The organism is Thalassococcus sp. (assembly GCF_982780845.1).
This window is the reverse complement of record NZ_CEYADA010000002.1, coordinates 1-56,585: the sequence shown is the minus strand read 5'-3', so window position 1 is coordinate 56,585 and position 56,585 is coordinate 1. Positions and strand designations below refer to the sequence as shown.

General features: G+C 54.0%; 58 protein-coding genes (1 of these 58 running past the window's edge). 32 read left to right on the top strand and 26 right to left on the bottom strand.

Annotation, left to right across the window (positions count from 1 at the left end):
- The 5 genes in view from AC4FIA_RS02520 to rho are tightly spaced (at most 17 nt apart) and all read right to left on the bottom strand, a layout consistent with a single transcriptional unit that may run on beyond the window.
- Window positions 1-552: the 5' portion of a ParA family protein gene (locus AC4FIA_RS02520; RefSeq protein ID WP_490364589.1), read on the bottom strand. The gene continues 258 nt to the left of window position 1, outside the view; 552 of the gene's 810 nt are visible here — the first part of the coding sequence; it begins with the start codon at window positions 550-552; its stop codon lies beyond the left edge, outside the window.
- Entirely contained in the window at window positions 545-1,135 is a 591-nt protein-coding gene (rsmG, locus tag AC4FIA_RS02515; RefSeq protein ID WP_490364588.1) for a 16S rRNA (guanine(527)-N(7))-methyltransferase RsmG, read from the bottom strand. Before rsmG ends, AC4FIA_RS02520 begins: the two co-directional genes overlap by 8 nt.
- A 12-nt stretch (window positions 1,136-1,147) precedes the next feature.
- The gene (gene mnmG / locus AC4FIA_RS02510; protein WP_490364587.1) at window positions 1,148-3,016 is read right to left on the bottom strand and encodes a tRNA uridine-5-carboxymethylaminomethyl(34) synthesis enzyme MnmG; all 1,869 of its coding nucleotides are present in this window, start codon (window positions 3,014-3,016) and stop codon (window positions 1,148-1,150) included.
- 12 nt (window positions 3,017-3,028) lie between these two features.
- Window positions 3,029-4,312, bottom strand: a complete 1,284-nt coding sequence (mnmE, locus tag AC4FIA_RS02505; protein ID WP_490364586.1) for a tRNA uridine-5-carboxymethylaminomethyl(34) synthesis GTPase MnmE — start codon at window positions 4,310-4,312, stop codon at window positions 3,029-3,031.
- A 17-nt stretch (window positions 4,313-4,329) separates the two neighbouring features.
- Window positions 4,330-5,601, bottom strand: coding sequence for a transcription termination factor Rho (gene rho / locus AC4FIA_RS02500; protein ID WP_103910774.1), 1,272 nt, complete (start codon window positions 5,599-5,601; stop codon window positions 4,330-4,332).
- 529 nt (window positions 5,602-6,130) lie between these two features.
- Between rho and AC4FIA_RS02495 the strand changes: the two genes are divergently transcribed.
- From AC4FIA_RS02495 to dnaQ, 4 genes are read left to right on the top strand one after another with little or no spacing between them, the layout of a single operon-like run.
- Window positions 6,131-6,730 (top strand): Maf family protein, encoded by a 600-nt coding sequence (locus AC4FIA_RS02495; RefSeq protein ID WP_490364585.1) that lies wholly within the window; start codon window positions 6,131-6,133, stop codon window positions 6,728-6,730.
- Entirely contained in the window at window positions 6,727-7,560 is an 834-nt protein-coding gene (locus tag AC4FIA_RS02490; RefSeq protein WP_490364584.1) for a shikimate dehydrogenase, read from the top strand. The genes AC4FIA_RS02495 and AC4FIA_RS02490 overlap by 4 nt, the downstream gene beginning before the upstream one ends.
- Complete coding sequence (gene coaE / locus AC4FIA_RS02485; protein WP_490364583.1) at window positions 7,557-8,150, top strand: dephospho-CoA kinase; 594 nt, start codon at window positions 7,557-7,559, stop codon at window positions 8,148-8,150. Before AC4FIA_RS02490 ends, coaE begins: the two co-directional genes overlap by 4 nt.
- The gene (dnaQ, locus tag AC4FIA_RS02480; RefSeq protein WP_490364582.1) at window positions 8,143-8,832 is read left to right on the top strand and encodes a DNA polymerase III subunit epsilon; all 690 of its coding nucleotides are present in this window, start codon (window positions 8,143-8,145) and stop codon (window positions 8,830-8,832) included. The genes coaE and dnaQ overlap by 8 nt, the downstream gene beginning before the upstream one ends.
- A gap of 4 nt (window positions 8,833-8,836) precedes the next feature.
- On the opposite strand, the gene secB is transcribed toward dnaQ, so the two are convergent.
- Window positions 8,837-9,337 carry a protein-export chaperone SecB gene (gene secB, locus AC4FIA_RS02475; protein ID WP_287473908.1) on the bottom strand — a complete coding sequence of 167 codons (501 nt, stop codon included), beginning with the start codon at window positions 9,335-9,337 and terminating at the stop codon, window positions 8,837-8,839.
- 56 nt (window positions 9,338-9,393) lie between these two features.
- Window positions 9,394-9,912: an FxsA family protein gene (locus AC4FIA_RS02470; protein WP_490364581.1), complete on the bottom strand. Its 519-nt coding sequence runs from the start codon at window positions 9,910-9,912 to the stop codon at window positions 9,394-9,396.
- A 102-nt stretch (window positions 9,913-10,014) separates the two neighbouring features.
- On the opposite strand from AC4FIA_RS02470, the gene AC4FIA_RS02465 reads away from it, so the two are divergent.
- From AC4FIA_RS02465 to AC4FIA_RS02395, 15 genes are all read left to right on the top strand, one after another.
- Window positions 10,015-10,674: a Tim44/TimA family putative adaptor protein gene (locus AC4FIA_RS02465; protein WP_490364580.1), complete on the top strand. Its 660-nt coding sequence runs from the start codon at window positions 10,015-10,017 to the stop codon at window positions 10,672-10,674.
- Window positions 10,671-11,735 (top strand): murein transglycosylase A, encoded by a 1,065-nt coding sequence (gene mltA / locus AC4FIA_RS02460; protein ID WP_490364579.1) that lies wholly within the window; start codon window positions 10,671-10,673, stop codon window positions 11,733-11,735. Before AC4FIA_RS02465 ends, mltA begins: the two co-directional genes overlap by 4 nt.
- Window positions 11,732-12,325, top strand: a complete 594-nt coding sequence (locus tag AC4FIA_RS02455; RefSeq protein ID WP_490364578.1) for a Smr/MutS family protein — start codon at window positions 11,732-11,734, stop codon at window positions 12,323-12,325. The genes mltA and AC4FIA_RS02455 overlap by 4 nt, the downstream gene beginning before the upstream one ends.
- A 167-nt stretch (window positions 12,326-12,492) precedes the next feature.
- Window positions 12,493-12,897, top strand: coding sequence for a c-type cytochrome (locus AC4FIA_RS02450; RefSeq protein ID WP_490364577.1), 405 nt, complete (start codon window positions 12,493-12,495; stop codon window positions 12,895-12,897).
- Between the two features lie 96 nt (window positions 12,898-12,993).
- A complete protein-coding gene (locus tag AC4FIA_RS02445; RefSeq protein WP_490364576.1) occupies window positions 12,994-13,815 on the top strand; it encodes a flagellar motor protein MotB in 822 nt (273 codons plus the stop codon).
- 102 nt (window positions 13,816-13,917) lie between these two features.
- Window positions 13,918-15,219, top strand: a complete 1,302-nt coding sequence (locus AC4FIA_RS02440) for a flagellar hook protein FlgE (RefSeq protein WP_490364575.1) — start codon at window positions 13,918-13,920, stop codon at window positions 15,217-15,219.
- 17 nt (window positions 15,220-15,236) lie between these two features.
- Window positions 15,237-16,622 (top strand): flagellar hook-associated protein FlgK, encoded by a 1,386-nt coding sequence (gene flgK, locus AC4FIA_RS02435; protein ID WP_490364574.1) that lies wholly within the window; start codon window positions 15,237-15,239, stop codon window positions 16,620-16,622.
- A gap of 10 nt (window positions 16,623-16,632) precedes the next feature.
- On the top strand, window positions 16,633-17,634 hold the full coding sequence (locus tag AC4FIA_RS02430; RefSeq protein WP_490364573.1) for a flagellin: 1,002 nt from the start codon (window positions 16,633-16,635) through the stop codon (window positions 17,632-17,634).
- A complete protein-coding gene (locus AC4FIA_RS02425) occupies window positions 17,634-18,734 on the top strand; it encodes a flagellar basal body P-ring protein FlgI (protein WP_490364572.1) in 1,101 nt (366 codons plus the stop codon). The genes AC4FIA_RS02430 and AC4FIA_RS02425 overlap by 1 nt, the downstream gene beginning before the upstream one ends.
- Before the next feature lie 21 nt (window positions 18,735-18,755).
- Window positions 18,756-19,625, top strand: a complete 870-nt coding sequence (gene motA / locus AC4FIA_RS02420) for a flagellar motor stator protein MotA (protein ID WP_490364571.1) — start codon at window positions 18,756-18,758, stop codon at window positions 19,623-19,625.
- Window positions 19,622-21,241, top strand: coding sequence for a hypothetical protein (locus tag AC4FIA_RS02415; protein WP_490364570.1), 1,620 nt, complete (start codon window positions 19,622-19,624; stop codon window positions 21,239-21,241). The genes motA and AC4FIA_RS02415 overlap by 4 nt, the downstream gene beginning before the upstream one ends.
- Entirely contained in the window at window positions 21,238-23,307 is a 2,070-nt protein-coding gene (gene flhA / locus AC4FIA_RS02410; RefSeq protein ID WP_490364569.1) for a flagellar biosynthesis protein FlhA, read from the top strand. Before AC4FIA_RS02415 ends, flhA begins: the two co-directional genes overlap by 4 nt.
- Window positions 23,308-23,387: 80 nt before the next feature.
- Window positions 23,388-24,077, top strand: a complete 690-nt coding sequence (locus tag AC4FIA_RS02405) for a flagellar biosynthetic protein FliR (RefSeq protein ID WP_490364568.1) — start codon at window positions 23,388-23,390, stop codon at window positions 24,075-24,077.
- Window positions 24,078-25,160, top strand: coding sequence for an EscU/YscU/HrcU family type III secretion system export apparatus switch protein (locus AC4FIA_RS02400; RefSeq protein WP_490364567.1), 1,083 nt, complete (start codon window positions 24,078-24,080; stop codon window positions 25,158-25,160).
- Window positions 25,160-25,582, top strand: coding sequence for a hypothetical protein (locus tag AC4FIA_RS02395; RefSeq protein ID WP_490364566.1), 423 nt, complete (start codon window positions 25,160-25,162; stop codon window positions 25,580-25,582). Before AC4FIA_RS02400 ends, AC4FIA_RS02395 begins: the two co-directional genes overlap by 1 nt.
- Before the next feature lie 10 nt (window positions 25,583-25,592).
- On the opposite strand, the gene AC4FIA_RS02390 is transcribed toward AC4FIA_RS02395, so the two are convergent.
- Genes AC4FIA_RS02390 through AC4FIA_RS02350 form a run of 9 tightly spaced genes read right to left on the bottom strand, consistent with a single transcriptional unit; the run spans window position 25,593 to window position 30,116 of the window.
- Window positions 25,593-26,084, bottom strand: a complete 492-nt coding sequence (locus AC4FIA_RS02390) for a flagellar basal body-associated FliL family protein (RefSeq protein WP_490364565.1) — start codon at window positions 26,082-26,084, stop codon at window positions 25,593-25,595.
- A 12-nt stretch (window positions 26,085-26,096) separates the two neighbouring features.
- The gene (gene flgH, locus AC4FIA_RS02385) at window positions 26,097-26,825 is read right to left on the bottom strand and encodes a flagellar basal body L-ring protein FlgH (protein WP_234994756.1); all 729 of its coding nucleotides are present in this window, start codon (window positions 26,823-26,825) and stop codon (window positions 26,097-26,099) included.
- A 2-nt stretch (window positions 26,826-26,827) separates the two neighbouring features.
- Entirely contained in the window at window positions 26,828-27,250 is a 423-nt protein-coding gene (flgA, locus tag AC4FIA_RS02380) for a flagellar basal body P-ring formation chaperone FlgA (protein ID WP_490364564.1), read from the bottom strand.
- Complete coding sequence (gene flgG, locus AC4FIA_RS02375) at window positions 27,247-28,032, bottom strand: flagellar basal-body rod protein FlgG (protein ID WP_490364563.1); 786 nt, start codon at window positions 28,030-28,032, stop codon at window positions 27,247-27,249. Before flgG ends, flgA begins: the two co-directional genes overlap by 4 nt.
- Before the next feature lie 15 nt (window positions 28,033-28,047).
- Complete coding sequence (locus AC4FIA_RS02370) at window positions 28,048-28,758, bottom strand: flagellar hook-basal body complex protein (RefSeq protein ID WP_490364562.1); 711 nt, start codon at window positions 28,756-28,758, stop codon at window positions 28,048-28,050.
- Window position 28,759: 1 nt separating this feature from the next.
- Window positions 28,760-29,026, bottom strand: a complete 267-nt coding sequence (locus AC4FIA_RS02365; RefSeq protein ID WP_103910799.1) for a flagellar biosynthetic protein FliQ — start codon at window positions 29,024-29,026, stop codon at window positions 28,760-28,762.
- 3 nt (window positions 29,027-29,029) lie between these two features.
- The gene (gene fliE, locus AC4FIA_RS02360) at window positions 29,030-29,305 is read right to left on the bottom strand and encodes a flagellar hook-basal body complex protein FliE (protein ID WP_488049055.1); all 276 of its coding nucleotides are present in this window, start codon (window positions 29,303-29,305) and stop codon (window positions 29,030-29,032) included.
- 23 nt (window positions 29,306-29,328) lie between these two features.
- Window positions 29,329-29,721 carry a flagellar basal body rod protein FlgC gene (gene flgC, locus AC4FIA_RS02355; protein ID WP_490364561.1) on the bottom strand — a complete coding sequence of 131 codons (393 nt, stop codon included), beginning with the start codon at window positions 29,719-29,721 and terminating at the stop codon, window positions 29,329-29,331.
- An 11-nt stretch (window positions 29,722-29,732) separates the two neighbouring features.
- Window positions 29,733-30,116, bottom strand: a complete 384-nt coding sequence (locus AC4FIA_RS02350) for a FlgB family protein (RefSeq protein WP_490364560.1) — start codon at window positions 30,114-30,116, stop codon at window positions 29,733-29,735.
- An 84-nt stretch (window positions 30,117-30,200) separates the two neighbouring features.
- Here AC4FIA_RS02350 and AC4FIA_RS02345 point away from each other — a divergent pair, with 84 nt between their 5' ends.
- Window positions 30,201-31,541, top strand: a complete 1,341-nt coding sequence (locus tag AC4FIA_RS02345) for a FliI/YscN family ATPase (RefSeq protein ID WP_490364559.1) — start codon at window positions 30,201-30,203, stop codon at window positions 31,539-31,541.
- A gap of 4 nt (window positions 31,542-31,545) precedes the next feature.
- On the opposite strand, the gene AC4FIA_RS02340 is transcribed toward AC4FIA_RS02345, so the two are convergent.
- The 5 genes from AC4FIA_RS02340 to AC4FIA_RS02320 all read right to left on the bottom strand — a co-directional run bounded on the left by AC4FIA_RS02340 (window position 31,546) and on the right by AC4FIA_RS02320 (window position 34,836).
- The gene (locus AC4FIA_RS02340; RefSeq protein WP_490364558.1) at window positions 31,546-32,346 is read right to left on the bottom strand and encodes a DUF1217 domain-containing protein; all 801 of its coding nucleotides are present in this window, start codon (window positions 32,344-32,346) and stop codon (window positions 31,546-31,548) included.
- On the bottom strand, window positions 32,343-32,747 hold the full coding sequence (gene flbT, locus AC4FIA_RS02335; RefSeq protein WP_103910804.1) for a flagellar biosynthesis repressor FlbT: 405 nt from the start codon (window positions 32,745-32,747) through the stop codon (window positions 32,343-32,345). The genes AC4FIA_RS02340 and flbT overlap by 4 nt, the downstream gene beginning before the upstream one ends.
- On the bottom strand, window positions 32,744-33,121 hold the full coding sequence (flaF, locus tag AC4FIA_RS02330) for a flagellar biosynthesis regulator FlaF (RefSeq protein WP_490364557.1): 378 nt from the start codon (window positions 33,119-33,121) through the stop codon (window positions 32,744-32,746). Before flaF ends, flbT begins: the two co-directional genes overlap by 4 nt.
- A 65-nt stretch (window positions 33,122-33,186) precedes the next feature.
- Window positions 33,187-34,455, bottom strand: coding sequence for a flagellin N-terminal helical domain-containing protein (locus tag AC4FIA_RS02325; protein WP_103910806.1), 1,269 nt, complete (start codon window positions 34,453-34,455; stop codon window positions 33,187-33,189).
- A 135-nt stretch (window positions 34,456-34,590) separates the two neighbouring features.
- Window positions 34,591-34,836, bottom strand: coding sequence for a hypothetical protein (locus AC4FIA_RS02320; RefSeq protein ID WP_490364556.1), 246 nt, complete (start codon window positions 34,834-34,836; stop codon window positions 34,591-34,593).
- Between the two features lie 88 nt (window positions 34,837-34,924).
- Here AC4FIA_RS02320 and AC4FIA_RS02315 point away from each other — a divergent pair, with 88 nt between their 5' ends.
- Entirely contained in the window at window positions 34,925-36,289 is a 1,365-nt protein-coding gene (locus AC4FIA_RS02315; protein WP_490364555.1) for a flagellar hook-length control protein FliK, read from the top strand.
- Between the two features lie 4 nt (window positions 36,290-36,293).
- On the top strand, window positions 36,294-36,962 hold the full coding sequence (locus AC4FIA_RS02310) for a flagellar hook capping FlgD N-terminal domain-containing protein (RefSeq protein ID WP_490364554.1): 669 nt from the start codon (window positions 36,294-36,296) through the stop codon (window positions 36,960-36,962).
- Here the strand turns inward: AC4FIA_RS02310 and ubiB are convergent, their stop codons facing one another.
- Complete coding sequence (gene ubiB / locus AC4FIA_RS02305) at window positions 36,963-38,495, bottom strand: 2-polyprenylphenol 6-hydroxylase (RefSeq protein ID WP_490364553.1); 1,533 nt, start codon at window positions 38,493-38,495, stop codon at window positions 36,963-36,965.
- Window position 38,496: 1 nt separating this feature from the next.
- On the bottom strand, window positions 38,497-39,249 hold the full coding sequence (ubiE, locus tag AC4FIA_RS02300; RefSeq protein WP_287473864.1) for a bifunctional demethylmenaquinone methyltransferase/2-methoxy-6-polyprenyl-1,4-benzoquinol methylase UbiE: 753 nt from the start codon (window positions 39,247-39,249) through the stop codon (window positions 38,497-38,499).
- Window positions 39,250-39,337: 88 nt separating this feature from the next.
- Between ubiE and mutM the strand changes: the two genes are divergently transcribed.
- The 8 genes from mutM to gyrB all read left to right on the top strand — a co-directional run bounded on the left by mutM (window position 39,338) and on the right by gyrB (window position 48,878).
- A complete protein-coding gene (mutM, locus tag AC4FIA_RS02295; RefSeq protein WP_490364552.1) occupies window positions 39,338-40,189 on the top strand; it encodes a bifunctional DNA-formamidopyrimidine glycosylase/DNA-(apurinic or apyrimidinic site) lyase in 852 nt (283 codons plus the stop codon).
- Window positions 40,190-40,254: 65 nt separating this feature from the next.
- Window positions 40,255-41,031 carry an enoyl-CoA hydratase gene (locus AC4FIA_RS02290; protein WP_490364551.1) on the top strand — a complete coding sequence of 259 codons (777 nt, stop codon included), beginning with the start codon at window positions 40,255-40,257 and terminating at the stop codon, window positions 41,029-41,031.
- Window positions 41,032-41,202: 171 nt separating this feature from the next.
- A complete protein-coding gene (rpsT, locus tag AC4FIA_RS02285) occupies window positions 41,203-41,466 on the top strand; it encodes a 30S ribosomal protein S20 (RefSeq protein ID WP_103910813.1) in 264 nt (87 codons plus the stop codon).
- 469 nt (window positions 41,467-41,935) lie between these two features.
- Window positions 41,936-43,309 (top strand): chromosomal replication initiator protein DnaA, encoded by a 1,374-nt coding sequence (dnaA, locus tag AC4FIA_RS02280; RefSeq protein ID WP_490364550.1) that lies wholly within the window; start codon window positions 41,936-41,938, stop codon window positions 43,307-43,309.
- Window positions 43,310-43,465: 156 nt separating this feature from the next.
- Window positions 43,466-44,584, top strand: a complete 1,119-nt coding sequence (gene dnaN, locus AC4FIA_RS02275; RefSeq protein WP_103910815.1) for a DNA polymerase III subunit beta — start codon at window positions 43,466-43,468, stop codon at window positions 44,582-44,584.
- A 2-nt stretch (window positions 44,585-44,586) separates the two neighbouring features.
- On the top strand, window positions 44,587-45,702 hold the full coding sequence (gene recF / locus AC4FIA_RS02270) for a DNA replication/repair protein RecF (protein ID WP_490364808.1): 1,116 nt from the start codon (window positions 44,587-44,589) through the stop codon (window positions 45,700-45,702).
- Window positions 45,703-45,712: 10 nt separating this feature from the next.
- The gene (locus tag AC4FIA_RS02265) at window positions 45,713-46,333 is read left to right on the top strand and encodes a LysE family translocator (protein WP_490364549.1); all 621 of its coding nucleotides are present in this window, start codon (window positions 45,713-45,715) and stop codon (window positions 46,331-46,333) included.
- Window positions 46,334-46,460: 127 nt separating this feature from the next.
- Window positions 46,461-48,878 carry a DNA topoisomerase (ATP-hydrolyzing) subunit B gene (gyrB, locus tag AC4FIA_RS02260; protein ID WP_490364548.1) on the top strand — a complete coding sequence of 806 codons (2,418 nt, stop codon included), beginning with the start codon at window positions 46,461-46,463 and terminating at the stop codon, window positions 48,876-48,878.
- Window positions 48,879-48,930: 52 nt separating this feature from the next.
- Here gyrB and AC4FIA_RS02255 read toward each other — a convergent pair whose 3' ends face one another.
- Window positions 48,931-50,085 (bottom strand): aromatic ring-hydroxylating oxygenase subunit alpha, encoded by a 1,155-nt coding sequence (locus tag AC4FIA_RS02255; protein ID WP_490364547.1) that lies wholly within the window; start codon window positions 50,083-50,085, stop codon window positions 48,931-48,933.
- Window positions 50,086-50,266: 181 nt separating this feature from the next.
- On the opposite strand from AC4FIA_RS02255, the gene AC4FIA_RS02250 reads away from it, so the two are divergent.
- Window positions 50,267-50,887 (top strand): TetR/AcrR family transcriptional regulator, encoded by a 621-nt coding sequence (locus AC4FIA_RS02250; protein WP_490364546.1) that lies wholly within the window; start codon window positions 50,267-50,269, stop codon window positions 50,885-50,887.
- A 22-nt stretch (window positions 50,888-50,909) separates the two neighbouring features.
- Here AC4FIA_RS02250 and AC4FIA_RS02245 read toward each other — a convergent pair whose 3' ends face one another.
- Complete coding sequence (locus AC4FIA_RS02245; protein WP_490364545.1) at window positions 50,910-51,869, bottom strand: NAD(P)H-dependent flavin oxidoreductase; 960 nt, start codon at window positions 51,867-51,869, stop codon at window positions 50,910-50,912.
- A gap of 27 nt (window positions 51,870-51,896) precedes the next feature.
- Window positions 51,897-53,411, bottom strand: coding sequence for a class I adenylate-forming enzyme family protein (locus AC4FIA_RS02240; RefSeq protein ID WP_490364544.1), 1,515 nt, complete (start codon window positions 53,409-53,411; stop codon window positions 51,897-51,899).
- Between the two features lie 281 nt (window positions 53,412-53,692).
- Here AC4FIA_RS02240 and AC4FIA_RS02235 point away from each other — a divergent pair, with 281 nt between their 5' ends.
- Window positions 53,693-56,437, top strand: coding sequence for a phosphoenolpyruvate carboxylase (locus AC4FIA_RS02235; protein ID WP_490364543.1), 2,745 nt, complete (start codon window positions 53,693-53,695; stop codon window positions 56,435-56,437).
- The last annotated feature ends 148 nt before the right edge of the window (window positions 56,438-56,585 follow it).

Genomic DNA, 56,585 nt, shown 5'->3' with positions numbered 1-56,585 from the left:
ATTCGCCGTTTCCCTAACCTCTCTGACTGTCAGCATAAGCTGAGACAAGCCTTCAAGCGCGAAGAATTCGCTTTGTAGGGGCACGAGGACGGAATGTGCGGCGACCATCGCGTTCACCGTCAGCAAATTGAGCGAAGGCGGACAGTCGATCAGGATGTAATCAAAGCCGAAATCATCCATTGCTGGCTGGCGCAGCGCATCATGCAGCAAAAAGCTACGTTTTTCGGTCGAATAAAGCTCGATATCAGCCGAGCTCAGGTCAACGGTGGCCGGTACTACAAAGACACCTTCGGTTTCCGTTTTTCGGATTACATCCTTCAACGGAACATCCTCAAGCAGCAATTCGTAAGAGGTGTATTCGCGCTCTGTGGGTTCAACACCAATGCCAGTGGACGCGTTGCCTTGCGGATCAAGATCAACAAGTAGAATCGACAGCCCCTCTTCCGCTAATGCCGCGGCCAGATTGATAGAAGTCGTCGTTTTGCCGACCCCGCCCTTTTGGTTGGCGATTGCGATAATCTTCGGACCAACGGGACGCGTCGGATCAGACATGTTTGACCTCACTTATTTCCAGCACAACGGCGTCTGGATGTGTCGTACTGGGGTGCATTTTTGCTTGGAAATCCCAGTGTTCTTTTGCTGCTTCAACTTCTTTTTGCCACGTCGCCCCTTTCGGGAAAAGGGCTATTCCCTGTTCGGCCAAATGTTGTTTTGCAAAGCCCAACAAACCATCAAGCGACGTCAATGCGCGGGCAGTTAGGATGTCTGCCCCCTGCCCTGGAACGTTTTCGATCCTGTCGGTAATAACTGTTCCTTCGACACCAATTTCCCGAAGGGCTGTACGTAGAAAAGCCGATTTTCTGGCGTCACTCTCAACGAGAGTCACATCGTGATAGCGATCCGCCTCCATAGCACAAATTGCAGCAACGATACCGGGAAATCCCCCACCACTGCCCAAATCCACCCATTTTCCGGATTTCGGGGCCAACTCGATAACTTGGAGAGAATCGACAATGTGCCGCTCCCAGGTATCAGCCAGCGTGCCCTTGGAAACGAGGTTGATCTTTGGTGACCACTTCAGAACCAGCGCTTCATACGCGCGCAGCCGGTCCAGTGTTTCACGTGAAACATTCATCTTGGGAACCTGTTACGCAGATTTTTGACGGCTGGCTTGACGAAGCTTGGACAGCAGCAGCGACAGTGCGGCCGGCGTCATTCCTTCGACCCGTGCAGCCTGAGCAAGGTTATCCGGCCGTGCCCGCGTCAACTTATCCTTCAGCTCGTTCGATAAACCACTCAGCACCCCGAAATCGAAATCTGACGGAATAGCCTGCTTCTCGTCTTTACGAAGCGCCTCCACGTCTTTTTTCTGACGCTCGATGTAGCTTGCGTACGTCGCGTCTTTTTCAAGCTGGCGACGAATGTCATCAGGTACACGTTCAAGCGAAGAATCCGCTGCAAGCAGCGATTCAAAGGACGTATCCGGAAACGCCAGAATTTCCATACCATTCCGGCGGGCGCCATCCTGATTGACAGTTAAGCCAATCTCATTCAGCTCCTTTGGAGTAAGGCTGAGTGCTTCCAGTGACGCTTTAGCAGAATGCAAAGCTTCCATCTTTGATTGGAACGCAGACTTTCTGACATCACCCACAAGTCCAAAATCCAGACCAATCTGCGTAAGGCGTTGGTCCGCATTATCGGCCCGCAGTGACAGGCGGAACTCTGCGCGGGACGTAAACATGCGATAAGGTTCGCTAACCCCCCGTGTGGTTAGATCGTCGATCATCACGCCAATATAGCTGTCGGACCGGCTTAGAATGAATGGGTCTTTAGCCGCGGAACGAAGCGCCGCGTTAGTGCCGGCGATCAAACCCTGTGCAGCTGCTTCTTCATAACCGGTTGTGCCGTTGATTTGGCCAGCCAAGAACAGACCATTCACACCTTTGACGGCCAATTGCAGATCAAGCGCACGGGGATCTACATAGTCATATTCAATCGCGTAACCAGGTTGAAGGATTTTAGTTTTCTCCAACCCCTCGATCGAGTGGACATAATCCTCTTGCACATCGGCCGGTAAGGATGTCGAAATCCCGTTTGGATAAACGGTGTGATCATCGACGCCCTCAGGTTCAAGGAAAATTTGGTGCGATGTCTTATCAGCGAAGCGGACGACCTTGTCCTCAATTGATGGGCAGTATCGCGGCCCGACGCCTTCGATATGGCCACCGTACATCGCTGAGCGTTCTAGGTTTGAGCGGATGATCTCATGCGTTTTTTCGTTCGTGTGTGTGATGCCACAAGAGATTTGCTTTGCTGTCGGTGACTTGGATAAGAACGAAAACATCACCGGTTCATCGTCGCCGGGCTGCGTATCCAGACGATCCCAATCAATTGTTCGACCATCAAGTCGCGGAGGCGTGCCAGTTTTCAAGCGCCCTAACGGTAAACCAAATTCATCAATACGCTCGGCCAGTCGTACAGAAGCTTGGTCACCCATACGACCCCCGGCATAGGACGTATCCCCAATGTGGATTACGCCACGTAGGAAAGTTCCGGAGGTCAAGACAACGGATTTAGAGCTAATCGTTGTTCCGTCGGCCAGAGCAACGCCCGACACAGTATCGCCATTCAGAAGAAGGTCGATGACTTCACCTTCAACGATCGTCAGGTTCTCTTGGCTTTTAGTCAGCGCCAACATCTCACGGCGATAGATCTTTCTATCTGCTTGTGCACGTGGCCCCTGTACGGCAGGCCCTTTCCGGCGGTTCAAAAGCCGAAATTGAATACCTGCTAGGTCAGCGACCCGCCCCATTACACCATCCAAGGCATCGATTTCGCGGACAAGGTGACCCTTACCCAAACCACCGATTGCTGGGTTACAAGACATCACGCCGATATCCGCCTCGCGCATGGTTATCAGAGCGGTCTTTGCGCCTGTACGTGCTGATGAGTGGGCCGCTTCTGTCCCGGCGTGGCCACCGCCAACAACGATCACATCAAAGTCCAAATGTTTCACGTGAAACACTCCTTACTTTCCAAGACAGAAACTTGAGAAGATTTCGTCCAACAGGTCTTCAACGCCAACTTTACCAACAAGACTTTCAAGTCCACGTACGGCGGTTCGAATCTCTTCAGCAGCGATATCATAAATTTCGGAGCCTTCCGAAATCAATCTTTCTGCAGTTTCTAGATGTTTAACACCCTGGACAAGTGCGACGCGATGGCGTTCTCGGGTGGCAAGGCCAGCACCAGCAACTTTCTGCTGCAAAGCATGGGTTATCGATTGAATAACCTTGTCCAGCCCCTCACCCGATTTAGCCGAGATAGCGTCTTCTTTTCCTGTCAAATCCGCCTTTGTTTCGAAAACCAGATCCTCTGCTTCAATGAAGTCCGGAACAGCTTCATCACCAGATTTCAGAAATACACGAAGGTCTGCAGCCGAAGCCCTATCCTTTGCTCGCGCGATACCAAGTGCTTCAATTGTATCCTCGGTCTCTCGTAAACCAGCTGTATCCAACAAGGTTACGGGAATTCCGGAGAGGTCCATTCGCACCTCGATCACATCGCGCGTCGTTCCCGCAATTTCAGACGTGATGGCTGCGTCGCGACCAGCCAACGCATTGAGTAATGTGGATTTACCCACATTCGGAGCGCCAATAATCGCAACCTCAAAACCGGATCGAATTCGTTCTGCACTTTGAAAGCCAGTCAGCTCTTTATTTAAAGCGTCGATTACCATTTTCAGAAGCTCGGAAACTTCTACTGAAACGTCCTCTGGTACTTCTTCATCAGCGAAGTCGATAACCGCTTCTAGCAAAGAAGCCGCCCGGATCAGCGATTGCCGCCACGATAGAACGCGTTCACCAAACGCGCCATCGAACATCCGTAAGGCCTGTTTTCTTTGCAGATCTGTTTCGGCCTCGATCAGATCAGAAAGAGCTTCGACCTGAACAAGATCAAGGCGCCCACTCTCCATTGCGCGGCGGGTAAACTCACCAGGTTCAGCCAATCTACAGTCACTAAACCCGCCCAACTCTTTTAAAATAGAGTTTACGACTGCAATACTTCCGTGGGTCTGAAGCTCGACCGTTTTTTCACCAGTGAAGCTTTCTTTGTCCTCAAAAGTAAGAACCAAAGCTTCATCAAGATAGGTTCCATCAGACGCTGTAAGACGTCGTAGACCAGCTTTACGCGGCTTGGGCAGGCTACCGGCAAGCGCGGTGCCTACATCCCATGACTGAGGACCTGAAATACGGATTACAGCAACGCCAGCGCGCCCCTGCGCGGTAGCAAGGGCAAAGATCGTATCCATCCGCTAGCGCCCCTGATTTAGGTGTTCATAGAATCGAAGAATTCAGAGTTCGTTTTAGTCTGTTTCAGCTTCGATTGCAGGAATTCGATCGCGTCTGTCGTGCCCATCGGGTTCAGAATGCGGCGCAGGACGAATGTTTTCTGGAGATCTGCTTTATCGACCAACAGATCTTCCTTACGCGTACCAGACTTGAGAATATCCATCGCCGGGAAGACCCGCTTATCCGCAACCTTGCGATCCAGAACGATTTCAGAGTTACCCGTACCTTTGAATTCTTCAAAGATCACTTCGTCCATACGGCTGCCTGTGTCGATCAGCGCTGTTGCGATGATGGTCAGAGAGCCACCCTCTTCGATGTTACGTGCGGCACCGAAGAAGCGCTTGGGACGCTGCAGGGCGTTCGCGTCAACACCACCAGTCAGAACCTTACCAGAAGAAGGTACGACGGTGTTAAAGGCGCGGCCAAGGCGTGTAATCGAGTCGAGCAGGATCACGACGTCGCGCTTATGTTCAACAAGGCGCTTGGCCTTTTCGATGACCATTTCGCTGACCGCCACGTGACGTGTCGCAGGTTCGTCGAAGGTCGAGGAAATAACCTCACCCTTCACAGATCGCTGCATGTCGGTAACTTCTTCCGGACGTTCGTCGATCAGAAGAACGATCAGATAGCATTCCGGATGGTTCTTTTCGATGCTTGACGCGATGTTCTGCAGCAGAACCGTTTTACCAGTCCGCGGCGGCGCAACGATCAAAGAACGCTGACCTTTACCGATCGGTGCGACGAGGTCGATAATACGCGCGGATTTGTCTTTGATGGTCGGATCTTCGATTTCCATCTTCAGACGTTCGTCCGGATAAAGCGGCGTAAGGTTATCGAATGCGATCTTGTGACGTGCTTTTTCAGGATCTTCGAAGTTGATCTGCGATACGTCCATCAAAGCAAAGTAACGTTCTTCACCCTCAGGTGCTTTGATCTGACCTTCGATTGTGTCGCCTGTTCTCAGCGAAAATTTACGGATCATGTCAGGCGATACATAAATATCGTCAGGGCCCGGCAGGTAGTTTGCTTCCGGAGAACGCAAGAAACCAAAACCGTCCTGAAGAACTTCAAGAACGCCATCACCATAAATGTCCCAGCCTTCATCTGCGCGTTCACGCAGAATTTGGAACATCATTTCGCCTTTACGCATGGTCGAGGCGTTTTCGATCTCAAGCTCTTCAGCAAGCGCCAAAAGGTTCTTGGGGCTTTGAGCCTTAAGATCGGACAGGTTCAGTTTTTCGAGATTCATCGCACACTCTCTGCACCTGATAGATGCAGTTCAAAGCAGTTATGTTGGAAAACACGTTCCTCAGGACTGAGGCGTTGGAACACAGGTAAGAAAATTACCGTGTGAAGTCAATCGTCGAGGTCAGGCAGGTAATCTTTATAAAATAAAGAAAATATTTAAGAGATGATTTTGTTTGTTGGGGATTTGTTAAGCTTGGGATTAATGAGTTTCTGGCCGTTTTTCCACACTTAGAACAGATTGTGGAAAACTTGGTGTACCAAAATTCTTGTATACTAGATTAACCAAGAAAAAATGTTATTTAACAATATTTTATTGTGATTTCGGATTTCATTGTTTCTTGTACATATCTTGGTAGAGATACAAAAAATTTTAGCTTACGCACATCGGTAAAGTTATCCCGTCCCCAAACTGATAATCTTACTGAACGTCGGGAAAAACATGGAAGTTGTCCACGGCTTGCATGATCGTGTTAATTTTCCCATGAACGATCCAACCACATTTACCCGCGGTTATTCGACGAGTTTTCCACATGAAAAATCCGCTCATCCTCGCTTCAGGATCAAAAATCCGCACCGAACTGCTGTCGTCGGCTGGAATCACCCACTCTGTACAGGTCGCACGGATTGATGAAGATTCGGTTCGCGGTGCCTTGGAAGCCGAGCAGGCTAAACCCCGTGACGTGGCTGATACGCTGGCCGAATTGAAGGCGCGCAAAATCTCGCAGAAGAATCCTGGCGCGTATGTTCTGGGGTGTGACCAGATTTTGCAAATCGATGATCGCATCCTGTCCAAACCGGAAACCATCGAACAGGCGAAGGAACATCTGACTTTACTAAGCGGGAAAAAGCACATGCTGCTATCAGCCGCGGTTCTTTACCAAGATGGCGAGCCGAAATGGCGCCATATCGGGATGGTGCGCCTTTATATGCGCGATCTGTCAGATGGGTTCATCGATGACTATCTCGGGCGGAACTGGCCTTCAGTCGCAGACTCTGTCGGTGCGTACAAATTGGAAGAGGAAGGCGTTCGATTGTTCACGCGGATTGAAGGTGATCATTTCAATGTGCTTGGTCTTCCGCTTATAGAGTTTATCAATCATCTGACGTTGATCGGAGAACTGGCATCATGACCGCAAATCGTATCCCGTTGGCGGGTGTTATCGGGTCACCTATTGCGCATTCGAAATCGCCTCAGCTTCATGGCTATTGGCTTCGGAAATACGGTTTGCCTGGCTATTACATCCCGATGGATATTGCAGCTGACAAACTGGAAAGTGCCTTGAAAACGCTGCCTGAGCTGGGGTTTGTGGGCGTTAACGTGACCATCCCTTATAAGGAAAAGGTGCTTGAGATTGCTGATCTGATTACAGATCGGGCTGCTGTGATCGGGGCTGCCAACACATTGATTTTCCGCAGTGATGGTAAGATTCACGCCGATAATACAGATGGTTACGGATTTATCGCCAACCTGCGTCAGAAAGCTCCGACTTGGGAACCAAAGGCTGGGCCGGCTGTCGTTCTTGGGGCGGGCGGCGCGGCGCGTGCGATTGTGGCGTCATTGATCGAGGCTGGCTGCCCAGAGATTTTGATCACCAACAGAACGCGGGCACGGGCCGATAAGCTGCGCGAAGATTTCGGCAAACGCCTGAGCGTTATCGAATGGGTGCAGGCAGGGAATGTGATGGAGGATGCCGCGACTGTTGTGAACACGACGTCGCTTGGCATGGTCGGGAAGCCTGAATTGCGCGTGCCGCTTGACGGGTTGCGACCGACAACTTTGGTTACAGACATCGTTTACACACCGCTGGAAACCAAGCTTCTGAAAACTGCGCGTGAAATCGGCTGCCCGACTGTCGACGGCTTGGGCATGTTGCTGCATCAGGCGGTTCCGGGGTTTGAACGATGGTTCAACAAGCGCCCGGAAGTGGATGATGCACTGCGTGCGGCCGTTTTGCGATGACACTTAAAATCGGCCTGACCGGATCTATCGGCATGGGTAAGTCGACAACGTCCAAGATTTTCAAAGATCTTGGATGCGACGTATGGGATGCTGATGCAGCCGTTCACCGCCTCTACGAACAAGGCGGCGCGGCGGTAGCCCCAATTCAGAACCTGTGGCCACAAGCAATCTCTGACGGCGCTGTTTCCAGAGACCGGTTGAAAGATATCATTTCTACGGAAAGTGATGCCTTGTCCAAACTGGAAAAGATCGTGCACCCGTTGGTCAGACAGGATCGGGCGGAATTCGCAGCGCATTCGAAAGCGGACTGCATCGTTTTTGACATCCCCCTGTTGTTCGAAACGAACTCAGAGGGTGAATTTGACGCCGTTGTTTGCGTTGACGTGAATCCAACCCTTCAACGAGAACGCGTTTTGGCGCGGGGCACGATGACAGAAGCGCAGTTTGAACAAATCCTGTCCAAGCAGATGCCGAACGATGAAAAAGTCCGGAGATCTGATTTCAGGGTTCGGACAGATACCCTTGAAATGGCGGAAAACGACGTCAAAACTGTGCTTGAAACCCTGAAAAGTGGCTCTGACAATGCGTGAAATCGTTCTGGATACCGAAACCACAGGCTTTGATCCCGAGTCCGGCGATCGGATCGTAGAAATCGGTGCTGTCGAGCTGTGGAACCATGTAGCCACGGGCAACACTTATCACCAGTACATCAACCCAGAACGGTCGATGCCGCAGGAAGCGTTTGAAGTTCACGGGCTGGGCGACGATTTTCTGCGCGATAAACCTGTCTTCGCCCAAATTGCGGATGCATTTCTGGAATTCGTTGGGGATTCCAAAATGATCATCCACAACGCCAGCTTCGATATGAAATTCCTGAACGCCGAACTGAAATGGCTGAACAAACGCCAGCTGCCTTGGGAACAGGCGCTGGATACGCTGGCCATCGCGCGTAAACGTTTCCCGGGGTCGCCTGCGTCGCTTGATGCCCTGTGTCGTCGTTTTAACATCGACAACTCATCGCGGACATTGCACGGCGCTTTGCTCGACTCTGAAATTCTGGCTGAGGTGTATCTTGAGCTGATCGGCGGCAAGCAGCCCGATTTTGCGCTTTCCGTTTCAAAGGAAAAGACGGCTGGTGCGTCAGTGGACACCGATTGGCGTCCGACCCGCCGCCCAAAACCCTTGCCTTCGCGGATCACAGAAAACGAAAAGGCGGCACATGCCGCCTTTGTCGAAAAGCTCGGGGATAACGCCCTTTGGAATAAGGGCTGATATCTTAGGCTGTGCCTTGGGGTTCGGCCTGAGATGCCGCTGCGCGACGCTGAAGTTCCGCACGGTAAAGTGCTAGGAAATCAATCGTTTCAAGGTTCAGCGGCGGGAAGCCACCGTCACGTGTGACGTCGGCAACGATGCGGCGCACAAACGGGAACAGCATACGCGGGCATTCGATCAGAAGGAACGGATGGATCTGTTCCTCGGGTACGTTTTCAACGACGAAGACGCCTGCATATTCGATCTCAAGCAGGAACAGCTGATCGCCGGTTTCCTTGGCTTTGCTGTCGATCTTCAGCTTCATGACGACTTCGTACTGGTTTTCCGGCGCGCGTTTGCGTGCATCCAGATTTACCTGAACCTGAACGTCCGGCTGCGTGTCACCCTGAGCACCCTTTTGTGCGAGGATGTTTTCAAACGACATGTCCCGAATGAATTGGGCCAGTACGTTCATTTTAACCTGAGGTGCTGCTTCCGGTGCACCGTTCGTATTCGCATCACCCATGCGATAAACTCCCTTAAATGGCTTTTGTTACCGCTTATCAGTGACGCGCGGTATCCTCAATGCTTAGTCCAGCCCGAACCCGGATGGGTGGGTTTGGGTGTTTTTGAAATATCTTCGTAGTCGCCTTCGATGATTTCCCCCTGCCCGCGACCCGCGTTTGTGCGCGGATCACGTTGTTTGTGGCTGCTGTGCGAATAGCTGGTAGACTGACCCATAGAAAATTGGGTCACTTTGATGTTCTTGCGCGCCCAGCGCAAAACCGCGATGCGCACCGGCGGCGCCAGAAGTGCGAAACCAACCGCGTCGGTGAAAAAGCCGGGGGTTAGCAGCAGCGCACCGGCGATCAAGATCATCGCACCGTGCGCCAAAGGTTCGGTCGGGTCGCGAAGTTCAGAGAATGACGACTGCAGATTTCGTAGCGCTTGGGACCCCTGTGATCTAACCAGCCACGTGCCCAAAATCGCTGTAATCACCACGATCGCCAGTGTCGGGAAAAGGCCAATTAGGCCGCCAACCTGAATGAAAAGGGCAATCTCGATGATTGGAATGGCCAGAAATGCCAAAAAGAGCCACATTAATCTGATCTCCTAAGTCGTCGCGTACGGTGGACAGCTACGCGTGCACTCCCTACATAAGGTTTCAACACGTCCATTCAAAGAACCCAGCATGAGGTCTTGATGAATTTGCCTATTTTACAGCTGCTCGTACTTGCAGCTATCGCTGTGTTCCTGATCATTCGCCTGAAGAATGTTCTGGGGACACGTGACGGCTTTGAAAAGCCCCCTGCCCCTCTTGATGCGGCTCCCCGCAAAGACCGACGCAATTTCGAAGTCATCGATGGCGGTCCGGATCGGGATATCACCGATCACGTTGAAGAAGGCAGCGAAAGCGCCAAAGCGTTGGAGCAGATGAAGCGGGTCGAGCCCGCCTTTTCGGTCTCCGAATTCTTGGGCGGCGCCCGTGGTGCCTACGAAATGATCCTGATGGGTTTCGAAAATGGCCAAATTGAAGATTTGCGCCCCTATCTGGATGCGGATGTATTTGAAAGCTTCGAGGAGGTGATCAAGTCCCGTGAAGAACAGGGCCTGACAATCGAGGCAGAGTTCATCGGCGTGCGCGAAACCAAGCTGACCGAAGCGACGTTCGACGCTTCAACCGGTCTGGCGGAACTGACTGTTCGATTCTTTGGCGAACTGACCTTTGCAGTGCGCAACGCCGAAGGCGAGATCGTTGAAGGCGGCCCGTCCGAGGTTAAACGTCAGCGTGATGTCTGGACGTTCGCACGCAACATGGGCAGCGACGATCCGAACTGGCAGCTTGTCGCAACGGGCGAATGATCCAAAGGATCGCTGCGGTCATATTAGCGGGGCTCGCTTTGGTAGGGACACAAGCTAGTGCTCAGGGGGACGATGGCGAAGACATCGTCTACTCGATCCTGTCGTTCGATGATCTCGACGGCTGGGATCAGGATGACCATAGCGCCGCTCTTGAGGTGTTTTTGAACACGTGCAGCGATTTTGACGACCCTGACTGGCGAAATCTGTGTGCGGCGGCGAAAGATCAGAACCCCGCATCGGCGAAAGAGTTCTTTGAACTGTTTTTCCGCCCTGTGATGATCACGATCCCGGATCAAGAGCCACTATTCACCGGCTATTTCGAACCGGAGCTGACAGGCGCGCCCACACGCGGCGGGCGATATCAGTATCCGATTTACAAAATGCCCCCGGAAGCGCGCCGAAACCAACCGTGGTATTCGCGCAGGGATATTTTGACATCTGGCGTTATGGACGGCCGCGGGCTTGAGATTGCCTGGGTTGATGATCCGGTCGAGCTGTTCTTTTTGCAAGTCCAGGGGTCAGGTCGTGTGCGCTTTCCCGACGGGCGCACGATCCGCGTCGGTTACGGCGGCGCCAATGGTCATGAATACCGGTCCATCGGGGTCGAACTGATCCGGCGTGGTACGTACAAATCGCATCAGGTGTCTGCCGACGTCATCAAAAACTGGGTGCGGCGCAATCCTGCGGACGGGACCGAGCTTTTGTACCATAACCCGTCTTACGTGTTCTTCCGCGAAGTAAGCGAAGTGCCCGCCGACAAAGGCCCTCTGGGTGCTATGAACCGGTCTATCACCACGCTGCGCTCAATCGCGGTCGACAAACGGTACACACCGCTTGGGGCCCCTGTCTGGGTCGAAAAGGATGGTGAGTCCCCGATGCGCAGGCTCATGATCGCGCAGGACACTGGTTCGGCCATCAAGGGTGCTCAGCGCGCTGATATTTTCATGGGTACAGGTGACAAAGCGGGAAAAGCGGCGGGTAAGCTGAAGGATCCGGGCCGGATGGTGGTGTTTCTACCAATCCAGCGGGCCTACGCGATGTTGCCGGATGTTTCCCAGTGAAACGTCGCAAGCTGGATCAGGAAGACGCCGATCTATGGTCGAGGGTCGCCAAAACGACCGAAAAGCTTGATAGGCGGGATTACTTTGCGCCGATATCCGGCGAAGAGGCTCCTGCCAAGAAGCCTGCACCCAAACTAAAGCCGACACCCTTCAAAAGTTTCCGACTTGGGCAGTCGGCGACGCGGCTTCCCGAGGCTATCAAAGCGCCGGAAACCACTCATAAAAGATTGGCAAAGGATCCGGTGTCGATGGACGCCAAGGCCTTTGGCAAAATGAAGCGCGGCAAGTTGGTACCCGAGGGGCGGATCGACCTTCATGGTATGACGCTTGATCAGGCGCATCCCGCGCTCAACCGTTTTGTCATGACATCCTTCTCACGGGGTCTTCGGTTGGTTCTGGTGATCACCGGTAAAGGCAGCCGCGAAGATCCGTATGATCCGATGCCACGCCGACGGGGCGTTCTGAAAACGCAGGTTCCGCTCTGGCTAACGCTACCACCTTTGGCACAGGTCGTGCTGCAGGTGACTCCCGCGCATATCCGCCACGGGGGCGAAGGTGCCTACTACGTGTATCTAAAGCGCCAACGCTAAACAGGTTTGTGCCTTAGGCGATTGGGAAACATGCGTCTGCCCGCATACAGTGTCATTTCCGGGCGTTTTGTGGCACAAGTTCATCGAACACCTTTAATTTTTTAGATTCGACCTGTGCATTTTCAGAAAATCACATAGGTAGTCAGTTACCGACTACGGACGCCATTATGACTTTCAAAGCCCTCATTGCGCTTATATTTTTCCTTCCTGTTTTAGCGAATGCGCAGGATGCTGATCGTGGGCGCGCAGCGTTTGCTGATTGTGCGGCATGTCATATGGTCAAAGCACCGGATGGTCGCGCCTTGTTTCAGGGAGCCAAGGTCGGGCCCAACCTGTACGGGATTGCCGGTCGCACCGCAGGCAGCAGCAAAGGTTTCAATTATAGCTCTTCTTTGCGTCAGGCAGGCCAACAAGGGCTGGTGTGGACGCCCGAAACGCTTGAGGCCTACCTGAAGAATCCTACGACGTTCCTGAAGAAGTGGCTTAAGGACGATACTGCGCGCGCACGGATGGCATACCGTCAAAGCCATAGCGCCAGAGACATCTACGCGTTTCTGAAATCCGCGAAGTAGCGAAGACCCGAAAATTTCCCTTAAATTAAAGACTTAACCGTTGGTTAGAGTCTCGCCTAATAATCTGGTCCTGGGTGAGTAACGGGAGTGGATGCAATGGCATCTGGAAATGAATCTGCGCCGATTATTATCAAGCGCAAAAAGGTGGTCGCGGGTGATGGCCACCACGGCGGCGCGTGGAAAGTGGCCTACGCGGATTTCGTGACCGCGATGATGGCCTTTTTCATGCTGATGTGGCTGTTGAATGCGACGACCGAAAAGCAGCGGAAAGGTTTGGCTGACTACTTCAGCCCGAATATTTCGATCAGCCGGGTTTCTGGCGGCGGTGAAAAGGACCTTAGGGGGGACTCGGTATTTGCCGAAGATACCCTGCCGCAGAACGGCACCGGAGCAACCGATCAAAAGCAGTCGAAATTCCAATCCGAATTGATCGAAGATCAAAGACTTCACCTGTCCGGTGCAGGTCCTAAAACGCAAGAAGAGCTGGATAAAATCCTGCGCGCAACGCTTGTCGAAAGCTTGGATGGCAACAGTTTGATGCCTCACGTTTCGGCGCGATTCACCGATGAGGGCTACGCAATCAGGCTGAATGATCTTCCCACGGCCGAACTATTCGACGGAACGACCCCGAGCGATCTTCTTGTAAAACTGTCCGGTGCTTTGACTGAGTTTGCTGAACTGACAAACCAGCAGATCGCATTGAAGGCAGGTGTGGCCAGTTTTCCGGTTGTGTTGGACAAAGATCCCACATGGTCCGTCTCTCAGGCACGCGCGGAGGCATTTTATACCCAACTTCTGGACGCCGGACTTAACGAGGCGCGCATCGCGCGGATGACCGCGCTGGGCGATCGATATCCGGTTCAGGAAAACCCGATGAACATCCGCAACAACCGGTTGGAGTTTGTCCTTTTGAAATAGGGTTATCGCCACAGAAAAGGAAAGATTTTTCCTATTAGGCTACCGTTAAGACAGCGTGCGTAAGGGTAAGAGGAACAGTCGGAAACAGCAGAAAGGCGTTCCATGACCATCTCCTCCTCCCTGAACGCAGGTGTCGCGGGCCTGACGGCGAATGCCAGTAAATTGTCGTCGATTTCCGACAACATCGCGAACTCTGCAACCTATGGATACAAGCGGGTGGAAACAGATTTTCACTCGATGGTTATGACGAATTCTGGCGGAACGTATACCGCTGGTGGTGTGCGTGCGACGTCCCAGCGCGTTGTCGATCAAAGTGGCTCGCTTGTCAGTACGTCTAATGCGACCGACATGGCAGTCCGCGGGCGCGGGTTTCTTCCCGTAGCAGAGGCATCTGATATCGAAGCTGGAAATGGCGCACCACAGATGCAGCTTATTACAACAGGGTCCTTCCGGACGGATGCAAACGGGTATCTGGTAACGGAAACAGGCTTGGTTCTTCTTGGCTGGCCGGCAAGCACCGATGGCACTGTTCCAGTCTTTCCCCGTGACACAAGTGATGGTCTCGAGCCAGTCCAAATCAATGTGAACCAGTTTTCCGGTGAACCAACGACACGAGTGTCTTTGGGCCTGAATCTACCTGCGACAGAGACGTATTCAACGGCTTCAGGCGATCCGCTGAACTTGTCGGTTGAATATTACGATAACCTCGGTGTTTCCGAGACGATCGATATCAACTTCACTCCAGTCCTGCTCGCATCCGGTGCTTCAAACACTTGGCGTATGGAAATCACTGATAGTGCAACAGGCGGAACGTTGATCGGCGAATACGAACTGGTGTTCGATGACTCCCGATCAAGCGGTGGTACACTGTTGTCAGTCAACACCTTGTCCGGCGGCGCGTATGATCCTTCGTCCGGCTCTTTCGTGGCCAACGTTGCTAGTGGCCCGATCGAAGTCTCAATCGGCAACATTGGTGAAAATGATGGGATCACCCAGCTTTCCGACAGTTTCGCACCGCTGAATATCTCAAAAGACGGCTCGCCAGTGGGCAACATGACTTCTGTGGAAATTGACGAAAATGGCTTTGTTCATGCCTATTTCGATACCGGTATCACACGCACAATCTACCAGGTTCCTTTGGTCGATCTGCCCAATCCCAACGGGCTGATCGCGCTGGATAACCAAGTTTATATCCCGTCGCCGGAAAGCGGCAGCTACTTCCTATGGAACGCGGCGGATGGCCCGACGGGCGACATCGTTTCATATGCGCGGGAAGAGTCCACAACTGATGTTGCAAGCGAGCTCACCAACCTGATCCAGACCCAGCGGGCGTATTCGTCGAACGCCAAAGTTATTCAGACGGTGGATGAGATGCTTCAGGAAACCACGAATATCAAACGCTGATCTGAAGGGGGCCTGATATGACCATTTCATCAGCCATGTCCAATGCGCTGGGCGGCATGACCTATAATGTCCGCACGGCAGAGGTCATTGCGTCTAACGTCGCGAACGCAAGCAATGACGCCTACAGCAAACGGGAGTTTGACAACGGATTGGTCAAACGGATCACCAATCCCGTTCTGCTATCTGACCGCAGGCTTTCCGACGCCGAAGTGGGGTTGGCATCCGGTGGTCTAAAGGGCGCCCAGAAAATCGAACAGGTCTTCGGCACGATTGAGGATGCTGGTTCGATCAGCAGCTCGTTGGCCGCCTTTGATACCGCGCTTGTCCTGGCCGCAAGTGATCCATCCTCAACTTTGCGTCTCGAGGCTGTTGTCGACGCGGCGAACGAACTGACAGCTGCTTTTAATGCGAAAGAGACTGAGCTGCAGGATATCCGACGTCAGGCGGATTCAACAATTGCTTCTCAGGTAGAGCACCTCAACGCCAAGTTGGAAGAGGTGGCAAATCTGAACCACAGCATCTCGGTGGCCAAACATGGCGATGTCGAAGTGTCCGGCCTTATGGATCAAAGGCAAAAGGCCCTGGATGAGATTGCTGAACTCGTTCCGATCCGGACGGTTGCCCGTGATCGTGGCGAACTCACTGTCTACACCGAGGGTGGCGCCATTCTGGTGGGTGATAAGGCCGCTACAGTAGGTTTCGACGAAACGCCGACAATCGCAGCCCACATGACCCAAGCGAATGGCATGCTTGGGGGCCTAACGTTGAACGGAAGAAACGTGTCTTTCACGGACAGCGGCCCCTTTTCAGGTGGCGCAATCGCTGCGCAGTTCCTTCTCAGGGATGAGACCGTTCCGGAATATCAGCAATCACTGGATGCCGCCGCTCAAGAGCTTGCTCTGAGGTTTGAAAGTGGCGGTCCAGATGGCACCATCGCAGCCGGTGCACCGGGCCTTTTCACGGATATGGGCAATGTAACCGCCCCCCCTTCAACCGGACTTGCGGGTAGATTGCAGCTGAATTCGGCCGTCACAGCAGAAGATGCGTGGCGCATCAGGGATGGCATCTATGCGCCTGCAAACGGTGAGGTAGGCGACCCCACGGTCCTGAATTCAATGCTTTCATCGCTCAACGGAACAAGCGGCCCACAAAGTGTTTCGGGGTCTTTGTCCGACATGGTGCTCGATCTTGAAAATCGTGCGGTATCGGCTCGGGTCCGCTTTGAAACACAGCAATCCGCAGTCACCGACAGAAATATTTCCCTTCGCGAAATCGAACTTTCTGAAGGGGTGGATACGGATCAAGAGCTTCAGAACTTGATGCTGGTGGAACGGGCTTACGCGGCCAACGCTCAGGTGCTCCAGACCTTGGACGACCTGATTACGCGCCTTCTCGAAATGTGAGGAACGGACAATGATTTCTATTGGTGACTTATCCCAGACTTTGGTCATGAAACGCTGGCAGGCGCAGTTGAAGTCCGACGTTCTGACAAGCGGTGCCGAGGTCACAACCGGAATTGCAGAGGATACTGGAAAGCACCTCAAAGGCGATCTGACGTCCCTTGGTCGGATTTCCGCAGATCTTTCAAATCGGGAGAGCCGCAGTATCGCGCTGAGTGAACTCGGTATTCGCGCGACTTCTGCCCAGCAAAGCCTGACTTCAATCAATTCGGCGTGGTCCGAACTGAAATCAAGCCTTCAGCACGTTGAATTTGCGCAGGCGACTGTGGACAGAAACGCTTTATCGGAAAGCGCACGAGCTGCCTTTGGTCTTACCATTTCCAACCTGAACACGCAGGTTGCGGGCCGTTCGCTTTTCTCGGGTGTTGCAACCGACCGGCAGCCTTTGGCGGGCGAAAATGACATGCTCAATGAGATTTCACAGGTGTTGCAGGGCGCAACGACCGCTGATGAAGTCGAAATGCGTCTGGATGATTGGTTCAGCGACACAGGCGGGTTTGCTGCTTTGGGCTATTTAGGGTCCCAAACGGATGTCCCGCCACTGGATTTGGGAAATGGGCAGCGCATCGGGTTATCTGTTCGCGCCGACGACAATGTGTTCCGCGATGGTTTGAAGGCGATGGCTATGTCGGTCTTCGCGACCGACAGTTCTCTGAACCTCGCGCCCTCGGAGCAGATCAAACTTCTTTCGCGGACGGCTGACGCGCTGAACGGCGCGGAATCCGACCTGATCAATTCCATGGCAAAGATGGGGAACGTCGAAAGCCGCATTGATCGCATGCAGCAGGTTCAAGAAGCTGAGGTTCAAAATCTGGAAGCCGCCAAATTGGCGTTGACCAAAATCGATAAATACGAAGCGGCGACCAAACTCGAACAGGCCCAAACCCAGCTCGAGGCGCTTTATACAATCGTGTCGCGCAGGTCTCAGCTTTCGTTTCTAGAGGTTATGCGCTGATGTTCCGCGTCGTATTACTCATCGCCTTTTGTGTGGTGTCGTCGCTTGCTCATGCCCAATCTGTTCGTATCAAGGACCTGGTCGAGTTTGAGGGCTTTCGCGGGAATGATCTGGTTGGTTACGGCCTGGTTGTTGGCTTGAATGGCACAGGTGATGGCCTGCGCAATGCGCCCTACACCGAAGAAATCATGACAACCCTACTTGAGCGGCTTGGCGTAAACGTAAATGGCGAACAGTTTCGGCCCAAGAACGTAGCAGCAGTTTTCGTAACCGCAGAATTGCCCCCGTTTGCCAGAAACGGATCAAAAATCGATGTGACTGTATCAGCCATTGGAGATGCCAAAAGCCTGCTTGGCGGCACGTTGATCATGACTCCTTTGAACGCAGCGGATGGTGAAATCTATGCTGTCGCACAGGGAACTGTGATCGCAGGGGGTGTGTCCAATGAAGGGCAGGGCGCACGGGTTGTTCAAGGCGTCCCGACGTCTGGGTCAATTCCGTCCGGCGCGCGGGTCGAGCGAGAAGTGCAGTATAACTTCGCAGCCCTGAAATCCCTGCGTTTGGCATTGCGTGAACCGGATTTCACAACCGCGGTTCGCATCGAGACACAAATCAACAAGCATCTCGGACGACCGGCCGCTGTGATGCTGGATGCTGGAACTGTTGATGTCGATGTTGCTGCTGCAGGCAGCAACTCTCCTGCGCATTTGTTGGTGAATATCGAGTCTCTTGCGATCGCTCCGGAGCGTCGGGCAAAGGTTGTGGTCGACCAAAGATCAGGAACAATCGTAATTGGCGAATCCGTTCGTATCTCAAGGGTCGCGGTGTCACAGGGTGGGCTAACCCTGCGTATTCAGGAAGCACCCGTGGTTAGCCAGCCCAACCCGTTCTCAGACGGCGAGACGGTCGAACTTCCAAGAACGAACGCGCAGATTGATCAGGCCGAAGGAACAGGTTTGGCCGAAGTGTCCGGTGGAACGACTCTGTCGCAAATTGTTGAAGGCCTGAATGCCTTGGGCGTCGCACCCCACGACATGATTGATGTTCTGAAAACGATACATGCTGCCGGCGCTCTCCACGCCGAACTTGTTGTTATGTAACCAAAAGCTGCGGGAAAAACTATGTTTGGTTTGATCGGAATTGTAACCATTTTTGCCATGGTGTTCGGGGGCTACCTTTTGGCCGGCGGCAAGATGGGGATCATCATGAAATCGCTGCCGTTCGAGATGATGATGATCGGCGGCGCTGCAATTGGCGCTTTTTTGATTGCGAACGACAAACACGTTCTGAAGCACACCGGCAAGGACATCAAAAAGGTCTTCAAAGGGCCTAAGTGGGTGCCAGAAGACTATCGTGATCTGCTGTGTTTGCTCTCCGAACTTCTAAAAGTTGCCCGACAGAGCCCTATCGAGCTGGAAGCTCATATAGAAGAGCCTGATACCTCTTCGATTTTCGGAAAATATCCAAAAATCCAGGGAGACACAGAGGCCGTATCGCTGATCTGCGACACGCTTCGATCCGGTTCCATGAACTACGATGACCCCCATCAGGTTGAAGAAATCCTCGAGAAACGATTGGAGGCCAAGCTCCACTCAGATCTACACTCAAGCCACGCATTGCAAACGGTCGCAGATGGCCTGCCTGCTCTGGGGATTGTGGCCGCCGTTCTTGGCGTGATCAAAACCATGGGTTCGATCGACCAGCCGCCGGAAGTCCTCGGTAAACTAATCGGCGGCGCTCTGGTTGGGACATTTCTTGGTGTTTTCTTGGCGTATGGGTTGGTGGCCCCCTTCGCGTCGCGAGTCCGGGCTGTCGTTGAGGAAGATAGCCATTTCTACAAGCTAATCAGAGAAGTGCTCGTTGCCAATCTTTTCAACCACCCAACCAATATGTGCATTGAAGTGGGGCGCCAGAACGCGCCATCTGCGATCAGGCCGTCATTCGGTGATTTGGCAGAGGCATTGAAGCAGACCAAGCAGGATGCAGCATGAAATTTTTTCTTGCCGTATTCCTCCTGATTTTCGCACATTCGGTTGCGGCTGAGGGCATCGTGGTCAAATCTGGATCACACGACGGGTTTGTCCGCTTGGTGATGGAAATGCCGAATGGAGAAAAACCTGTAATAAATCATAAAACGCGTAGATTGGTAGAGGTGAGGTTTCCAAAAGAAACCCTTTTCAATGTTGATCACGTTTTCGACTATATAAGTAACGAAAGACTAGATTCTATCTCTCAAGATAAGGGCGCGATTAATCTACGCCTTAATTGTGATTGTGAGCTGTCCACTCATATATTTAATAGATCTCATTTTGTAATAGACATCCAAGACGGCACGCATGATTTTTCGGTTTCAAGTTCTGGAAATTTCCTAAAGACCAAAAATTTTTGGAAATTTGATACAAGCAAACTCCCCGAAATAAATATTTTTAATGATTCAGAAGAACGCCCTGAATCGAAAGCCACGCCATCTTCGACATCTACTACTACCCAACATGTTTGCCCAAGTAATAGCATTGTAGAGAACATTATAAATCTTCCAATTGAATTCTCCTATGGAGATCTTCTGGTCTCTAGAACCAATTTATCGGAAAAAGTCGGCAACGAACTATCCGACCAGGATGTAACTGAATTCATAACGAAGTACCTTGCTTTGGGATTGTTCGCAGAGGCTGAGTCTCTGATGATCTCTTTGAATCTGGAAGAAAAGCGCGAAGCGCGCGCAGTTCTGAATGTGTCGGATGATCCAAACAGCTCTGGCTACAACTTCTCCAATTACGAAAAGTGCCACGAAGCCTATGTTTTCTGGTCCATCTTCTCAGATCCACCCAGCCAAACCTCTGCTGACTACAAGGCTGCGTTGCGAATGATGGACAGTTTTCCAGAAGTCACACGGCACTGGATTGAACCGCATTTCAAAGAAAGGTTGCTGCATCTTGGAGAGGTTGGTTTGGTCGACGAATTTTGGCCCGAAGAAGAAATTTCCCAGCTGGATATGGATGTAAAATTTGCTACCCTAGGTAGCATCAATGAGAAATCTTTGGTAGAAGTGCCAATATCTCTTTTGGATCAGTTGACTGTTGTAGCTCAGAATATGAATGAGCTCGAAGAGCTGACGAAGATTAAGTTATCCAAACGCTTATCCGAGAACGACCTTCTATCGTCGATCAAGATCGTAGATGAAGTTGAACTCAGCTACGATACAAAGCTGTCCATGTTTAAATCGATCGTAAGTTACGCCGTCGAGTATGGTAGTGAAGAAGATATATTATTGCTATCTTCGGCGGCTTTCTGGCAAAAAATTAACGAAGAAGACCAGGGCCAAGATGAATTCACTCGCCTTAGGGAGGCAATTGACGCCATTGGACTTCCGGAATTTGATCCAAAATTCTCGATACCGAAATCTTATCCGGCAATGAGTGAAACATTAACGGATTCAAAACAATCGAGCTCACCATCAACAACGAAAGCTCCTTTAGGTACAGATTATTCTAAATTTTTAGAGGTGGTTAACGAAGTTGATGATCTTCTGGATGCCGTAGTGGTTTCAAAGGGACGTATCGCTCCCTTGGATAATAAGCTGCGGGAACAGACGGCATTAACCCAATGACAACAAACATATCAAAGTTCTTGCTGCCAGGAGCACTCCTGGCCGTGATCATCATCATGGTGATGCCCCTTCCGTCATGGGTGCTGGATATCGGGCTGTCGCTGTCGTTCGCCCTGGCGATTTTGATATTTGCGGTCACTCTTTTCATTGAGCGACCATTGGATTTTTCGATTTTTCCAACCGTACTTCTTGCGACTTTGATGCTCCGGCTGTCGCTGAATGTCAGTTCAACAAAACTGATTATCGGGCAGGGCCATGAGGGCATCAGCGCCGCCGGCAAGGTCATCGAAGGGTTCGCCCTCTTTGTGATGGGCGGCAGCATATTTCTGGGGTTGGTTGTCTTTCTTGTTCTGCTGATTGTGAACTTTGTTGTTATCACAAAGGGCGCGACGCGGATGGCCGAGGTCGGGGCGCGTTTTGCTTTGGATGGCATGCCGGGCAAGCAGTTGGCCATCGACAGCGATATGGCGGCCGGAGCCATCGATCACGAAACCGCAAAAGCGCGGCGTGAAACGGAACTTCAGGAAACAACTTTCTACGGGTCTCTGGACGGTGCCTCGAAGTTTGTGAAAGGCGACGCCATTGCGGGCCTTTTGATCACGATGCTCAACCTCGTCATGGGGCTTATCATGGGGGTCGGTGTTCATGGAATGGAGTTCGGCGCTGCGGCCGAAACCTATGCCATTCTGACGGTCGGTGACAGTTTGGTGTCGCAAATTCCCGCAGTTATCGTGTCAATTGCTTCTGCACTTTTGCTTGCGCGCGGCGGGGCAAAGGGCACGACAGACAGCGGTATCGTCGAGCAGCTTGGGCGCTACCCTGATGCACTTGTGCTTGTTTCCGTATTCATGGCGGTCCTCGCTTTTTTCCCGGGAATGCCGTTTCTGCCCTTCCTTTTTGGCAGCGGGGTTGTCGGCGTTTTTGCCTGGCTCAGAAAGGCAGCAATCTGGAAAGAGTCCGAGCAAAGTTTGGACGTAGAAGAGCCGTCGTCCGAAACGCCAACCAAACCTTTGGGTGACATTCTGGATCTGGACGAAATACATATCGAGTTTGCGCCGGATCTGGTGCCAATGGCGTTGAATGCTGACACGGGCATGGATTCACGGATCACCAACCTCAGGCGTCACATCGCCACTGATTTCGGGTTCATTTTGCCCGAGATCAGGTTGACTGACGGTTTGGACTTAGCGCCGGGCACCTATGTCATTTATATTCAAGGCGTAGAGGTCGCCCGCGGAATGCTGCACGCGGATCTGGTTCTGGCCTTGTTGCCCGAAAATCAGGCCTCTCTGCCGGATGGCCAGGATGTCAAAGAACCTGTCTATGGCGCGCCAGCCCGCTGGATCAGTCGCGAAAAACAAGATGTGGCGGCCCTTGCCGGTGCGACGATCGTTGTGCCGACCGAAGTTCTGACGACCCACTTGATGGAGACGATCAAAGCGAACTTTTCGCGGTTGTTTACGCTCAAATCGTTGCGTCGCATCCTTGATGAAATGGTGCAGGTGTCCAATCCGTTGCGCGCCGAGGCGAATAAAAGACTGCTCGATGAAATGATCCCCGAAAAGGTTCAAATTGATAATCTTCTGCCGGTTCTCAAGCTCTTGCTGGACGAGCAGGTCTCCATTCGAAATCTTCCACTGATACTTGAGGCTTTGGCTGAAATTAGCCAGTCACGCAGATCGATCGATGACCAGTGCGAACACGTGCGACAACGGTTGGGCTTTCAGATTGTGTCGGGTCTGAAGCGCCCGGATGGAACTATTCCTTTGATCCAGCTTGCTCCGGAATGGGACGATCTGTTCCGCGCTCATCAGGTGTCGATGGATGACGCGTCTTTCAATGTTGCGTTGCCAAAGAAGGAATTTGATGCCCTGACGCGTAATGCCGCGTCTATTGTATCTGACAATCAGACGAACGGTATTTCCGCGGCATTTGTGACAAATGGAAAGCGCCGGCGGTTTATTCGGACAGTGTTGTCGTCCAAGGGCATCAACAATCCGGTCCTCTCGTTTGATGAGCTGGGCGTCGCCAATAAGCCATACCTGGTCGGCACGGTCGCAACCTGATGTTTGTGGCCGAGCTTCTTCTTGCACAACAGGAATTCCTGACATCGCTTTTTCTGGTTTTCCTTAGGGTAGGGGGCCTGATGACAGTTGTTCCGGGCTTTGCTGACCGCTCGGTTCCAGTCCGTTTCCGTCTTGTCCTCGCGGGCGCATTTTCGGTGATATGCCTTGGCTCGATGCCCGATTTTGCAGCCATACACAATTTGACACTCACCAGCTTGCCGCTTTGGGTTTTCGCTGAAATTTTTATCGGTGTGTTCCTTGGTTTGGGGCTTCGGTTTCTGATTTTTGCCCTTCAAATGGCAGGCACAATCGCCGCCCAATCAATGTCCTTGTCACAGCTTTTCGGTGGGTCCCAAGAAGACCCGATGCCAACAATCGGCCATATCCTGACCTTTGCGGCGCTGGCGCTTTTGATGGCGGGCGGCTTCCATGTGAAGCTCGCCATGTTCATCATCAGCTCTTATGTCTGGTTGCCGTTTGGTGCCGTACCCACGGCGGAAGACGTTGTCGCTTGGGCCTTGGCAAACGCGGGCACCATGATGAACCAGGCCTTTGTGCTCGCCGCTCCGTTTTTGATTGTGTCGATCCTCTACAATCTGACTTTGGGCGTGATCAACAAGGCGATGCCCCAGTTGATGGTTGCTTTGGTCGGCGCTCCGGCCGTGACATGGGCGGCAATTGCCTTATTGATGATCGCGTCTCCGCTAATGCTGGGCATATGGCTTGTTTCTGTCGATAAATTCCTGGCGTCGCCGGTCGGGGGACCCTAGATGGCCGAAGATCAGGACAGCGAAAAATCCCACGAGCCATCAGAGAAAAAGCTTCGCGACGCCAGACAGAAAGGGCAGGTAGCACGATCGCCTGATCTGTTGACGGCCACAGCCTATGGTGGGTTTTTGATCGGGGCGATCGCACTTGGATCTGGCGCAATCATGTCTGCGGCCAATGGTTTGATGATCTATTGGTCGCAAGCCGCACAGTTCTTTCCGAATAACGGCTCTGGTCTGGACAACACTGATTGGTTCAAACCTTTGCTGAATGTAACCGCCGCGCTCTGGCTGTTCTGGGTGGTTCCGGGGCTTTGTGTTCTGGCCGTGCTTCTCGCAACCAGAACGTTGATTTTCTCGCCATCGAAACTGGCGCCAAAATTGTCGCGGATTTCCCTATTGGAAAACGCAAAGAATAAATTTGGTAAAAGGGGCCTGTTTGAATTTTCAAAAAGCGCAGTGAAACTATTGATTTACTGCATAATTTTGGGACTTTTCATTCGCTTGAACCTAAATGAAATCTTGGCGTCTCTTGCACAGGAAACCCACCAGATTGCCGTGCTTCAAACAAACGTTGTCGTACGTTTCTTGACGCTGGTTTTTGTCGTCGCGCTTGTCATCGCCGCTGTAGATTTTCTTTGGCAGCACTTTGAATTTTTGTCCCGAAACCGGATGTCACACAAAGAACTCAGGGATGAAGCAAAAGAGGCCGAGGGCGATCCGCATCAAAAATCCCAAAGGCGTGCGCGCGGCGAAGAGATCGCGAGGCAAAACATCGCGGCAAGTGTTCCCAAGGCGGACGTCATCATCGTTAACCCGACCCACTACGCGGTCGCGCTTCAGTGGGACAGCTCAAAGCACTCAGCGCCAATTTGTGTTGCGAAGGGTGTGGATGAGGTTGCGGCAAGAATTCGCGAAATCGCCAATGAGTCGGGTGTTCCGATCCATTCAGATCCACCAGTCGCGCGTGCAATTCACAAGACAGTTGAAATCGGTGCCGAAATTCAGCCGGAACTCTATAGGGCGGTTGCCGCTGCTCTCAGATTTGCCGAGGCCGCGCGGGTCGCTAAAAAGAGGGGTGCTTGATGAAAAACAAATATTCAGATCTGGCACTTGTCGCGAGGCTTATCGAAGAAAAGGCAGAGGCGGATTGCCGTGAGGTTCAGGCGCAAGGGGATCGCCTGCGCGCTGAAACTGTCAAAGCAAGCGACGCATTCCGAGAGGGGATGAATCTCGATTGGGACGACGCCGCGATGCAGTTGTCCGGTATGAACGAAACATGGCTTGCCTGGCTTGCTGAACGTCAGAAATCTTTGAACATCGCGCTTGCGAAAAACAGAGCGCTCGAGGCACATCGCACAGATCAATTGAGGGTCAAATTTTCCAATCGCCTTGCGGCCGAGGCCTTGGTGGAAATGGAAACGCTGGCCTTAAAATCGGAAGCCAAGAAAAAGGCGCAACGGAAAATGGCCTCGGTCATTATGATGGCCGAGGCTAAAAACCGGTAGGTCTAAGAATCTACTGCTTGGCGATTTCTACGATAAGCACGTCACGCGTTTTCCCGCGCGTGATGTCCTGGGCCGCGCTACGCAGGGCGTTGCGCAGAATTTCGAGCGATCGATTGCTGGTGTAACCGCTGCCGAAGTGCCCTTTGTTCGCGTGATCGAACAGGATTTGAAGAAACTTGTCGCGGATTTTGGGTTCGAGATGAAACACCTCTGACGTTGTCCCCGGCTCGACCTCAAGACTAAGCGACATGACCACCATGGCATCCACTTCGTCTTGGACCAAAACCGGAACCAAAAACTGGTTGGCAAGCTTCACAAACTCACCATCTCTTGGCGGAGCTTCCTCGAAACTCGAAGGGGGTTCCGCTACAATCTTTTCCGCAGCTGGCAGGCAGGCGATTTCGGTATCGTGTGATTGCTTGTCCGCGCCCATGACAATTGCCGCGCCAACGCCTGCTCCGGTGCCTAAAAGAGCCAAGATGATTGGAAGGATCAGTTTCAACGTTGGCTCCTTTTAAAACGGCAGTACGACGTCAAGAATCTGCTGACCAATGCGCGGTTGCTGCACGTCCGAAATGTGCCCACGACCGCCGTATGAGATCTGCGCGCCTGCGATTTTGTCGTACGTGATCTCGTTTGACCGCGAGATATCTTCAGGGCGGACAAACCCAGATACGAACAACTCCCGCATCTCAAAATTCACACGTACCTGTTGCGTCCCCGAAATTTGGAGCACGCCGTTCGGCATTGTCTGGATGACCGTTGCCGCAATCCGCAGCGCGAGTTTTTCTTTGCGTTTTACAGACCCTTCGCCGCCCGACTTTGCTGAACTGTTCAACGAGACAGCATTGGACAGGCTCGCGCCGGCGGGCATGTCTGGGTCGACGCGTTGCGGCAGGCCGAAAAGCTCGGGGATCGCGAGTTGCTCGGACCCGCTACGCGACCGGTTGCTGCTGTTTGAAATTTCCGCAGCATCGTCGATTTCAATCACCACCGTCAGAATGTCACCCCGTCGCACCGCGCGTTGATCGCCCAGCAGGGATGCGGGCCCGGCGTGCCACAGGGATGCACGATCAATTTCATGGATTGAGGGCAGTTCTGTCGGCAGAGCACCAAAGGTCATAGCCTGCAGTTCATGGCTGTCATCAACGGGCGTGAAATCGGGCTCTGTGCCAATATGTTTCACGCGCCCGCATCCGCTTAGCATTAGGCAAATCAGAGACGAATACATCAGAAATTTCATTTTCACTCCGTGACCAAAAGCGTCCCGTTCGGCTGAACGATTGCTGTCAGACTGGTTTTAGATTGCAGGTTCATCGCTCTGATCCGCTCTCCGACAGAGCCACGCCCAAGGGCACGTCCTTCGACTTCGATACTGAGCGCACCCTTGGTGAAAATCAGAGGAACGATGGCATTTCTTTCAACGATTGCCGGTGGGGCGACCTGGCTCAGCATGATTGTCCGCCCCGAAAAAAGCGCGACGCTGGCCTCCATCCCAAGAAGCTGATCGGCATGCATTGCTGCCCCGTCAACGGAATCGGGAACTGTCAAAAGCATGTCGGCGGTCAGAACCTCGTAGGGGCGAATGTTCCGAGCGGCGACGATGCTGTCGGCGAATGCAGTGGATGCGCTAAGCACCGTGGTCAAAAGGGCGGGGACGAGTTTCATTTGATCTGCGTCGTCGCGCCAAGCATCTGATCTGCCGCGGTCATGACCTTGGCATTCAGTTCATAACCGCGTTGGGCTTCGATCAGTTCGGTGATTTCACGGACGGCATCAACAGAACTGTCCTCAAGGTAACCCTGCCGGACGGTGCCAACGCCATCAGTTCCCGGTGTGGCAACCAGCGCATTGCCCGAGGCAGCTGTTTCGAGAAACAGATTCCCGCCCAGCGCTTCGAGGCCCTTGGGATTGGAAAAGCCCGAAAGCGTCAGTTGCCCCAACAGCTGGGCTTCGGTGCTTGTGTCAAAATAGGCGTACACCTCGCCCGAGGCATTGATCGACAGTGATCGCGTGTCGGCGGGAATAACGATTTCGGGAACCACGGGATGCCCGTCAGACGTGACGATCATGCCGTCCGCGTTCCGCTTTAACGACCCGTCGCGCGTATAGGCGGACTGGCCCGATGGCATAGTGACCTCAAGAAAGCCGGACCCATCGATTGCAATATCCAGATCACCACCCGTTTGACTAAGCGAACCTTGCGATGGCTGGAACGTGACTGAGGCTGGCCGCACACCAAGCCCCAGTTGGATACCGGTTGGAAGCATTGTGCCGTTTGATGCTGTCACAGTCCCAGCCCGGGCGACCTGTTCATATTGCAGGTCGGTGAATTCGGCGCGACGTGGATTATAGCCCGTCGTGCTCATGTTCGACAGGTTCTGCGAGATCACCTCGACCCGCATTTGTTGGGCAGACATACCTGTGGCGGCGATTTGAAGGGCGCGCATGGGAACTCCTACGGTTTATCTAGAAAGGCTTTGGATTGAGGATTTGACGCGGTCGCTTTCTGCATCGAGAAAGCTTTGCCCCATTTCATAAGCGCGCTGGACTTCGATCAATCGGGCCATCTGGCCGATTGGATCCACGTTGGACGCTTCCAGAAATCCCTGCATGACAGTGGTTCTTTCGGATGGCTCAAAGCCCGCATCGGCGCGGAACAGTAAATTGCCTTCCCTCACCAAACCCGCGGGGTCTGTTGGCTCTACGACGCCAATCTGTGCTACGGGCGCTCCGTCTTGCGTGATTGTACCATCTTGCCCGATCCGGGTGTCGCTGGCGTTCGGTAACAGTTGGATAGGTGCCCCGCCGGAGTCCAGCACAGCCAAACCTAAAGGCGTCACCAGCTCACCTGCGGCATTCGTGGTAAATGCGCCAGCGCGGCTGAGTCGTGGGCCATCTGCCGATTGAATCAGGAAATATCCATCGCCCTGAAGCCCGAGATCGAACTGACCCTCGGACAGTTCAAGGCTGCCTTGATGTGTCAGCGTCTCGGAAATGCGGGCTGTTGCCATCGAAACCGAACCCCTGTCGGTATCGGTGATATATTCCGAAAAAAGGACGCCCTGTTGGCGGAACCCTTTGGTTTGTGCATTGGCGATATTGTTCGCGACGACGCGCATTTCCCGCTCAAGCCCCGCCATACGGGTCAGTGTGGTGTAACCTGTGGTTTGCATCTCAGCTTTCCGTGATTAGGGGGATGATCTGGCTATGGAAAAATGACACGAGCGTTTCCGTCATAAAGTTCATCGACATCCAGAAAACGGCGACGATGGCCACGAGTTTGGGCACAAAGGTCAGCGTCATTTCCTGAACGGACGTCAGGGCCTGAAACAGGCCGATGCACAGTCCGGTCACAAGCGCGGCAAGAAGGATCGGGGTCGACGTTATTGTCGCGATCCAAAGCCCCTGACGCAGCACGTCGTATATCTGGGTGTCCTGCACGGGTCAGACCGGCATCCGAAGAATTTCTTGGTAGGCCTCGACCACTTTGTTGCGCAGTGTCACGGCGGTTTCGACAGCCAGTTCAGATTGCGCCAGCGCCGTCACAAGGGCATGCGGATCTGCGTTACCCGAAAGGGCAGCTTTGGCTTCGCCCTCGGCATTGGCAAGCGTGGCGGAAAAGCTTTCGAACTTTTCAGCAGCTGCGGCTGCCATTGCATCTGGTTTTGTCGCCGCTTGGATCGAGTTCGTTTGATTTGAAAACAGGGTTCGGATGTCCATTCTGGTCTCCTAAATTTGGGTGGTTATCGTCTGAGAAGGTCGTAAAGGCCGCGCGACATTTCTTTGGTTTGCTCGAACATTTTCAGGTTCGCTTCGTAGGTGCGCTGGGCTTCGCGGGAATCAGCCATTTCGATCAGCAAATTGACGTTGGAGCCTTCGTAAAAACCGCTCTCGTCGGCCAGCGGATGACCTGGCTCAAAAATCCGTTCGCCATCCGTCGGGTCCAATAGCACCGGACCGGTTGAAACAGTGGTGGGCTCGCCTGCGCTTGCGCGCACGGCTTCGAAAGCTACGGTTTTCCGCTGGTAGCCGGGCGTGTCTGCATTTGCGATATTTTCGGACAGGTGGCGCAGGCGCGTCGCTTGTGCGTGCAGCCCGCTTGCGGTGACCTTAATGGCATTGGAAAAATCATTCATCAGTTAGGACCTCATGATTTCCCAAGGCTAAGGCGCAGGATTTTTAGGCTGGATTGAATGATAGACAGCGCTTTTGTGTGATCGCTTTTGGCCTGAGCGGCCTCCATCATTTCTTCTTCCAGATTCACGGCATTGCCATTCGGGTCCGCGCTCGTGCGATTGGTCATCTGATCTTGAAAAGCAAAGGGCGCGGCGCTGCCTGTATGCTGACTGCGCGTGGTCTTGATCTGCTGACCGCTGGCCGAGTCAAAGCTGGCCTGAAACGTGGATACGCGCAGAGCTTTGTATCCCGGCGTATCTGCGTTCGCGAGGTTTTGGGCGCTGGCGGCCTGACGGCGCCCAGCATTTTTCGCAAGTGCGATAGAGGCGTCTAAGACCTGTATATTTTGGAACATCGGGGCTTCTCCCTCGGTGGCTTCAATCAAGCCTTAACCGCGATTCCTTTAGAAACCGTTTGCGAGAGTTGAACGGAGCGCACGATGGATCGATTCGAATTGGCAGGACTGGCATCGGAAATTGGCAAATTGCGGATGTCTCGCGTTGCGGGCCGCGTTCACGCAGTCGACAGCAATATCGTCTGGGTGTCCGGTTTAACCAATCTTCTGTCTGTCTCTGATCGGGTGCAGATCACGCAGAACAGCGGCAAAAAGCTATTTGCCGAGGTTTTGCGCCTGTCCGATCAAGGCGCCGGAGTGATGGTCGAGGGGCCTTTGTCCGGTATCTCGATCGGTGATCGCGTAACGCAGTGGAGCAATGTCAGCCTGCGCCCGAATATGAGGTGGATTGGCCGTGTAATTGATCCGGACGGACAGCCACTGGACGGTCGTCCTGTTCCCGTTTCCGAAGATGAGACTTCCACAAGAACGATTTCTCCGATGTCCCGCCGCGGTCTGGGGGAAAGGCTTAAAACCGGACTGGCGGTCTTTGATACGTTTTTGCCGCTGGCACAGGGTCAAAGAATCGGTGTTTTTGCGGGCTCCGGTGTCGGTAAATCCCGGCTGCTGGCGCAGTTGACCCGCGGAATAAACGTCGATGTTGTTGTGGTGGCGCTGGTCGGTGAACGCAGCCGCGAAATCCGCGATTTTGTGCAGAACGTTCTGGGGCCGGAAGGCATGGCAAAAAGCGTCGTGGTTGCGGCAAGCTCCGAACGACCGGCATTGGAAAGACGGCGTTGCGCCCGCTCAGCCATGGAAATCGCAGAATATTTCCGCGACCAGGGCAAACAGGTTCTTTATCTGGCAGACTCACTGACGCGCATGGCCGAAGCCCACCGCGACATCGCCTTTTCAGCCGGTGAACTGCCTGTCCTGCAGGGGTTTCCCCCCTCGATGCCCGCCGAACTTATGGGCCTATGCGAACGCGCAGGGCCAGGTGGTGAAGGGCAGGGCGATATCACTGCTGTCTTTACCGTGCTCGTCGCTGGCTCTGACATGGAAGAACCGGTCGCGGATGTTCTTAGAGGTACTTTGGACGGACATGTTATTTTGGACCGGGAAATCGCAGAGCGCGGCAGATTCCCCGCGATTGATATCTTGCGTTCGGTGTCCAGAAGCCTGCCAGAAGCTGCATCTGAGCCCGAGAATGAGCTGCTAACACATGCGCGTCGCTTGTTGGGCAAGTATGAAAAGATCGAGCCGATGATGCGCGCAGGTCTTTATCGTGAGGGCGCAGACCCGAGAATTGACGAAGCTTTGGCGGCATGGCCAGAGCTGGATTCATTTGTCTCAGATAAAAGCGTTTCAGGTCACGAGCAGAGCTTTGCCAAATTGAACCTGATCCTGCGTAGGGCGGCCGCAGGCACTATCAAAGCCGCGTCCTAAAAATTCAGCCAAAGGAAATAGATTGAAGTAGGGTCAAGGCAATGCTGCCGGAACTCGAAGAGCCGATCTCTTGCGCCTGTTCCCGTAAAAGATAGGTTTTTGTAATCTCTTCCAGCATCTCAGTTGTAGCTAGTTCGCGGACATCGTTTGTGCCCCAACGTTGGTTGGCCTTGTCTTGGAAAACTTCAAGCTGCTGGTCGATATCAATTTGGCCAAACGAACTCGGCAATCCCAGCGCAGATTCGAATACCTCGCGCAGCGGCGGTGTTCCCATGATTTGATACCAAAGCGAGTCGTTGGAACTGGACTGCTCGGCAAGTTCCGGCAGTTTCCGTTCCGCATTCAAAGCCAAGCGTAGCGTTTCGTTCTGGTCGCCAACCGCGATTTCGAATGATTGCGCATTGTAGCGGGCTATGATGTCTTCGGCGAAGCCATCAGCCAAAGTTTGTGCCCCGTCTGCGTTGCCAAGACCGAAGGCCTTCGAAAATTCAGCATATCTGGAGTCAGACAGTTTGTTCGCCAGAGAACTCGAACTTTCTGTTCCCTCTGACAGGACTTTGGAAATCAGCGCTTTGGAATTGATGTCGTCCTGTAAGCCGAATGCTTTCAAAGCGACACGAAGCAAACGTCGGTCATTCACCAGGTCTTCGGCACTTTGAACGTTGGCGATGTTTTCGGCGAAGTATTCAGTATCCCGCAAGATTAACGGGCTATTTTGAAATAGCTCGTTTTGCCGATCGAATGTCGATTGCAAAAAGTTCCAGCCAACAAGACCGGATCCGACGATGACCGGCTGAAAGCTCATTCCTGACACACTCCAAGCAGACGGTTTTCACGCGGAATCAGATTTCGCAATGTCTTGAGGCACAGGTAAAAATTTCCATCCAAAACAGCGTCTGTCGCAAGGCTCAGATGGTGGCGACTGTCGTTGTCTAAAAGAACATGACTCAACTCTTCCAACCCTTTTAGCAGTGCAGCTTTTCCTTCGGCTGCGGAAAGCTCGCCAATCAGGACAAGTTGCGCGGCATAGCACACCCGTTTCACCGGGGTTTTGGCTTGGGTCGGATGGATCGCATCTTTCAGGCGCAGTATGTTCACGTCGGACGTCAGAATCGACAACCGGCTTCGACGATCACCATTTTCAATCACAGCGCCGTTGATCAACAGGCGCTCTTTTGGTGCCAGTTTTAGGACCAGTCCGCTCATCTTTTTGCTCCTTGCTGCCCGAGACCGTTAAGAAGGCTTCGATTGACTTCGATCAGTGGCGCCACGTCTCCGCGGTCACGTAGGACCTCGCGTGATTTTTGTTCGACAAATTGGGACAGGTAGAAAATCTGTGCTTTAAGCGGCTTCGGCAGACGGTTGGAAGGGTGAGCCACGTCAGATGCCAAAAGGACCCATAGTCGTCTGTTGTTCGAAAGCGCTTTCACAAACGCGCTGAAGTCATTGCCTTGTATTTTGCTTGCGGCATCCAATTCGGCGGTAACCCGTGCAATAATCTCGTACTCAATGGATTGTTCAGATCTGGTGGCGTTGGAGAAAGACGAATAGCCATACTTCGCATTTGCGACTGCGTTCACTGAAATAATCCTCGATTTTGAAGTTCTGAATGGGCAGGCTCAATAAAAGCCTGCCCGATGTCCCTTTAGCGGAACAGGGACAACAAGCTCTGCGGTGCCTGGTTGGCAATCGAGAGAGCCTGAACACCCAGCTGCTGCTGAACTTGAAGTGCCTGAAGACGCGCGGACGCTTCTTCCATATCCGCATCAACAAGTGTCCCGATACCGGACTTCAGGGCATCTGTGAGAGACGAGATGAACTTCTCTTGTGTCTCGATGCGTCCCTCGACCGAACCGAAAGAGGCAGATGCGTCGATTGCCGTATCAATCATGGATTCGATCGCCGTCAGAGCGGCATCCGCGCCTTCATTGGTTGTGACGTCGATATCAGAAAGTTGAGACAACCCGCCACCAATGGTAACGCTGGTCGGCGCTGTGATCGTGTTGATACCAACGGCAATTGTATCGTTTGCGTCAGTAACACCCGATGTCGCGGTCAGGCTATCGCCATCTGCCGTGATGTTCAGAACGTTGGTATCAAGGCCCTGCTCCTCAGCATAGCTCGCAAATGCCGACGCCAGACCGGCGGCCACGTCTGCGGCAGAGTCACCATCCTTGGCAACGTAGAACATCTTTTTGGCATCGGCGGTTGTTGCGCCTGACGTGTAATCGGCCGCTGTGAACGTGCTGTTGTCGGCATCCGTTCCGGTGATTTCGATGCTAAAGACCTGACCTGCCGTCGGTGCCGCGACAGACAGCGTGCGCGTCTGTGTTGCGTTCAGTGTTTGATCAGCTGTGGAAACGGCCACTGTACCGCCGGTAAAGTCCTGCTGGTCCTGACGTAGATCCTGTTTCGCGATCGAAATATCACTGGCCTCGACACCGGAGGCGGAGCGATCCAGAGATGAAAGAACGTTGACCGTGCCAGAACCCTCGTCGGTGCTGCCGTTGGACAGCAGATTCAGACCGTTGAACTGAGCCGCGTTCACGACCGACGAAATCTGGTCTTTCAGCGCATCGATATCCGTTTGGATTTTCGCACGATCGACGTTTTCTTCCTGTGCAGAGACGATCTTGCCCTTCATCTCGGTCAGAAGATCTGTGACAGTTTCCGACGCCTGGCGGGCCACAGCAACCGTGGATTCACCAAGGTTGAGGCTGTCAGAAATACCCTGAAATCCCTGTACGTCAGATTCCATCACCTTGGAAATCGCCCAGACGGCAGAGTTGTCTTTTGCATTTGCAACCGTTTTGCCCGTCGCAATCTGGTTTTGTGTGTCTGCCAGATTTCCGTTGATCGACTTCAGTGTTTGCAGCGCAACCATCGCGCCATTATTTGTAAGAATACTCGACATTGACATGTCCTTTCATAAGCGCCTTTAGCGCCATTTTCGATTTTCCTTGATATCAATGCCTTCTGACATGAACGGTCGTACCGTGCCGACTTTTGGTCGCATCGCCAAAATTGTTGGCTACAGACTAACTTTGGGTTAACGAGGACTGGCTTTTCGAGTTTTGCTTTCGTCAATGCATCCAATATTTAAATCAATTTTTTCTGATAGCTTTTTGGAAACCTCCTGATAAAAAACGAAAGAGAACTCGCTCTCAGAATTCTGAAACGCTTTGGTTGTTTTTAGATAGTTTTCCAAAAAGGCTTGCTCCAATAAGTCGCATTTCGAGGCAACCTTTTGCGGCGCGCTACGATCCGCCAAAAGTCCATAGTTTGTTGTGTCCATACTTACCTCCTGTAACGAAGTAATCTGTAGGAGGTGAATAATTTGGTAACAAATTCATGTCTTCTGTAGACATAATCAGGAGGCTAACATGTTTATCGTAAACTCAATTATGGCAACGCTCGGTGCGGTTGGCAGAACTGGTTGTCCGGTGGATGAAGGCTTGGAAAACCAAGGGGAAGATTTCCTATTTGTGTTGAACGAGTTGATGGCGGTAATGCCGGAAGATGGCTCCGTGCCTGCTGAACCGGGGCAGGATGAAGTGATTCCTGAATTTGTTATTGAAACGGATCAGAACGTTTCTGACCTGGTCGTGGATTCCGAATTTCAAAGTTTTGAGGATGCTCTCAATGATGGTAGGGTCCATTATGGCCAAATACAAAAAGGGACAGATCAATTTTTCGAATTTGATAAAGCGAAGGAAAGTGATTTATCGATTTTTAATTTTAAAAGTTTTCCCAAACACTCTGATACAGAAATAGAACGAATATCGGTGGGATTTAATCCGGTAAATACAGGTCAGCATGGGATTGGGGATAATATTTCTCATTTCCCGAACAGGCTAGAGAGCGAATCGATTGGATATGACGATTTAGTTAAGACTGTAGCCATTGGTGAACGCAATAATCTCCAAAATGCGGCGTCAGTATTTCCTAAAGGAACGGTCCAATTTTCTGAGAACGAAATAAATAAAGGACAAATCGACACAAATTTTGAAAAACTTGAAGCTGCAGATAGAAAACAAAACATCCCCACTTCAATAAGCAAGAGTGAAAACCCAGCAGTATCGTCTGTCGTGACTAGTGGGAACGAGATGCAGAATTTTGGTGTGAAGCCTGCAGAAGACATCGAAAAAGCGACTGCTTCCACACCCGAGACCGTCGAACGGGAGGATCATTATAGCATGCTTCCCAAACAGCATTCCTCCAGTGCGCACCTTCCGGCCGAGGCACGAGCTGTAGAAATTCAGCCTGGCTCCCTAAAGCAAGATTTCGTGCCACCGGCGATATCAATTGATCCACAGTTGGGCGCGGAACGGACATCGGGAACTATTTTCAAGCCATCCCCGAGTGTGGCACCACAAATTTCTGCAAGAGTCGTCGAAGCCGTCCCCGCGGCCACGGAAGGGCCGGTTGAGATTGTTCTGGATCCGGAAGAGCTCGGGAAATTGCGAATGCAGATCACGCGGTCGGAAACTGGCTGGACTTTGCACGTCAATATTGAACGGCCAGAGACGCTGGATTTCATGCGCCGGCATATCGAAACGCTTCAGAAAGACCTTGTTTCCGTTGGCTACGAGTCGCTGAATCTGCAGCTTGGCGGTGGTCAAAATGGGGGTGCTTCAGCCCAAGAACATCTGAAGTGTGCTGAAGGGCCCTCCATCGCTCTGGATGAAGGGCAAAGCCAAAATATGACAACACTTGTCATCAACGACGGTCTGGATATTCGGGTTTAAAAAAATGATCACAAACGTTCCCACATCAGCGACGTCCAATCAAACGGTCAGTCAGTCCTCCTCTTCTCAATCTGGAGTTTTGAACTCGGATTTTGAGACGTTCCTGAAAATGCTGACCACACAGGCGCAAAATCAGGATCCATTGAATCCGCTGGATTCGACTGAATATGCCTCTCAACTTGCGTCGTTCTCGTCGGTCGAGCAGCAGGTTATGACAAATGACCTTTTGACCGCATTGAACGCGCAGTTCCAATCATCTGGTTTGGGGCAATTGGTGGATTGGGTGGATTCTGAAGTGTTGCAAAGTGGTAGTGCTTACTTTGATGGCCGCCCAATCGCGCTTCAGGTCCCGTCGCAGCCGAATGCGGACAGCGCAACGCTTGTCATCTCTGATGCAAACGGCAACGAAGTCGCGCATCGACAGCTTTCTCTGGGTGACAGTTTTTATGAATGGGACGGCCTCGGCAACAACAGCGAAACACAATCCAGCGCCTTTTACACGTTCCGCATCGACGCGTACGCAAGTGGAGAGCTGATCAATTCGGGTCAAGCAACCACATACCAACGCGTGACCGAGGCGCGCAGCGGCTCGGATGGCGAGATCGTTCTGACCCTGTTGGGCGGGGCCGAGGTCAATGCGTCAGGTGTCGATGGTATTCGGGTGACGGATTAATCAAAAACCGCCAACCAACAGCCCGCCCAGCGCGCCGCCGATAACCAAACCCAAGATACCCCAAACAAATCGCCCACCGCTGCTTTTGGGGTGATGGTGATCGTGCGAGCGGCTGTTTTGGGTCAGCACATCCTCGACCATTTCCGGTAGGCGCGGGCCAAATCGCGCAAGCACGCGGGCCGTTTGCGCAAGATCCTTCAGAACGGCGCGGGGGCCAATCGATTGCTTGATGTAATCTTCGACAATCGGCTGAGCAGCCTTCCAGATATTCATATGCGGATCAAGCGACCGCGCGACGCCTTCGACCACAACCATTGTGCGCTGCAGAAGGATCAGCTCGGTGCGTGTTTCCATGCCAAACCGTTCTGTTACCTCGAACAGGTAGGCAAGTAGGCGGGCCATGGAGATGCGGGTGGCATCCATCCCGAAGATCGGCTCACCCACAGCACGTAGAGCCCGGGCGAATTCATCGACGTCACGATCCGCGGGCACATAACCGGCCTCGAAATGCACCTCGGCGACACGTTTGTAATCACGGCGAATAAAACCGAACAGAATCTCGGCGTAGACCCGACGTGTGTATTCGTCGATGTGCCCCATGATCCCGAAATCAAGCGCGATGATGTCGCCATTTTCAGCGATTTTCAGGTTCCCCTGATGCATGTCCGCATGGAAAAAACCATCACGCAGAGCATGGTTCAGGAACAGTTGTAGCACACGCTCACTGAGCTCAGAGCGATCAATGCCAGCCGCATCAATCGCGGTATTGTCGCCCATCGGCAGCCCTTCGGCCCAACCCAATGTCATCACGCGACGACCCGACAGGAACCACTTGACCGGCGGCACCTGAAAACCGGCATCCTGTTCGGTGTTGGCGGCGTATTCGGATGCCGAAGCCGCCTCGAGCCGCAGGTCCAGCTCACCCATGACCACACCCTCAAAGTGGGTGATCACATCCATCGGGCGCAATCGGCGCGACGCGGGTGACAGGAATTCAATAAATCGAGCGGCAAAAAAGAAGGCGTCCAGATCTTTGCGGAACGCTTTCTCGATTCCGGGGCGCAGCACCTTGACAGCTACGGTTTCGCCGTTGTCCGCCAAAGTGGCCTTGTGAACCTGCGCGATAGATGCTGCAGCGACGGGTTCGCTGAACGTCGAAAACAGGCTGTCGGCCGGAACCTCCAGTTCTTCCTCGATCGCCTTTTTGGCCATCTCGGTCGAAAACGGCGGCAGTTTATCCTGCAGAATGCGCAGCTGAACAGCCAGATCTTCGCCTACAACGTCAGGGCGGGTCGACAGAACCTGACCGAACTTGATGTAGGCGGGGCCGAGAGCCGTCAGCGCGCGTGTCAGCGGCGGCATCTCGGGATCGCCTTCATACCCAAGCCATTTGAATGGCCACCCCAGCACGCGTGCCGCGATACGCAAAGGCTTAGGCGCCTCGAACGCGTCAAGAACAACGCGCATCGCGCCGGTACGTTCAAACGTTGCACCGGTACGGATCAAACGCCAGATATTGTGGGGTCCGCGCATGTCAGATTTTCCACCCCGAATGCAGGCAGGCAATTCCCATGCTCAGGTTGCGATACTTAGCGTTTTCAAAACCGGCGGCCTTGACCATGCCAAGGAAGGTTTCCTGATCGGGGAACTGACGGATCGATTCCACCAAGTACTGATAACTGTCTTTGTCCCCAGCGATCAGTTGGCCCATGCGGGGAATGATGTTGAAGGAATACAAATCGTACACCTTCTGCATCATCTCATTGGGAATCTGGTTGAATTCCAGCACCATCAGCCGGCCACCCGGACGCAACACACGATATGCTTCGTTCAGTGCCTGCTGCGGTACGGTCACGTTCCGGATGCCAAAGGAAATCGTGTAAACGTCGAAGGTGTTGTCTTCAAAGGGCAGGGCCATCGCGTCGCCCACGACCCAATCCAGACTATCGGCCATCGACGCGGCCTCGGCCCGTTTGCGGCCTTCGGTCAGCATCGGCTCTGTCAGGTCCAGAACGGTGGCATGGCCGCGGCCCGCGCGTTTCAAAAAGCGAAAGGAAATGTCGCCAGTCCCGCCGGCAACATCCAGCAGTTTCTGACCAGGGCGCGGCGCAAGCCAATCCATCATCGCATCTTTCCAGATACGGTGGATGCCCATGCTCATGGCGTCGTTCATCACGTCGTACTTGTTGGCGACAGAGTTGAAGACACCCTGAACCTTGCCTGCCTTTTCAGATTCCTGAATTTCGCTGAATCCGAAATGCGTCGTTTTTCCAGAGTTTTCGGTCATGGCACTTGTCGTTTCCTTGGCTTGCCCCTTCTTATAGAGCGCCAGAGCGCCGATACAATGCGCCCCGCTACCCAAGGACCGCGACATCATGCCTGAGTTACCCGAAGTTGAGACCGTCCGACGTGGATTGGCGCCCGCAATGGAGGGCGCCGTGATCGCCAAAGCTTCTGTGAACCGTCCGGATTTACGCTGGCCCTTTCCCGAAAGGATGGCAGAGCGACTGACCGGAGCCTCGGTTTTGCAGCTTCGGCGCAGGTCCAAATATATTCTTGCGGACCTAAGCACGGGCGAAACGCTGCTTATTCATCTGGGCATGTCAGGGCGGATGTTGGTGACGGGCGATCCGTTGGGGCAATTCGTCCACGATCATCAGCCTGCGCAAAAGCACGATCATGTGGTTTTTGACATGGAAAATGGCGCGCGGATCACATTCAACGATCCACGCCGGTTTGGTGCGATGGATCTGATGGAAACCGCAAAACAGGCTGAACATCCGCTTCTGACCGTTCTGGGCCCCGAACCGCTAGGGAACACATTTGACGAATCGTATTTGTACGAGCGCCTGAAGGATCGGAAAACGCCGATCAAGTCTGCGCTTCTGGATCAGAAAAACGTCGCGGGATTAGGCAACATCTATGTGTGCGAAGCGCTTTACCGTTGCAGAATTCACCCAGCGCGAAAGGCGGCGAATCTGTCCAAGGCGCGGATAAACGGACTGGTGCCGGTCATTCGCGATGTGCTGACGGATGCGATTGCCGCGGGCGGATCCAGTTTGAAAGATTTCCGCCAAGCCGATGGAGAGCTTGGATATTTTCAGCACAGTTTTGATGTTTATGGCCGCGAAGGCGACCCGTGCCGCCGCGCTGGATGCGATGGAACGATCGCGCGGATCGTTCAATCTGGTCGGTCCAGTTTCTACTGTCCGCAATGTCAAAGATAACTTGATCCAAGTGACCGGCGTGATAATGACTCGGAACCTGACCGAAACAAAAAACGAGTTCTTACATGGCCTTTGAAACGATCATCGTCGAAGTCGAAGACCACGTTGCTACGATCAAGCTGAATCGCCCCGAAGCGCTGAACGCATTGAATTCGCAACTTCTTGGTGAATTGGCAGAGGCGTTGAAAGATGCCGATCAGAACGAAAAGGTCCGCTGCATTATTCTGACCGGTTCGGCCAAGGCTTTTGCTGCAGGCGCGGACATCAAGGAAATGTCGGAAAAGACTTTCGTTGAAATGTTCATGTCCGATTTCTTTGGTGCCGAATCTGAAGCGGTGACCAAGGTGCGCAAGCCGATCATTGCTGCTGTCGCGGGTTACGCGCTGGGCGGTGGTTGCGAACTGGCGATGATGTGCGACTTCATCATTGCTGCGGATAACGCGAAATTCGGTCAGCCGGAAATCAACCTTGGTGTCGTTGCCGGTATCGGTGGCACACAGCGCCTGACCCGCTTTGTGGGCAAATCCAAATCCATGGATATGCACCTGACCGGTCGCTTCATGGACGCGGAAGAAGCCGAGCGCTCGGGTCTTGTCAGCCGCGTTGTTCCGGCCAAATCCCTGATGGAAGAGGCCCAAGGTGCTGCGGCGAAAATTGCCGAGAAATCCATGATGGCTTCGATGGTGGTAAAAGAGGCGGTTAACCGCGCTTATGAAACCACACTGGCTGAGGGTCTGCTGATCGAACGGCGCATGTTCCATTCGCTTTTCGCGACAGAAGACCAGAAAGAAGGCATGGCTGCTTTCCTGGAAAAGCGCACGCCGCAGTTCCGCGACAAATAAGGCCAAAGCTAAGAAAAGAATCGGGTTGGCAGGATAGGTGTTTTCGCCTATACGCCGCTCAATACATGCGCGTGATGCCCGCTTAGGCAAGAATCGATCCGGTGGTTCATATCCGGCGTCGGCGTCAGTTGCGCTTAGACAGAATAGAATACGAACCTAGGAAACGATCACATGGCAAACTCGGTACAGTCCAAGAAACGCGCACGTCAGAACGAAAAGCGTAATGACATCAACACGGCGCGCCGTTCGCGCATCCGTACATTCATCCGCAAGGTTGAAGAAGCAATCGCATCCGGCGACAAAGACGCAGCAGCAGCCGCTCTGAAGGCAGCTCAGCCCGAACTGATGCGCGGCGTCACCAAAGGCGTTTTCCACAAAAACACAGCGTCCCGCAAACTGTCGCGTCTGGCCGCTCGCGTTAAAGCTCTGGCGTAAACCAAGTTTAACGAAAGATTAAAAAGCGTCGCTTTCGAGCGGCGCTTTTTTGTTTTTTTGCCACGAATTTTTTGACCAAGAGATTCTTTTTCCAGAAACTGCGAGTCAACAAGTAGTTTCTGTTGAAGCGCCTCGCAGCAGGTTGCTAACTTGCCGTCAGCGAGTCACTTTTCGCTGGGGGGACAGGGAGCGCAGGGATCCGTTTTTGATCTTTGTTAACGCTGTTCATGTGCAAATTAGTGCATGAAATCAGGAGCTTGCCTCCGCCGGTCCAAAAGAAGCGCATGGCGCAGACAGTAAAATTTGTCCGGAATCGGGAACCGGACGCCTTATTGTTGTGCGTCATCATATGTCACGTGTCCCATCCGGGACGCGCGAGGCTTTTTGTTCCCGAATGAAGGGTGACCGCGCTGGTCGCGTTCTGCGCGTGGCTGGTTAACTGACGACGGGAAAGCGAAGCGGGAAATTTATGACACGGGATCAATGGGGTGCTCTCCAAAATGATATTTGCAAGACGATCGGGCAAAACAACTACAAGGTTTGGATCGAACCCCTGAACTACGAAGGCGCGGAATCCGGCGTAGCAATTTTCCAAGCACCCACGAATTTCTTCGGCACGTATGTGTCCCAGAACTACGGCGATATGCTGCTGTCGCAGATCGCTTCGGTAAATCCGTCCGTGCGTCGCATTCACTTCAAGACCGATGTCGATGCGCGCGAAGCCGTTAAAGCACCTCGTACGCCCCAAATGGCGGCCGAGGTTCCTGAACCCGTCCAACAGCAATCTTCTGCATCCGATCTGCTGCCCGGTGCGCCGCTTGATAAACGCTTTACCTTTGACACCTTCGTTGTCGGCAAACCGAACGAACTGGCGCACGCCGCTGCCCGCCGTGTGGCCGAAGGTGGCCCCGTCACTTTCAACCCGCTGTTCCTGTATGGTGGCGTTGGTCTTGGTAAAACGCACCTGATGCACGCGATTGCGTGGGAACTGCGCACACGCCAGCCTAACCTGAATGTCCTTTATCTGTCTGCCGAACAGTTCATGTACCGCTTTGTTCAGGCGCTGCGCGACCGCCGTATGATGGATTTTAAATCCATCTTCCGTTCGGTCGACGTTCTTATGGTCGATGACGTGCAGTTCATCGCCGGTAAGGACAGCACACAAGAAGAATTCTTCCACACGTTCAACGCACTTGTGGATCAGAACAAACAGATCATCATTTCTGCCGACCGCGCGCCGGATGAAATCAAGGATCTGGAAAACCGCATCCGCTCGCGTCTGCAGTCCGGTCTGGTCGTTGACCTGCACCCGACCGATTACGAACTGCGTCTTGGCATTCTGCAGTCCAAGGTCGAAGCCCAGCGCGCGATCTATCCGAACCTTGAAATCGATCCCCGTGTTCTTGAATTCCTTGCGCACCGCATTTCGACCAACGTGCGCGTTCTGGAAGGTGCCCTGACCCGTCTGTTCGCTTTCGCGTCGCTTGTTGGGCGTGAAATCAACATCGACCTGACGCAGGAATGTCTGGCCGACGTTCTTCGCGCGTCCGAGCGCAAGGTCTCGATCGAGGAAATCCAGCGTCGCGTTGCCGAACACTACAATATCCGCCTGAGCGAAATGGTTGGCCCCAAACGGGTTCGTACCTTTGCGCGCCCGCGTCAGGTTGCCATGTATTTGTGCAAACAGCTGACCAGCCGTTCGCTTCCGGAAATCGGCCGCAAATTCGGTGGGCGCGACCACACGACCGTCATGCACGGTGTGCGCCGCATCGAAGAGCTGAAAATACAGGACGGACAAATCGCAGAAGACCTCGAAATTCTGCGCAGAACGCTCGAAGAGTGATTCCCAACCACCACAATCTTGTCTCGGGCTGCTTCTTAGCGGCCCGCTGGCCTTGACGCCTCCGTCATTCCATTGGACAAAACAGAAACAACTTAGCTGGGGCGCGCCATCCGACTGTTGAATCCTGCGCCATCCAGCCCTTCGGAGGGATAAGCGATGAAATTCAGCATGGAACGCGCGACACTGCTTAAGGCCGTGAGTCAGGCGCAGTCCGTCGTCGAGCGGAGAAACACCATTCCGATCCTCGCTAACGTGCTGATCGAAGCCGAAGGCGACACGGTTATGTTCCGTGCCACCGATCTGGATATCGAAGTTGTTGATAAGGCGCCCGCGCAGGTCGAAAAGGCCGGCGCAACGACCGTGTCTGCCGTCATGCTGCATGAAATCGTGCGCAAGCTGCCCGATGGTGCGCTGGTTACGCTGACAGAAGATGGCGCATCCGGCCGCCTGACAGTCGAAGCGGGCCGTTCCAACTTCTCGCTCGCGACGCTGCCCAAGGAAGACTTCCCTGTCATGGCGTCGTCGGAATACTCGGCGAACTTCAGCGCCAAGGCATCCGTCCTGCGCCGGCTGTTCGATAAGGCAAAGTTTGCGATTTCGACCGAAGAAACACGTTACTATCTGAACGGTGTCTACATGCACGTCGCCGAGGCAGAAGACGGCCGCATGCTGCGTTGCGTGGCAACCGATGGTCACCGTCTGGCCCGCATCGACGCGACTGTGCCTGCCGGCGCCGAAGATATGCCGGGCGTCATCGTGCCCCGTAAAACCGTGGGCGAACTGCGCAAGCTGCTGGATGACGACGATATGGACATCGCGGTTTCGGTGTCCGAGACCAAAGTTCGCTTTGCAACACCGGACATCACCCTGACGTCCAAAGTGATCGACGGCACGTTCCCCGATTACACACGCGTTATTCCGACCAGCAACACACGCCGTCTGGAAGTGGACGCAGCGGACTTTGCCAAGGCGGTTGACCGTGTGGCGACCGTCAGCTCGGAGCGTTCGCGCGCTGTTAAGCTGCAGTTGGACGAAGACCGCCTGGTTCTGTCGGTGAATGCCCCCGATAGCGGCGCTGCGGAAGAAGAGCTGGCTGTAGCCTATGGCGATGAGCGCCTCGAGATTGGTTTCAACGCCAAATACCTCTTGGAAATCGCAAGTCAGGTTGATCGCGAAAACGCCGTTTTCCTGTTCAACTCGTCCGGCGATCCGACCCTGATGCGCGAAGGCAATGACACATCGGCGGTTTACGTCGTCATGCCGATGCGTGTGTGACCCTGTCAGGCCTTCACCTACAATCGTTAAATCTGTCTCATTTCCGTTCGCATAAGCGGGCGGAAATTGACGTTGATAGCCGCCCTATCGCGATCTTCGGACCGAATGGCGCGGGCAAAACCAACTTGCTTGAGGCGGTGTCGCTGTTTTCCCCCGGTCGCGGGATGCGTCGCGCGTCGGCAGAGACCATGACACGACGGCCCGAGGCACTGGGCTGGAAGGTGTCAGGCATTCTGACCGCGCCCGATGGTGTCAACGAAATCGCGTTTCAGTCTGAAAACGGCAATCCGCGCACGGTTCGGGTGAATGATAAACCAGCCTCACAGGTCGCACTGGGCCGCATCGCGCGGGTTTTGTGGCTTGTCCCCAGCATGGACCGCTTGTGGATCGAAGGGGCCGAGGGACGCAGGCGGTTTCTGGACCGCATGACGCTTAGTTTCTTTCCTGAGCACGCCGAAGCGACGCTGAACTACGAAAAGGCCATGCGCGACCGGAACAGGCTGTTGAAGGATCAGGTGCGTGATCCCGTCTGGTATCGCGCGCTCGAGGCGCAGATGGCGCGCACGGGTGCTGTCATCCACGCCAACCGGATTGCTGCGCTGAAGGCTCTGGCAGAGTCGCAAGAAAACGCTGAAACCAGCTTCCCAAGCGCGGATCTGACCCTGACCCAAGCCGATGGCGACATGCCTGAAACAGAAGAGACCTTGGCGCAGGCCTTGGCCGATGGCCGTCCGCGCGACGTCATGGCGGGACGAACGCTGATCGGGCCGCATCGCGCCGATCTGTACGGCGTTTTTCAGGCCAAGGGCGTGCCGGCCTCTGACTGTTCGACTGGCGAACAGAAGGCGTTGTTGATTTCCCTGATCCTTGCCAACGCCCGCGCGATTGCCAAAGATTTCGGCGCAGCGCCCATCCTGTTGTTGGATGAGGTTGCGGCCCATCTTGATGGCGGAAGACGTGCAGCGCTTTACGACGAAATAACTGCGCTAGGAGCGCAGGCGTGGATGACAGGTACGGGTGTCGAATTGTTCGAGGAACTGGGCCAGCGCGCGCAGTATATTGAAGTCACCGAACAAGACGGGCAAAGCTGCACCAAGCAAATCGCGCTTTCATCGTAGGCCATCCGACATGACCATCACCGCAACAGAACTCGCGCTTTATGCGGGCGCATTGTTCATCCTGTTCCTGACCCCCGGACCTGTCTGGGTTGCCCTGCTGGCGCGGTCAATGTCCGGCGGGTTTCATGCGGCGTGGCCGTTGGCCTTGGGTGTTGTTGTAGGTGACGTGCTTTGGCCGTTCCTGGCCATCCTTGGCGTGACATGGATTGTCTCGGTCTTTTCCGGCTTTCTGCTGTTCATGAAGTGGGTTGCCTGCCTGACATTCCTGTTGATGGGCTATCTGATCATCAAAAACGCCGACAAACAGATATCAAGCGATAGCCGTCTGACACGACCCGGCATGTGGGCGGGGTTTTTGGCGGGGTTGGCTGTGATCATCGGCAATCCCAAGGCGATCCTGTTCTACATGGGCATGCTCCCGGGGTTCTTCGATCTGCCCAGTCTGCAATGGCCGGATATGGTTGCCATTGCCGCCCTGTCCGCCGCTGTTCCCTTGGTCGGAAACCTGATCCTTGCGCTGTTTGTGGACCGCGTGAAACGCTTGATGACATCACCAAAAGCATTGCGGCGCACAAACCTGACAGCTGGTAGTTTGATGATCGCCGTCGGGCTATTCATTCCCTTCACGTAAGCCCCGCACGGGCAGCGGGACAGGATTTGGCGGAAACTGATTCTAACCCACAGAATATAGTGTCATCTGCGTGACATTCCGGTTTCGGATCGCTATAAATTGCCCGAGAAAAACAAGGAAAAACCATATGGCTGAGAGCGCGCAGAACCCCGAAGAATATGGCGCAGATTCCATTAAAGTTCTCAAGGGCTTAGAAGCTGTTCGCAAGCGTCCCGGTATGTACATCGGTGACACCGACGATGGCTCGGGCTTGCACCACATGGTCTACGAAGTCGTCGATAACGGAATTGACGAGGCGCTGGCCGGTCACGCCGATGCTGTGACCGTCAAAATCCACGCCGACAACTCGGTTTCGGTCAGCGACAACGGTCGCGGCATTCCTGTCGATATTCACCCGGAAGAGGGCGTTTCCGCCGCCGAGGTTATCATGACCCAGCTGCACGCCGGCGGTAAGTTCGACTCGAACTCTTACAAGGTTTCGGGTGGTCTGCACGGCGTGGGTGTTTCGGTTGTGAACGCGTTGTCCGATTGGTTGGATCTGCGCATCTGGCGAAATGGCAAAGAACACCACGCCCGCTTTGAACGTGGCGATACAGCCAAGCACCTTGAGGTCGTCGGCGACGCCAATGGCCGAAAGGGAACCGAGGTCCGCTTCCTTGCATCGACCGACACGTTCTCGAACGTAGATTACGATTTCCATACGCTTGAAAAGCGCCTGCGCGAACTGGCCTTCCTGAACTCGGGCGTGCGCATCATCCTAGAAGACGAACGCCCCGCCGAACCGCTGAAAACAGAACTGTTCTACGAAGGCGGCGTGAAAGAGTTTGTGAAGTATCTCGACCGCTCCAAACAGTCTGTCATGACCGAACCGGTTTACATGACCGGCGAAAAAGACGGTATCGGTGTTGAAATCGCGATGTGGTGGAACGACAGCTACCATGAAAACGTGCTGCCCTTTACCAACAACATCCCGCAGCGTGACGGTGGTACCCATATCGCTGGTTTCCGTGGCGCGCTGACGCGGACGATCAACAATTACGCGCAGTCTTCGGGCATCGCGAAGAAGGAAAAGGTCAACTTCACAGGCGACGACGCCCGTGAAGGTCTGACATGCGTACTGTCCGTGAAGGTTCCTGACCCCAAGTTCAGCAGCCAGACAAAAGACAAGCTGGTATCCTCCGAGGTACGCCCCGCAGTCGAAAGCCTGATGAACGAAAAACTGGCCGAGTGGTTCGAAGAAAACCCGAACCAAGCCAAGATCATCGTCGGTAAAATCGTCGAAGCCGCACTGGCGCGTGAAGCGGCCCGTAAGGCCCGCGAACTGACCCGCCGCAAAACCGCGATGGACGTGAACTTCTTGGCTGGCAAGCTTAAGGACTGTTCCGAAAAAGACCCGGCCAAAACAGAAATCTTTCTGGTCGAGGGTGACTCGGCCGGTGGTTCTGCTCAGACGGGCCGTGACCGTGGTACGCAGGCGATCCTGCCGTTGAAAGGTAAGATCCTGAACGTCGAACGCGCGCGGTTTGACCGGATGCTGGGGTCTCAGGAAATCGGCAACCTTGTGATGGCGCTGGGTACGGGCATTGGCCGTGACGAATTCAACATCGACAAGCTGCGGTACCACAAGATCGTCATCATGACCGACGCGGACGTCGACGGTGCGCACATCCGTACGCTGCTGCTGACGTTCTTCTATCGCCAGATGCCCGAGCTGATTGAGGGCGGCTATCTCTACATCGCGCAGCCGCCGCTTTACAAAGTGACCCGCGGCAAGTCCGAGGTGTACCTCAAGGATCAGGCGGCGATGGACGACTATCTGATCCAGCAGGGCACCGACGGCGCGCTGCTTCGTCAGGGCAACGGTGAAGAAATCACCGGTCAGGATCTGATCCGCGTGGTTGAAGAGGCGCGTCAGTTGAAGCGCGTTCTCGATGCCTTCCCAACGCACTATCCGCGCAACATTCTGGAACAGGCCGCCATCGCGGGTGCCTTTATTCCGGGTGCTGTGGATGCCGATCTTCAGGGTGTTGCTGACAAGGTTGCAAAACGTCTGGACTTGGTCGCGCTGGAATACGAACGCGGCTGGATGGGCCGCATCACACAGGACAAAGGTATGCGTTTGGCGCGTATCCTGCGCGGTGTGGAAGAGGTCCGGACGCTGGACGGCCCGATGCTGCGTTCCGGCGAAGCGCGTAAGACAGGCAGCTTCACAGAATCCCTGCAGGCGGTTTACAACCTGCCCGCAGTCCTAGAACGCAAAGACCGCCGCGAGGTTATCAATGGTCCGCTCGATCTGCTGCGCGCCATCCTTCAGGAAGGCGAAAAGGGCAACCAGCTTCAGCGATACAAAGGTCTGGGCGAAATGAACCCCGATCAGCTTTGGGAAACCACGCTGGACCCCGATGCGCGGACGCTGCTGCAGGTTCGTGTCGATGACATGGCCGAAGCGGATGACCTGTTTACCAAGCTGATGGGCGACGTCGTCGAACCGCGCCGAGAATTCATCCAGCAAAACGCCCTGAACGTCGAAAACCTCGACTTCTAAGGCAGATAGAAAAGGCGGAGGTTCGGTGTGACCTCTGCCTTACACCACTTCTTCACACAGCGATTTTACCGTCCAGCGCAGCATCAATTGCGTGCTGGCCAAAGTGCAGTCCACATTCATATTTGCCGAAAATGAACTGTGTGTTTGCTCCGGATTTCAGACCCTTCTGAATCCCTTCACCGATCACAAAATCTTCTTCGAACACGATCCGGATTAGATCGTAGTTCTTGGTGTAATAGCGCTCGGCTTTTTCTGTCTTGGGCTCTTCCGGGATCAGCATCATGCACTGGAAAATGCAGGTATCGGGGCCTGTCGGGATCACAAAGTGGATATAGACGTGATCGTTCTGAACCTGCACAAAATTGGCAGGGAACAGATAGTTCTGCGTCATGAAATACTTGCGGTATTCCCACTCGGCTTCAGGCTTATCACGTAGTTCTTCGATGTTCGGCTGCGGCAGCGCGTGGCGGACATGTGGGCCGAAATTCAGATGGACGCTTTGATTGTCCAGATAGCCAGAACAGGCCGTATCGCGGTGCGCATGGCAGAAATGATAGCTTTCCTGAAACCCCTCAAGCAGCAGGCGCCAGTTCATATTCTTCTTCAGTTCCCATTTGCGGAACACAAAGTGGTTGCCTAGGTCCAGACCATTCAATTGCTCTTTCATAGGTGCAAGCCACGCATCGATGTCGACCTCGTGTTCCGGAACCGACGGCATCACCCAGATCAAACCAAAGCGTTCCCAAGCGGGTAGTTCAACAAGCCCGAGGTCCGAGCGGTCTACGCCTTCAAAACCGGCGGGTTGGGGGATGCCGCGCAGTTTGCCGTCCAGTCCATACGTCCAGGAATGGTAGGGGCACGAGAACGTCCGCGCCTTGCCGCAAGGTTCCTTTTCGACGCGCGCGCCGCGGTGGCGGCAGACATTCAGAAATGCCTTCACCTCGCCGTCCTGCGTTCGCGTTACCAGAATCGGAACACCCGTCGCATCGTGGGTAAAGAAATCACCCGCTTCGGCCAAATCGGACACATGACCCAAAACCAAGGGAAATTTGCGGAACAGTGTGTCGATCTCGCTTTGAACCCTGTCAGCGGAATTGTACCGCTCGATGGGGTTCAGCATCACATCTTCAAGCATATGGGTCGTCTTCTTTTCGACCATGTCAAAGACTTCACGGATGATCTGGCGTTCTTCGGTTGTGATGGTCATGACGTCTCCTCCTCAGCGGCTGGCGTTGGACAATACCGTTGCGCCGCCCATTATTGCTACAATACCAAAAGGTACTGTTCAATCGGGATTCTTTGTTGTTTGATCATGTCTACTCCATCCGTGGACTTCACGTTGGGTCTGAAAAACAGTAGGGTCCCGCGACGTTTGAACTGGATTAACAATGACCGAGCCCACCAAAACGATTGTCCGCAGGCGGCCGACACAGCGACGCAAAGAAAGCCCGCTGTCCGAAGAGGATTGGGTGGATGCCGCAATCAAAATTCTAAAAGACGACAACGTTCGCGGGATCAAGATTGATGCCTTGTGCAAGATGCTGGGTGTCACGAAGGGCAGCTTTTACTGGCACTTTTCGACGCGAAGCGACCTGCTTGTGGCGATGCTGGATCACTGGCGCCGCCGCACAACGCTGAATGTCATCCGGTCAGTATCAGGCGCTGGCGTCGATCCAAAAAGCAGGATGAAGCTTTTGTTTGCACTGCCCCGCCGCAGCAATTCACCGGCATCCGCACAGGTCGAAGCGTCTATTCGCGATTGGTCGCGTCGGGCGGATTTGCCCCGCAAAGCTGTGAAGGAAGTCGATGAAATCCGCTTTGACTACATCACCGGACTTTTCACCGACATGGGCTTTGACGACACCGAAGCGCGTAAGCGCGCCTACCTTGCGTATTGCATCCTGATGGGCGACTCGATCCTGAGTGGTACGCTTTCAGAAATGGACGCCGATGAATTCGCGGCCCAAGCTTTGATGATCACGACAACGCTGGAAAAGATAGACGGCTAACGGACGCCGCCTAACGAATGCGTTACTCTTTGTCTGGGAACCGAGCCACCATTCTCCGACCCGCTTCTTCATACTCGCGCACAAACCGATCCACGATGTCCGCTATGGGTTCAACACGATCAATTGCACCGCACCCTTGCCCCGCGCTCCACACGGTTTTCCATGCCTTTGTGCCCGCGTGCATATCGCCTGAAAAATCAAGCTTTGCTTCGGCTTTCATATCATCCAGATCCATGCCAGCCGCCGCAATCGACGCTTTCATCCAAACGCCAAGCACGCCTGTGATGGCTTTGGACGCGACCAGATCCTCGATCCCGCTATCGATCACCATCTGGCGATAATCATTGCCAATCAGGTTTTCTTCAGCCGTCAAAAACCGCGTACCGACATAGGCGAAATCAGCGCCCAGCGTTTCAACGGCCAGAACAGCCGCGCCCGATGAAATCCCGCCGCCGACGGCAATCGGCCCATCGAAAAACTGCCGGACCTCGTCCAGAAACGGCGCCATCGCGTATTGACCAGTGTGCCCACCTGCTCCGGCACAAACCAAGACCAGACCGTCGGCGCCTTTGTCCAAGGCTTTACGTGCATAGGTCGGACTATTCACATCGGCAAAGACCAAGCCGCCATACGAATGAACGGCCTCAGTCACACGATGGGGGCCACCAAGTGCGGTGATCACGATCTCGGGCTGGAACTCTTTCACCAGCGCTAACTCTTCTTCAAAGCGACCATAGCTGTTGTGCGTGATCATGTTGAAGGCAAAAGGCAATTTGCCCGGACCGAGTTCGGCACGAATGCGTTCGAACCAAGCTCGCAAATCGTCGATGGTTCGGCCATTGGGGCCCGGAAACGCACCAATCACACCTGCCTTGGCTGCGGCGATCACCAGATCGGGGCCCGACACCAGAAACATTGGCGCAGCAATCAACGGCACGCGCAGGCGGGCCTTCAGCGCCGCGATTTTGGCTTTTGCAGTCATAGTCTTATCCATTTTCGCGCGCCGAACCTAAGTGGCGCTTTCCCGTGCACGTTGGCGCAAAGCCATGCGGTCCACCTTACCGGCGGGCGTCAGCGGCAATTTATCTAGAAACTCAATCCGCCCGGGCATTTTGTACCCGACAAGATACTGGCTGCAGGCGTCGCGCAGCGCGCCTTCTGTCAACTCGTTGCCGTCCGCGACGGTGACGTAAGCCACGACCACTTCGCCAGCCCGTTCGTCAGGTGCGCCTACAACGCTCACACCCGTGACGGCAGGGTGGGAAAAGACGGCCTCTTCAACCTCGCGGGGGAAGACATTGAACCCTTTGTGCAGGATCATGTCTTTCTTGCGGTCGGTGATCGTCAGGAAGCCGTCTTCGTCAAGCACCCCAATATCCCCCGTGTAAACCCACCCATCCCGCAGAACGAGAGCGGTTTCGGATTCGTTGTTACAATAGCCGCGCATCATATGCGGGCCTTTGATGCGAATTTCGCCGGTCTCACCAGTTGGCAAAACGCGATGGCCGCCTTCCAGATCAACAATTTCAACAAAGGTATCGGGCATGGGTTTCCCCACAGTACCGGGGCGGTTTCCGCTGATGGCGGTGTTGACGGAAATCGGAGCCATTTCCGTCATTCCGTACCCTTCATAGATCGTCAGGCCAGTCAGCTCTTTCCAGCGTCGATGCACCTCTAAGGGGAATGACGCGCCCCCACCGGGACAGACCCGAAGCGAACTGATATCGCGCTGATCCAGTTTGGGATCGGCCATAAGTGCTTGGTAAATCGCAGGGGGGCCACCGCCCAGAACAGTGACCTTCTCGCCCTCGATCTGATCAAGCACTGCAGCCGGATGGAACCCTTCGGGCACAATCGACCCGCCGCCGCACTGAAGGGGCAGACACACACCCGCCAGATAGCCGTAGATATGGCTGAAAGGGGCGATCGGCAGAAAGATTTCGCCGTCATGAAGCGGCCAGCCGCACTGCATACGCGCGCCAGCTGCAAGGATTTGCTGATGCGAATACAGGATCCGCTTTGGGATGCCGGTTGTGCCGCCGGAAAAGAAATATGTGGACGGTCCATCCCCCGACCCGCATTGGTTCTGTGCGGTGGCCTTGGCATCCATCCAGGTTTTGACGTCGCCCGCATCAATGATGGCAGCATCGGGGGCAAATTCCAGCACGTGATCCGCGATGATCAGTGCTGGTTTCAAGTCGGCCATCAACCTTGCGCCGGATTCCTTCGGCATGGCTGCATTAAACAGCGCGGCCCGACCACCCGAGAACAGAACGCCCAGGTAAGCGGCAAGGCAGGATGCACTGTTGCGCATGAATATCGCGACATCCCTGTCCTGAATGCGGTCTGCATATTTGGCAGAAAACCCGCGTAACGCCGATGCCATGTCGCCCCACGTCATGCGGATCGACGCGTCTGCGATCAGCAGGCGGTCATGGTGCTGCTCGGCACGCTTTTCAAATAGCGCAACAAGGTTTTCAGCGGTCTCGACGGACCGCCAGTCCAAGAACTCAGTCGATGTCATGCAAGCCTCCTCCGCCGCGGCTCAAAGCTAAGCGAAGGTGGGGGCGCAAAACAATACCCTTTGGTACGTTTGGCGAATAAATCAGATAAAGCCCCAATATGCGCTTCGCCCGAAACGCGCCTGCCTCCGACAGCTTTAAAACCACTCGGGTAGGGCGACCTGCCCGAAAGGGTAACGCGATTGTCCGCCTTCGGGCCTTGCTTTCTACACAGACGGTTCTGGCGCGAAATCACTTCTTATCAATGATGAACGTCTGACTATTCGATTTCCGGACGCGCAAAATGAACCTCACGATTTCTGCTCAAATCACTGAAAGCAAAGCGCCAGAGGACACTCTTGTAGTGGACCTTGCCAGCGATCAGAGCACGCGGGACATTTTGCAGGCCATCCTGTCCGAGGTCGCGGGGGACGCCGTGTCTGATTTGTCCTTGGTTCTTTCCGGCGAACGCAGCATCTGTGATGTACCGCTGAACGAACGCTTTTCGGCCCTTCAAGCGCTGGGCACGTGGCATCAGCTTTTGGCGATTGCCCGCGAATTCGAAACCGTTCGCGTTCGGCGCAGCCTTGAACAAACCGGCGGGTCCCGCACTATTCCGGGGTCTTTCGCACAGGTCATTTCGCGCGCTGAAACCAATGGATTGCCGCGCAAGACATTGATCGATGCGCTGGGCGCGCTGGACGTGTGCCCCACAATGACGGCCCATCCGACCGAAACCAAGCGTGTGACGGTTCTGGAAATCCACCGCCGCATCTATCGCCGTTTGACCGATCTATTGGGCCGCTCATGGGCGCCGCGCGAAAAGCTGTCCTATCTTAATGCCCTTAAGGCCGAAGTCGAATTGTTGTGGCTGACAGGCGAACTGCGTCTGGAAAAGCCGACCGTCGAACAAGAGGTCGAATGGGGTCTCTATTTTTTCCGCGAAGTCCTTTTTAACTGCGTCCCTGAACTCAGCGACACATTGAACAACGCGCTTGCGCATCAATATCCCGATGTGACGCCCAGCCCGTTCCTTCATTTTTCATCCTGGATTGGTGGCGACCGCGATGGCAACCCCCACGTCACGCCGGTCGTCACCAAACAGACCCTGTCCCGCTACCGCGAAACGGCATTGAAATCCTACCGGCCTGACCTGGTCAGCCTGTGCCGTGACCTGTCAATCAGCCTGAACGTGTCGCAGGTCCCTCAGGCCTTTCTGACCCAAGTTGGCGCCTTGCTGGATACCTGCGGTCCGGCCGCCGACGCCGCGCGCAACCGCAATAGCGAAGAACCCTTCCGTCAGTTTGCGACCGCATTGCTGATGCGCCTCGACGCCACAATCGCGGCTGATAATGGGGACTTCAGCGCAGTCAAACCCTTTAAAACCGCCCGTGAATTCGAAGACTGGCTAAGCGTTATGGATCAGGCGCTTCGCACGTGCGGGGCCAAGGCTAATGCCCGTCGGAAAACAACGCCTTTGCTTCAACGTGTTCGGACGTTCGGCTTTCATGGCGTCACCATGGACATCCGCCAGAACGCCACAGTGATCAACCGGACCCTGAAGCAGGTTTTCGAAGCCCGCCACGTCGCCCCATGCCCTGATCCGGGCACTGCCGAGTGGTCGACCCTGTTGCAAACCGCCCTTGCGGACACCGCCGAATTTGACCGTTCTGCGCTGACCGGCTTGGATGATGAGGCGAACGAAACGCTTGATCTGTTTGCGCTGATCTCGAAAGAACGCGCCGCCGACAAACGCCGGATCGGCACCTTTATTCTGTCCATGACCACCAGTGCAGAAGATATCCTTGCCGTATATCTGCTGGAGAAATGGATGGGGCAGGGGCAATTGACCAGCGCCTTGGCGGTGGTGCCCCTGCTTGAAACAATCGACGATCTTCGCGCCGCAACAGACATTCTGGATCAGCTGTTCAGCAACCGTACCGTCCGTCGCGCGATCCGTGAAAACGGTGATCGCCAAGAGGTGATGCTGGGCTATTCCGACAGCAACAAAGATGGCGGTTTCTTCACCTCGAACTGGGAGCTGTCCAAGGCCCAGACCGCGCTAAGCCGTGTCGCCAACCGGCATCGTGTGCAGCTATCCTTTTTCCACGGTCGCGGTGGATCAGTGAGCCGCGGCGGTGCGCCCACCGGCAGGGCCATTGCCGCCCAACCCCATGACACGGTCAACGGCAAACTTCGGGTCACGGAACAGGGTGAAATCGTTTCGGCCAAATTCGCCAACCGTGGCACTGCTCTTGCCAATCTGGAATATCTGACGGCTGCTGTGCTTGATCACACGCTGCACGAAAACCAGAAACGCCTGTCTGCAGACGCGCCCGAGTTCCGAGAGGCGCTCGAGGCGCTGTCAGGTCTGGCCCAGCTTAAATACGTTGATCTGATCCACAGCGATGGGTTCCTCGATTATTTCTACGAATCCAGTCCGGTCGAGGAACTGGCCCTGCTGAAAATCGGCTCTCGTCCAGCCAAACGCTTTTCAAAAGGGGCGCGCGATCTAGGCGATCTGCGGGCCATCCCGTGGGTCTTCGCATGGAGCCAGAACCGCCACATGATCACCGGTTGGTATGGCATCGGGTCTGCGCTTGAAGCCTTCATCGATGTGCGCGGACGCCATGGTCTGGCCACGCTTCGCAAGATGTATGAACGATCAAACCTGTTCCGCCTGATCATGGATGAAAGCGAAAAGCTTTTGCTGCAGTCTGACATGGAAATTGCGGCGCTTTATGCCGGTTTGGTCTCTGATACCCACACGCGCGACGCCGTGTTCGAAAAAATTCAGATCGAACACAAACTGACGCAAGCCATGATCACCTCGATCACCGAAGAAACGTCTTTGGCTGAACGGTTTCCCACCTTCCGCGACAAACTGATGGCCGCGCGTCCGCAGATGGTCGGACTGCACCAGTTGCAAGTCGATCTGTTGGCAAAGGTTCGCGCCGCGGGTGGGGCCGACCAAGCAGCAAAAGAAGACGTCGACGCATTGTTGATGTCCATTCACGTCATTTCTGGCGGGCTTGGATGGACAGGCTGACACAACCGAAAACGCTACGAAAAGGACCACGACATGAACATCGAAGCACCAATCGATACGACAGATTTCTTCACCACCCCGCTATCCGAGAGCGACCCCGAGCTATTTGCGTCGATCACGGGTGAGCTTGGTCGTCAGCGCGACGAGA

Bases quoted from the DNA above. Each gene is read 5' to 3' on its own strand.
- flgK (WP_490364574.1), top strand. From the start codon at position 15,237: ATGACCATTTCATCAGCCATGTCCAATGCGCTGGGCGGCATGACCTAT.
- ubiE (WP_287473864.1), bottom strand. From the start codon at position 39,249: ATGACCGAAAACTCTGGAAAAACGACGCATTTCGGATTCAGCGAAATT.
- AC4FIA_RS02235 (WP_490364543.1), top strand. From the start codon at position 53,693: ATGAACCTCACGATTTCTGCTCAAATCACTGAAAGCAAAGCGCCAGAG.
- dnaN (WP_103910815.1), top strand. From the start codon at position 43,466: ATGAAATTCAGCATGGAACGCGCGACACTGCTTAAGGCCGTGAGTCAG.
- flgG (WP_490364563.1), bottom strand. From the start codon at position 28,032: ATGCGCGCCCTTCAAATCGCCGCCACAGGTATGTCTGCCCAACAAATG.
- AC4FIA_RS02315 (WP_490364555.1), top strand. From the start codon at position 34,925: ATGTTTATCGTAAACTCAATTATGGCAACGCTCGGTGCGGTTGGCAGA.
- rpsT (WP_103910813.1), top strand. From the start codon at position 41,203: ATGGCAAACTCGGTACAGTCCAAGAAACGCGCACGTCAGAACGAAAAG.
- motA (WP_490364571.1), top strand. From the start codon at position 18,756: ATGTTTGGTTTGATCGGAATTGTAACCATTTTTGCCATGGTGTTCGGG.
- AC4FIA_RS02465 (WP_490364580.1), top strand. From the start codon at position 10,015: ATGAATTTGCCTATTTTACAGCTGCTCGTACTTGCAGCTATCGCTGTG.
- flgA (WP_490364564.1), bottom strand. From the start codon at position 27,250: ATGAAACTCGTCCCCGCCCTTTTGACCACGGTGCTTAGCGCATCCACT.
- dnaQ (WP_490364582.1), top strand. From the start codon at position 8,143: ATGCGTGAAATCGTTCTGGATACCGAAACCACAGGCTTTGATCCCGAG.
- AC4FIA_RS02290 (WP_490364551.1), top strand. From the start codon at position 40,255: ATGGCCTTTGAAACGATCATCGTCGAAGTCGAAGACCACGTTGCTACG.
- AC4FIA_RS02470 (WP_490364581.1), bottom strand. From the start codon at position 9,912: ATGTGGCTCTTTTTGGCATTTCTGGCCATTCCAATCATCGAGATTGCC.
- AC4FIA_RS02445 (WP_490364576.1), top strand. From the start codon at position 12,994: ATGGCATCTGGAAATGAATCTGCGCCGATTATTATCAAGCGCAAAAAG.
- AC4FIA_RS02370 (WP_490364562.1), bottom strand. From the start codon at position 28,758: ATGCAAACCACAGGTTACACCACACTGACCCGTATGGCGGGGCTTGAG.
- flhA (WP_490364569.1), top strand. From the start codon at position 21,238: ATGACAACAAACATATCAAAGTTCTTGCTGCCAGGAGCACTCCTGGCC.
- AC4FIA_RS02415 (WP_490364570.1), top strand. From the start codon at position 19,622: ATGAAATTTTTTCTTGCCGTATTCCTCCTGATTTTCGCACATTCGGTT.
- AC4FIA_RS02405 (WP_490364568.1), top strand. From the start codon at position 23,388: ATGACAGTTGTTCCGGGCTTTGCTGACCGCTCGGTTCCAGTCCGTTTC.
- AC4FIA_RS02340 (WP_490364558.1), bottom strand. From the start codon at position 32,346: ATGAGCTTTCAGCCGGTCATCGTCGGATCCGGTCTTGTTGGCTGGAAC.
- mutM (WP_490364552.1), top strand. From the start codon at position 39,338: ATGCCTGAGTTACCCGAAGTTGAGACCGTCCGACGTGGATTGGCGCCC.
- AC4FIA_RS02345 (WP_490364559.1), top strand. From the start codon at position 30,201: ATGGATCGATTCGAATTGGCAGGACTGGCATCGGAAATTGGCAAATTG.
- AC4FIA_RS02245 (WP_490364545.1), bottom strand. From the start codon at position 51,869: ATGACTGCAAAAGCCAAAATCGCGGCGCTGAAGGCCCGCCTGCGCGTG.
- AC4FIA_RS02430 (WP_490364573.1), top strand. From the start codon at position 16,633: ATGATTTCTATTGGTGACTTATCCCAGACTTTGGTCATGAAACGCTGG.
- flgC (WP_490364561.1), bottom strand. From the start codon at position 29,721: ATGAATGATTTTTCCAATGCCATTAAGGTCACCGCAAGCGGGCTGCAC.
- AC4FIA_RS02320 (WP_490364556.1), bottom strand. From the start codon at position 34,836: ATGGACACAACAAACTATGGACTTTTGGCGGATCGTAGCGCGCCGCAA.
- AC4FIA_RS02265 (WP_490364549.1), top strand. From the start codon at position 45,713: ATGACCATCACCGCAACAGAACTCGCGCTTTATGCGGGCGCATTGTTC.
- rsmG (WP_490364588.1), bottom strand. From the start codon at position 1,135: ATGAATGTTTCACGTGAAACACTGGACCGGCTGCGCGCGTATGAAGCG.
- secB (WP_287473908.1), bottom strand. From the start codon at position 9,337: ATGGGTGATGCGAATACGAACGGTGCACCGGAAGCAGCACCTCAGGTT.
- AC4FIA_RS02425 (WP_490364572.1), top strand. From the start codon at position 17,634: ATGTTCCGCGTCGTATTACTCATCGCCTTTTGTGTGGTGTCGTCGCTT.
- AC4FIA_RS02255 (WP_490364547.1), bottom strand. From the start codon at position 50,085: ATGACCATCACAACCGAAGAACGCCAGATCATCCGTGAAGTCTTTGAC.
- AC4FIA_RS02395 (WP_490364566.1), top strand. From the start codon at position 25,160: ATGAAAAACAAATATTCAGATCTGGCACTTGTCGCGAGGCTTATCGAA.
- AC4FIA_RS02310 (WP_490364554.1), top strand. From the start codon at position 36,294: ATGATCACAAACGTTCCCACATCAGCGACGTCCAATCAAACGGTCAGT.
- ubiB (WP_490364553.1), bottom strand. From the start codon at position 38,495: ATGCGCGGACCCCACAATATCTGGCGTTTGATCCGTACCGGTGCAACG.
- gyrB (WP_490364548.1), top strand. From the start codon at position 46,461: ATGGCTGAGAGCGCGCAGAACCCCGAAGAATATGGCGCAGATTCCATT.
- flgH (WP_234994756.1), bottom strand. From the start codon at position 26,825: ATGAAATTTCTGATGTATTCGTCTCTGATTTGCCTAATGCTAAGCGGA.
- flbT (WP_103910804.1), bottom strand. From the start codon at position 32,747: ATGAGCGGACTGGTCCTAAAACTGGCACCAAAAGAGCGCCTGTTGATC.
- AC4FIA_RS02490 (WP_490364584.1), top strand. From the start codon at position 6,727: ATGACCGCAAATCGTATCCCGTTGGCGGGTGTTATCGGGTCACCTATT.
- AC4FIA_RS02400 (WP_490364567.1), top strand. From the start codon at position 24,078: ATGGCCGAAGATCAGGACAGCGAAAAATCCCACGAGCCATCAGAGAAA.
- AC4FIA_RS02440 (WP_490364575.1), top strand. From the start codon at position 13,918: ATGACCATCTCCTCCTCCCTGAACGCAGGTGTCGCGGGCCTGACGGCG.
- rho (WP_103910774.1), bottom strand. From the start codon at position 5,601: ATGAATCTCGAAAAACTGAACCTGTCCGATCTTAAGGCTCAAAGCCCC.
- AC4FIA_RS02240 (WP_490364544.1), bottom strand. From the start codon at position 53,411: ATGACATCGACTGAGTTCTTGGACTGGCGGTCCGTCGAGACCGCTGAA.
- mltA (WP_490364579.1), top strand. From the start codon at position 10,671: ATGATCCAAAGGATCGCTGCGGTCATATTAGCGGGGCTCGCTTTGGTA.
- AC4FIA_RS02350 (WP_490364560.1), bottom strand. From the start codon at position 30,116: ATGTTCCAAAATATACAGGTCTTAGACGCCTCTATCGCACTTGCGAAA.
- dnaA (WP_490364550.1), top strand. From the start codon at position 41,936: ATGACACGGGATCAATGGGGTGCTCTCCAAAATGATATTTGCAAGACG.
- AC4FIA_RS02250 (WP_490364546.1), top strand. From the start codon at position 50,267: ATGACCGAGCCCACCAAAACGATTGTCCGCAGGCGGCCGACACAGCGA.
- AC4FIA_RS02325 (WP_103910806.1), bottom strand. From the start codon at position 34,455: ATGTCGAGTATTCTTACAAATAATGGCGCGATGGTTGCGCTGCAAACA.
- AC4FIA_RS02495 (WP_490364585.1), top strand. From the start codon at position 6,131: ATGAAAAATCCGCTCATCCTCGCTTCAGGATCAAAAATCCGCACCGAA.
- coaE (WP_490364583.1), top strand. From the start codon at position 7,557: ATGACACTTAAAATCGGCCTGACCGGATCTATCGGCATGGGTAAGTCG.
- fliE (WP_488049055.1), bottom strand. From the start codon at position 29,305: ATGGACATCCGAACCCTGTTTTCAAATCAAACGAACTCGATCCAAGCG.
- mnmE (WP_490364586.1), bottom strand. From the start codon at position 4,312: ATGGATACGATCTTTGCCCTTGCTACCGCGCAGGGGCGCGCTGGCGTT.
- AC4FIA_RS02450 (WP_490364577.1), top strand. From the start codon at position 12,493: ATGACTTTCAAAGCCCTCATTGCGCTTATATTTTTCCTTCCTGTTTTA.